Here is a 57,671-nt window from a genome sequence, read left to right on the forward strand (position 1 = left end):
AACCACAGGCTGGCGGCGGTCGCGTCGCTGGGAGACGAGAGCCGCAGGAGGCTGTTTGACTTCGTCGCCTCAGCGGCAGATGCCGTTGGCCGGGACGATGCCGCGCAGGCCGTGGGCCTGGCGCGGAGCACTGCCTCGTTCCATCTGGACCGGCTCGTGAAAGACGGGCTGCTGGCCGTGGAGTTCCGCAAGCTCGGAGGGCGGGAGGGCCCGGGGTCCGGCCGGCCCGCCAAGCTGTACCGGGCCGCCGTGGATGAGGTCGCGGCCTCGGTGCCCGATCGCCACTATGATCTCGCCGCCGAGCTGCTGGTGTCCGCGATCGAGGACGCAACCAGCGGCGGCGGTTCGCCGCGGGAGGCCCTGCTTCGGGCTGCCCGCGCGAGGGGGCAGTCGGCGGGTGAGTCGGCAGCCCGCGCAGCCGGCCGCGAGCCGGCGGGGGCCACCGGGGCGGAGCCTGCGGACTCCGCCGGCAGCCCCGATGGCGCCGGCCCGTTCGAGGACTTCCTGGCGGGGCAGGGCTATTGCCCGGCGGACGACGGCGGCGGGGGACTGGTGCTGCTGAACTGCCCGTTCCATCGCCTCGCCGCCGGGCACGCAGACGTGGTGTGTGCCATGAACGGAGCCTTTCTCGGCGGGGCCTCAATGGCCCTGGGGATCGAACCGGGCCGGATCGAAGCCCTCGCCATCGAAGATCTCAGGGAGCAGGGCGGCGCGCGGCCCGGGCAGTGCTGTGCCCGTATTCTTCCATCGTGACCGGACTGCCTGCGTGAGCCTGCCCGCCTGCAGCGGCGGCGGGCGGCCCGGCTTGGGCCCTGCCGGCGGGGTGGCCGGCGTTGCGGGCCTGGCCCTTGATTCCGGTCAGCAGCACGCCGGCGATCACCAGGAGGCCGCCTGCGATCTGCACGAGGGTGAGCGGGGTCCCGAACAGCACGGTGATGATCGCGGTGAAGACCACCATCAGGTTGAGGTAGTTTCCGGCGGTCCCGGACGGGGTGGTTTTCAGCGCCAGGTTCCAGAGGAGATAGGAACCAAGGGACGGGAACAGGGCGATATACGCCATCGACCAGCCTTCGGCCGCGGTATCGGGAAACCGCACGTTCATGGCGAGAGCAAACGGCGCCAGAGTCACGGTTGCGATCACCACCTGCACCGCTGTGGCCGCGACGGGCGGCACATCCAGCCGGCGGGCAACGATGGTGTAGAAGCCCCAGACGATGATCGCGCCAATCATCATGAGCTCACCGGTGTTGATGGCGAGGCTGACCACGCGGGCCAGCTCGCCCTGGGTCAGGACCAGCAGCACACCCAGCAGGCCAAGGCAGATGCCGAGCCAGCCCAGCCGTGTGGTCTTCTCACCGAGCAGGACGATCGCCATGACCACAATGAGGGCCGGGTTTGCGGCCGTCACCAGCGAGGCGTTCATCGCGGACGTGAATCCGAGCGCGCCGTAGAGCAGCAGTGTGTAGCCGCTCATGCCCAGGACACTCAGCAGCAGAAGCACGGGCCAGCGGCGCAGCACCGCGCCCCAGTCGGGCCGTTCAATGAGGTGGGCCAGGATCAGCAGCGGCACGGCGGCCAGGCTCCAGCGCCAGAAGGTCAGGTCCAGCGGTGTCATTGAGGCTCTGGCGGTCTGTCCGACGACGAAATTGCCGGACCAGAACAAGGTGGCCAGCACAAGGCAGAGTGGCGCTTTCACCGCTTGAATGTACACCAGCCCCGGGTGCTTCACTGTGCCCTTCACTGTGCCTCCGGCCGGTGCCTTCGCCCTGACACTGTGCCTCTGCCCTGAGACTGTGCCTTCGCCCTGGCACCGCGGCAGCCCGGGCGCGCGCAGGTAGAATTGGGCTGTGCCTGTCTACCTCGATCACGCCGCCACCACCACCCTCGCCCCGGAAGCGCTGGCCGCGCTGACGCGCGAACTGGCCCGGACCGGCAACCCGTCCTCGCTGCATGGATCGGGCCGCCGTGCCCGGCGCTCCGTGGAGGACGCGCGGGAAGTACTCGCGGCGGCCGCCGGCGCCCATCCCTCGGAGGTCATCTTCACCTCCGGCGGGACCGAGGCGGACAACCTGGCGGTCAAGGGCCTGTACTGGGCCCGCCGTGCCGAGGACCCGGCGCGGACCCGCATCCTCTGTTCCGCCGTCGAACACCACGCGGTGCTGGACACCGTCGAATGGCTCGAACGGCATGAAGGCGCTGACGTGTGCTGGCTCCCCGTGGATGAGGCGGGCGTCGTGGACCTGGCCGTGCTCGAAGCCGAGCTGTCCCGGGATCCGGGCTCGATCGCACTGGTGAGCGTCATGTGGGCCAACAACGAGGTCGGCACCATCCAGCCCGTCGCCCGGGTTGTGGAACTGGCACACGCCGCCGGCGTACCCGTCCACTCCGACGCCGTCCAGGCCTTCGGCTCCCTGCCCGTTGACTTCCGCGGGACGGGCCTGGACGCCATGTCCGTCTCCGGGCACAAGATCGGCGGACCGGTCGGTGTGGGCGCGCTGATCCTGGGCCGGGCGGTGAAGCTGACCCCGGTGCAGCACGGCGGCGGGCAGGAACGCGACGTCCGCTCCGGGACGCTGGACACCGCCTCGATCGCCGCGTTTGCCGCGGCCGCCGAGGCCGTTGCCGCGAAACTCCCCGAGGAAGCCGCCAGGATCGCGGCCCTTCGGGACCGGCTGATTGAGGGGGTCCGTGCGGCCGTCCCCGAAGCCGTCCTGCGGGGCGCCCCGGGCCCCGGGCGGTTGCCGGGCAATGCGCATTTCACGTTCCCCGGCTGCGAAGGGGACTCGCTGCTGTTCCTGCTGGACCTCGCCGGCGTCGAATCCTCCACTGGCTCCGCCTGCACCGCCGGTGTTCCGAGGCCCTCCCATGTGCTGCTGGCGATGGGCCTGGACGAGGACACGGCGAGGGGGGCGCAGCGATTTACGCTCGGGCATTCCTCAACCGACGCCGACGTCGATGCCCTGCTCGCGGCGTTGCCGGGCGCCTACGCGCGGGGCCGCCAGGCCGGCATGGCCGGGCATGAGTCCAGCATCCAGACCGCCGGAACGGTCGCGCGCGAGGCCGCCCGTCAGGCTTCCGGCAGGAGCTGATCCAGGAGCTAATCCAGGAGCTGATCCAGGGGTACCGAGGAGTCGGCAAGCAGGTCCGGGCTCACGGCGGTGCGGGCGTTGATGAGCGCCTTGATCGCCTTCTGCGGCTTGGCGGCGCGGGGCCAGTTGACATTCATTCCGGCGATCACCTGGCCCTCGCGCTGCCAGAAGGCAATGAACTCCTTGTCCGCAAGCGAGCCGCGGATGACCGGCGGGCCGGCAACGAGCGTCGGGAAGCCCGAGTACTCCATGCTGACGTCGTACTGGTCCGTGTAGAAGTACGGGATGGTCTCCAGCGTGGCGTCGAGGCCGAGCATCGCCTTGGCTGCCACCTTGCCGCCATTCAGGGCATTGGACCAGTGCTCGCTGCGGTGGTGTTCCCCGGTGAACGGGTGCAGGGCGTTGGCGACGTCGCCTGCGGCGAAGATCCCGGGCGCCGAGGTCCGCAGCGACGCGTCGGTGAGGATGCCGTTGCGGATCCCGAGCCCGGCCGCCTCGGCCAACCCGACCTCCGGCACAACGCCGACGGCGATGACCACGAGGTCGGCGGGCAGGACTTCGCCCGAGTCGGTGACCACTGCCGTCGCCCGACCAAACCACCCCTGAATCTCGGCAGCGGACGCCGGAAGCCTGAACCGTACCCCGTGGGCTTCGTGCAGCCGGCGGAAGAAACCGCCCAGGTCCGGGCCAATCGCCGCGCCCAGCGGCACGTCCTCCAGCCCCATCAGGGTGACGGTGTTTCCAAAGGTGCTGGCGGCAGCGGCCAGTTCCATCCCGATCCAGCCGGACCCGACCATGACCACGTGCAAGCCGCCGCCGGCAAGGCGGGCGTGCAGGCGCCGGCTGTCCTCGACCGTCCGGAACGTGCTGACGCCCTCGAGCCCGCTGCCGGGCAGCGGGATGGTCCTGGGCCGCGCTCCCGTGGCAAGCAGGAGCGAGCCGTACTCCAGCCGCCGCCCGTCATCCAGAACCACAGCCCGGGCAGCCGGGTCCAGCGCCGTGACCTGGACGCCGAGCCGGAGGTCGACGTCGTTCGCGTCGTACCAGTCCTCGGGCACCACAGGGAGGGCGTCGTCGCCGGCCTTGCCCAGCAGGTACTCCTTGGACAGCGGCGGGCGCAGGTACGGCTGGTGGGACTCGGCGGCCACCAGCACCACCGGACCGCTGAAGCCCTCCGCCCGCAATGTTTTGGCGGCGGTGGCGCCGGCCAGCCCGCCGCCCACGATCACGATGTTCCCGACAGCCATGTCCGCTCGATTCCCGCGTCGGCGCTCTTCCGTTTTCTAAAACCGCTTGTCCTGACGCTAGAACGGGGAGGCGGTCCCGTCAAGGCCTTTTGGGGAGGATTCGGCGTGGCGATAGAATGGCGGGGCAGGCATTGTGCTATTTCCGGGGGCCAGCAGTAGCACTGCGGTTCAACCCAGCAGTGAAAGCCCGGCAGTAGCCCAGCAGTAAAAGCCCAGCAGCACCGCAGCTGCGAACAGCAGCCCCGGAGCCTGTGACCCCCCCGAACCCTAGAGAAAGCCAGTATGCGAGTTCTTGCAGCCATGAGTGGCGGCGTCGATTCCGCCGTTGCCGCCGCCCGCGCCGTCGAGGCGGGGCACGACGTCGTCGGCGTCCACCTCGCGCTGTCCCGGATGCCGGGCACCCTGCGAACCGGCAGCCGCGGCTGCTGCACCATCGAGGACTCCCGCGACGCCTGGCGTGCGTGCGACATCCTCGGGATCCCGTACTACGTCTGGGACTTTTCCGAACGGTTCAAGGAAGATGTCGTCCAGGACTTCATCGATGAGTACGCCGCAGGCCGCACCCCCAATCCCTGCATGCGCTGCAACGAGCGGATCAAATTCGCCGCCCTGCTGGAGAAGGCCATCGCCCTGGGCTTCGATGCCGTATGCACCGGCCACTACGCGAAGGTCATCACGGACGCCGACGGCAACCCCGAACTGCACCGCGCTGCGGACTGGGCCAAGGACCAGAGCTATGTGCTGGGGGTGCTGACCCACGAACAGCTCAAACACTCGATGTTCCCGCTGGCCGAGACGCCGTCCAAGGCCGAGGTCCGCGCGGAGGCGGAGCGCCGCGGCCTCTCCGTGGCGAACAAGCCGGACAGCCACGACATCTGTTTCATTCCCGACGGCGACACCGCCGGCTGGCTCGCCGAGAAGATTGAAATGACCACGGGGGACATCGTGGACGAATCCGGCGCCAAGGTCGGCGAGCACCCGGGCGCCAACGCTTTCACCGTGGGCCAGCGCCGCGGGCTGAAGCTCGGCACCCCGGCCGCGGACGGCAAGCCGAGGTTCGTGCTGGAGATCCGGCCCAAGGAGAACAAGGTGGTGGTGGGCCCGGAGGCCCTGCTCGCCATCGACGAAATCCGAGGCATCAAGGTCTCCTGGGCGGGGCTGCCCATCGCCGAGGTGGCGAGCCGCGAAGAGTTTGACTGCTACGCCCAGGTCCGCGCCCACGGCGACCCCGTCCCTGCCCGCGCGCATATGGCGGACGACGAGCTTTTGGTCACGCTCACCGAGCCGCTGCGCGGCGTGGCCCCCGGCCAGACGGTGGTGCTCTACCAGGGCAGCCGCGTGCTCGGCCAGGCCACGATCGATGCCGCGCGCTCGCTGCAGCGGGCCGCGCTCTAGCTGCCCGCCCCACCGACTCCAGCGAAGGGTCCCGCCAGTTGGCGGGGCCCTTCGTCGTCTGTACCCTCCGTCGTCGTCAGACTACCCGGCCGTCCACGGCGCCCGGATGCGCAGGACCCTGCCGAAGATCCGGGCGGAATCCTGCAGAAAATGAGAGAAACCTTCGAATCGTGTAAATTTTGTGTCTCAACTCACAAAATGCAACGTTTCACCGAATGATCGTCTGGTTGAATCTAGGAATCAGCAAAGCGTGCCGCCCGACGAGTCAGTCGTTTCACTTCGGGCTGCGCTAGAACGCATCGAACAGAAAGTTCACAGATGGCAATGAACAAAAAGGCCTGGCACAGCGTCATCGCGCTGGCCGGGGTTTCCGCCTTTGCACTGACGGCCTGCACAGGGCCGACCGGGGGCGCTGGCGGGTCATCAGCCGCAGCTAGCGGTCCGATCGCCTACGGCACCACGGACAAGGTCACTGCCTTGGATCCGGCGGGCGCGTATGACAACGGTTCGTTCATGGTGATGAACCAGATCTACTCCTTCCTCCTCAACTCGAAGCCCGGCAGCGCAGATCCCGTGCCCGACCTGGCAGAGTCCGCGTCCTTCACCTCGCCGAACGAGTACACGGTCAAGCTCAAGCCGGGCCTCAAGTGGGCCAACGGCCACACGCTCGACTCCAAGGACGTCAAGTTCTCCTTCGACCGGCAGACCAAGATCAACGATCCCGCCGGTCCCGCAAGCCTGCTGACCAACATCGAAAGCATCACCGCCCCCGATGCCAACACCGTGGTCTTCAAGCTGAAGCAGGCGAACGACCAGACCTTCGCTCAGATCCTCAGCAGCCCCGCCGCGCCGATCGTAGACGATGAAGTCTTCCCGGCCGACAAACTGCTTGACGACGACTCGATCGTCAAGGCCAAGGCGTTCTACGGCCAGTACGTGATCGACACGTACAAGAAGAACGAGCTGGTCAGCTTCAAGGCATTCCCTGACTACCAGGGGGTCCTCGGCAAGCCGGCCAACGACGCCGCCACGATCAAGTACTACGCCGACCCCACCAACATGAAGCTGGACATCCAGCAGGGCAACATCGACGTCGCGAACCGCAGCCTGAGCGCCACCGACGTCGATGACCTCAAGAAGGACTCCAAGGTCAAGGTCAACGTTGGCCCCGGCGGCGAAATCCGCTACATCACGTTCAACTTCGACACGATGCCGTTCGGTGCCAAGGCTGCCGACGCCGATCCGGCCAAGGCGCTCGCCGTCCGCCAGGCCATCGCGAACCTCGTTGACCGCCAGTCCATCGCGGACCAGGTCTACAAGGGCACCTACCTGCCGCTGTACTCCAACGTTCCCAACGGCTTCCTGGGCGCCAACGAATCGTTCAAGGACGCCTACGGCGACGCCGGCAAGCCGAGCCTGGACAAGGCCAAGAAGGTCCTCGCCGACGCCGGTGTGACGACCCCCGTCTCGATGAACCTTCAGTACAACCCGGACCACTACGGCAAGTCCTCCGGCGATGAGTACGCCATGATCAAGGACCAGCTGGAGAAGTCCGGTTTGTTCAAGGTCAACCTGCAGTCCACGGAATGGGTCACCTACAGCAAGGCCAGCCGCGCCGACGAATACCCGCTGTTCCAGTTTGGCTGGTTCCCCGACTTCAGTGACGCCGACAACTACCTGACCCCGTTCTTCCCGGAGGGCGGCTTCCTGAAGAACCACTACAACAACCCCACCGTCAACGACCTGATCAGCAAGCAGCTCACCACTGTCGATAAGACTGAACGCGAGTCCACGATCAAGGATGCGCAGAATGCCCTCGCCAAGGACATCTCCACGCTTCCGTTGCTCCAGGGCGCGCAGGTTGCCATTTCCGGCAGCGGTGTCAAGGGTGTCGATTCCACCCTCGATGCCTCCTTCAAGTTCCGTTTGGGAACTCTTTCCAAGTAAGGCTGCAGCCCTGCTGTCCTGACCAGCCTGCGAGGCGGGGCGCCCCTCGAGGCGCCCCGCCTTTGCTGGTCATTGCCGCATCCTGCAGTTCACGCCGGCCCGCCCAAGGCCGCGACAGCACAATCTTAGGTACCAATGACAACATTGACTGAGGCGCCGCTAAACGACGCCGACGGACTTCTTCCGTCCAAGAAAAAATCCTCGGGTGGGGGCTTGGGGACCTACATCCTGATCCGGTTCTTCCTGATCATTCCGACCATTTTCATTCTGGTGACTTTGGTCTTCTTCCTGATGCGGGTCATCGGCGACCCCATCACCGCAGCCCAGGGCGGCAGGCTTCCGCCGGAGGCGCTCGCGCAGCGCATCCACGACGCCGGCTACGACCGCCCGATCCTCGTGCAGTACCTCGAATACGTTGGCCAGGTGGCGACCGGCAACTTCGGCACCACCATCACCGACCGCCGCCCTGTGGTCGAAATGATCATCACGTTTGGCACGGCAACCCTGGAACTGGCCATCAATGCCCTCATCGTGGCGCTGTTGGTCGGCATCCCGCTCGGCCTGATTGCCGCCTACCGGCGCGACAAGGCCCCGGACGCATTCCTGCGGTTCTTCGCCATCCTCTGCTACGCGACCCCGGTGTTCTTCGCCGGCCTGCTGATGAAGCTGGCCTTCTCCGTCTGGCTGGGCTGGCTGCCCGTCGCAGGACGGGCCTCCACCAGGACCGAGCTGGCCATGGGAAGCCTGGCCGCACCGACCGGGATCTACTGGCTGGATGCCTTGCGCAGCGGCAACATGGCCGCGTTCGGCGATGTCGCGGCCCATTCAGTCCTCCCCGCACTCACCCTGGGGCTCTTGACGGCAGGGGTCTTCCTGCGGCTGGTCCGCACCAACGTCATCGGCACGCTCGGCAAGGATTACGTCGAGGCCGGCAGGTCCCGTGGCGTCAGTAATTACCGGCTCGTGACCAAGCATGCCTACAAGCCTGCCCTCATCCCGATCATCACTGTCATGGGGCTCCAGATTGCCCTCCTGCTCGGCGGCGCCGTCCTCACGGAGTCCACCTTCGAGTGGAAGGGCCTCGGCTACCAGCTGGTGCAATACCTGAACGCCCGCGACTTCGTCGCCGTCCAGGGAATCGTCGTGATGCTGGCGGTCATCGTTGCCGTCACGAACTTCATCGTGGACGTCGTCGCAGCCCTGATCGACCCGCGAGTGAGGTACTAGCCATGAATGCAACCAAAGTAAGCGGGCGCAAGCAGCCCCTCATCTACCGGCTGCCGGTGATCTCGCATTTCCGCTCGAGCGTCGGGCTGCAACGCGGCATGCTCGTCACGGGCATGGTGCTGGCCGCCGTCTTCCTGCTCGTCGCCGTGTTTGCGCCGTGGATCGCGCCCTACGGGTTTGCCCAGCTCAGCGACGCCGCCGGTCCCTTCCCGACACAGCAGCCCCCCAGCCCGGCCCACATCTGGGGCACCACGGTTGGTGGCTATGACGTCTATTCCCGGGTGCTCTGGGGTGCCCAGACGGCCGCCGTGGTGATCATCGTGGCCGTCGCGATGTCGATCTTCCTCGGCGTAGCCCTCGGCCTCGTCAGCGGCTACTTCGGCGGCTGGCTGGACCGGGTGTTCGTGGTGATCGCCGATGCGATCTACGCTTTCCCGTCACTGCTCCTGGCCATCGTGATGTCAATCGTCATCAGCCACGGGCAGTCCAGTTTCTGGGGAGGCATTGTTGCCTGCTCCATCTCCATCTCGGTGGTGTTCGTCCCGCAGTACTTCCGCGTCATCCGGGCCGAGACCATCCGGCTAAAGGCGGAGCCGTACGTCGAGTCAGCCAAGGTGGTGGGTGCCTCCAGCATTCGCATCATGGGCCGGCACATCTTCAAGAACGCAACCCGCACGCTGCCCTTGATTTTCACGCTGAACGCGTCCGAGGCCATCCTGACCCTGGCGGGCCTCGGCTTCCTGGGCTTCGGCATCGAACCGACCTCCGCCGCCGAGTGGGGGTACGACCTGAACAAGGCCATAGCAGATGCCTCCTCGGGCATCTGGTGGACCGGTGTCTACCCCGGTACAGCGATCGTCCTGACCGTGCTTGGGCTGACCCTCGTCGGTGAGAGCATCAACGACCTCAACGATCCCCGCCTGCGGGGCCGCAAGAAGGCTGTGGCAGGCAAGGGTGGACCGGACTCAACCGCCGGTGCCCAGGCTGCACTCGAAGCAGAATCGAGAGTTCTATGACCATCAACATCGACAAACCCGGCGCAGGCGCAGGCCCGGTCCTTGACATCGACCGCCTTAAAGTCACCTTCGCCACCGACGCCGGGGATGTGTATGCCGTCAAGGACGTCAGCCTCACTGTCAACCCCGGCGAGGTCGTGGCCATCGTTGGCGAATCGGGATCCGGCAAGACTGTGACGGCCAAGACCATCCTGGGACTGCTGCCGGAGACGGCCATCAGCCAGGGCGCGGTCCTGATCAACGGCAACAACGTCATCAGCGTCAGCGAGGCGAAACTGCGGGAGATCCGGGGCCGCGATGTGGCCATGGTGTTCCAGGAGCCATCCACCGCCCTTAACCCGGTCTTCACCGTGGGCTGGCAGATCGCCGAAGGAATCCGCGCACACGCCGGCTCTGGCGGCCGCAGCAAGGTCTCGGCCAAGGAAGCCAAAGCGCGGGCAATTGAAGCCCTCCGCAAAGTGGGCATCCCGGACCCGGAAACGCGGGTCAACTACTACCCGCACCAGTTCTCGGGCGGCCAGAAACAGCGCGTCGTGATTGCCGCAGCGCTGGCCCTGAACCCTGGCCTCATTGTGGCCGACGAGCCGACCACTGCCCTGGACGTCACCGTGCAGGCCGAGATCCTTGAACTGCTGCGGGACCTGCGCGACAACTACGGAACGTCCATCGTGCTGATTACGCACAATATGGGCGTTGTCGCCGACCTCGCCGACCGCGTCGTGGTCATGTACCAGGGCGACGTTGTGGAGGAGGCATCCTCACGGGTGCTCTTCGCCCAGCCCAGGGAGGACTACACCAAGAAGCTCCTCGCCGCCGTCCCGCACCTGGGCCGCAACTCCGCGTCGGAAGGCATGGTGGAACGCGCCCACCAGGGCGGCAAGGTGCTGGTCGAGGCAAAGAACCTGACCATCGAGTATCCGGGGCGGCTCGGCAGCCCGGCGTTCAAGGCCGTCGACGGCGTCAGCTTCACCGTGTCCGAAGGCGAAGTCTTCGGCCTCGTGGGGGAGTCCGGCTCCGGCAAAACCACCATCGGCCGGGCGATCGCCGGCCTGAACCGCACCACGGGCGGCAGCCTGAATGTGCTGGGCTACGAGATGCTGAACTTCAAGGAGCGCACCTTTAAGCCGCTCCGCAAGGAGATCGGCTTCGTTTTCCAGGACCCGGCGGCCTCGTTCAACCCGCAGCTGACCATCGGCGATTGCGTGGCGGAACCGCTGATCATCCACTCCAACCCGACCGCGGCCGAGGCACGCAAGAAGGTCGGGGAGCTGCTCGAGTCCGTGCAGCTGCCGGCGTCGTACGCTGACCGGTTCCCGCACGAACTCTCCGGCGGGCAGCGCCAGCGCGCCTCCCTGGCGCGGGCGCTCATCCTGAACCCGAAGCTGCTCATCGCCGACGAGCCGACCTCGGCCCTGGACGTGTCCGTGCAGGCCGTCGTGCTGGAGCTGTTCAAGGAGATCCAGCAGGAGTTCGGCTTCGCGTGCCTGTTCATCAGCCACGACCTCGCCGTGGTGGACATGCTCGCCCACTGGGTCGGCGTGCTCTACAAGGGCAAGATGGTGGAGCAGGGCCTCGGCAACCAGGTGATGGGCAACCCGCAGCACGACTACACGAAGAAACTCATCGCCTCCCTGCCTGTTCCGGACCCCGACGAGCAGGCCAGGCGCCGCGAGGCGTTCAAGGCCGTGCTCCACAGCTAACTGCCGGAACCGGGCACCTGCCCGATCCGGCGCGGCCCGATCCTGCGCCGGCCAGGGCTCCGGCAGGGCCACAGCCAAGGGGCATGCCCACCGTTCGCCACGAACGGTGAGCATGCCCCTTGGTGTCTCCGCAGGCGCCTGCAACGGTACTTAACAGCGGGAGGCATTGGCCGCCGAACCCCTAGACTGGGTCAATGACCGAGCAGAACCCCACTCTTCCCGAAACCGACTCCTACGACCCGGCGGCAAGCTCCCTGGCCGGTTCCGTGGATCCCGCGGTCATGGCGGAGCTGCTGTCGATCCGCTCCAGCATCGACAACATCGATGCCACCCTGGTCTTCCTCCTCGCCGAACGCTTCAAAGCCACCCAGAAGGTCGGCTTCCTCAAGGCCGCGCACCAACTTCCCGCCGGGGACCCGGGCCGTGAAACGGCGCAGATCGCCCGGCTGCGGCACCTCGCCGCCGAAGCCCACCTGGACCCGGCCTTCGCGGAGAAATTCCTGAACTTCATCATCGGCGAGGTCATCCGCCACCACGAGGCCATCGCCGAGGACCACCAGGCCGCCCAGGCCTCCGGCTCCGCGGACGCCGCCCGCGCCGCAGACGCCTAGCCATGGCAGTACCAGACGCGCCCGCACCGGGCCAAGTGACCGCGACCGCCCTTGGCCCCTGGCCGGGCGAGGACCCGGCCGAGGCCGCCCGCATCATCCGCGGTGAACTGGGCAGCCCGCACCTGCCGTTCCTCGCCGAGCTTCCCGACCGCGGCGTCGGCTCCGATGCCCTGGGCCGGACCGCCTCTTTGCTCGTGGAACTCGCCGTCGACGTCCAGCCGCATGGATGGCGGTTCGTGGACCGGCCCGGCAAGGACCTGCAGCGGGCCAAGTCGGCCCTGTCCACCGACATCAACATCATGGCGGACGTGATCGGCGTCGAGGAAGTGCCGTCGGACGATATCAAGATCCAGCTGCGCGGGCCGCTCAGCCTTGCCGCCGGGCTGCACCTGCACAACGGCGAGCGGGCCCTGATCGACTACGGTGCCCGCCGGGACATCGCGGACTCGCTCGCAGCGGGCGTGGAAGGCTACCTCAAGCGGGTGGCGGCGGCTGCCCCCGGTGCCCGGATCGTCGTCCAGATCGACGAACCTGAAATTGCGTCGGTGCTGGCCGGCACCATTCCCACCGCCAGCGGTTACCGGACCCTGCGTTCGGTGCCGGGCCGGGAAGTGACCGAGTCCTGGCAATTGGTGATCGACGCGCTACGGGCCGCGGGCGCCGTCGAAACCGTTGTGGCCGTCTCCGAGGTAGAGGCGCCGTTCGAGCGGATCCTGGCGGCAGGCGCGGATGGAATCGCTGTGCCGCTTCGGGCCCTGACCTCGCGCCAGTGGGAACAACTCGCGGGCGCGGTGGAGGCCGGCAAGCGGCTCTGGGCCGGCGCGCTGGACGTGGCTGATCCTGCCGCGTCACTGCCACGGGTCCGCGACGTCGTGGAAAACGTATGGCGCCCATGGCGGCAGCTGGGTCTGCCCGCGTCCACGCTGGGTGCGCTCCGGGTCACGCCGTCGGAGGGCCTGGCGCGGCACTCACCCGCCACTGCGGCGGCGGTCCTGACCCGGCTGACCCAGGTGGCGGACGGGCTCAACCAGCTCGCCCTCGGCTAGCGCGGCACCTTCGGCCGCCGGCGGCCCGGGGCGCAACCGTGCCCGCGGTGCCTCCGCTGTGCCCTGCTGGCCCTGGTCAGACCCTGCTTTCCCAGGCGTCCGGTCGGGCGTGCCCTGGCAGGTACCCCGGCGCCGCAATACCGCCGGGGTAGGGCTCGAGCCGGTAGTCGAAATGGCCGGCGTAGACCAGCACCAGCCCGAGCTGGGGCTGGATCACCTTGACCTGGATCCGGTGCCTGCCGCCGTCCTGCGGCTCCCACCACTGCTCGGCGTAGGCCTTGGCGTCGAGGGCCGCCGGCAGCGGAATCCGGAGCGGTCCCACGAACAGCCGCGACGCCTCGGACACGCCGCGCAGCCGGCCCTCCGGCGTGACGCTGAGATTGAGGTCGGTGACGAGCCGCCGGTACCGGCCCACGTAGTCCACGAGCCCGGGCCCGAGCCCGCCGTTATCGCGCCCGCCGTCATCAAAGCTGGTCGTGTCCTGGAACAGCCGGGTGGTGCCCGGGAAGAAGATTTCCCGGCGGGCCGTCAGGCTGGACCTGCCGAACGGGTCCAGGTGGGCGTGGTTCTCGATCCGGAAGCGGACGCCCTCGCCGTACTCGGGGAAGAAGGCCTGCTCGCCGGTGGTGAGCCGCAGCAGGGGACGCAGCCAGGCCTGCCGGCAGCCGACGACGTCGAACACCCCCTCGCCGACGCCGTAGTGGCCGGATCCCGGTGCCAAAGCAAAGTATTCTTGAAGCTCCGGCTGTAGTCGGGCAAAGTCGCTGCCCAGGGCTCGCTGGTAGATCGGGGTGTTCACGGGTTCCTCCTGCGGTCCGGGCCGGTTCACTGGGCCTTTCCACAGCATGCAGGACAACGCGGCAATTGTCACAGCGTCCCGTGCATCGGCGCGGTTCCGGGCCGGTTCCGGCGGGGTTCCGGCGGCCGTGGCAGGCCCGGTTGCACCATGCCGGCGGGCCGCCCGATACGACAAAGCCAATTCAATGGGGGAATATATAACTATGAAGGCACGCATTCTGGTAGTGGATGATGACGAGGCTCTGGCCGAGATGATCGGTATTGTGCTGCGCAATGACGGCTTCGAACCCGTCTTCTGCGCGGACGGCGCGCAGGCGCTGGACGTGTTCCGCTCCTCCAAGCCGGACCTCGTCCTGCTCGACCTCATGCTGCCGGGGATGGACGGCATTGAAGTCTGCCGCCAGGTCCGTGCCGAGTCCGACGTCCCGATCGTGATGCTCACGGCCAAGGCGGATACCTCGGATGTGGTCCGCGGCCTCGAGTCCGGTGCCGATGACTATGTGCCCAAGCCGTTCAAACCCGCCGAGCTCGTCGCCCGGGTCCGGGCCAGGCTCCGCCCGGGTGACCAGAAGGCACCGGAAACCCTGCGGATCGCCGATGTCACGATCGACGTGGCCGGCCACCTGGTCAGCCGCGGCAACGACCGGATCTCCTTGACGCCGCTGGAATTCGACCTCCTCGTCGCCCTGGCCCGCAAGCCGTGGCAGGTGTTCACGCGCGAACTGCTCCTGGAGCAGGTCTGGGGCTACCGGCACGCCGCCGACACCCGGCTGGTCAATGTCCATGTCCAGCGGTTGAGGTCCAAGATCGAACGCGACCCGGAAGCCCCCGAAGTTGTATTGACGGTCCGTGGTGTCGGCTATAAAGCAGGTTCCTGAGCCTGCGGACCGCAGTGTCCGGCAGTCCATAGCAACGGATACGGCGCCGCCGGCCGACTCATCTGCGGCGCCGGCCGAGTCGTCCGCGCCGCGGGCCGAGTCGTCGGCGCCGCCGGCCGAGTCGTCCGCGGCGTCATCGCCGGAGACGTCCATGCCCCGCGCGCCCGAAACGCCCCGCGGCGGGCCGGGCCCGTGGCGGCGTCTGGCCTTCCGGACCCGCTTGTGGGCCAAACGCGCGAGGATCGTTGGCGTCCGGGTCGCGCGGCTCGTCCGCACCGGGATGCAGCGCCTGTGGCCCGGCATCCTGTACCTGCTCCGGGCGGTACAGCGGAAGTGGCGGCGTTCGCTGCAGTTCCGGACGGTCCTGACCACGCTGATGCTGGCCATGGGCTCGTTCGCGGTGGTGGGCGCCTACCTGTCCAACCAGATCGCCAACAACCTGTTCCAGGAACGGCTCGCCCAGGCCGAATCGGAGACGCGCTACAACGTCAAGCAGGTCCAGGACACGTTCGACGGCGCCCAGGTCACCGACCAGTCCAGCGTCATCACCCTGGTCTATGACACCCTGAACGCGGTCGAAGGCCGCGGATCCGTGATCCAGCGGCGCTACGTCTTCGAGGCCATGCCGGAGCAGACCAAGCCGCGCAACCGTTGGGTTGAATCCCGGGCCTCGGACCAACTCACCATCGGCGTCATCCCCCCGGACCTGCGCAAGGCTGTGCAGGACTCGGGCAAGGACCAGTACTGGGCGTCCACCCAGTTCCCTGTAGGGACCGAAGACCGGCCCGGCATCGCCGTCGGCAACAAGGTGACCTTCAACGGCACCGTCTACGAGCTCTACCTCATCTATGACCTCAACACGGCGCAGAAGACCCTCGACGAGATCCAGAATGTCCTGCTGGCCGGCGGCGCGCTGCTGGTGCTCATGATCGGCGGCGTCGCCTGGTATGTGACCCGCAACGTGGTCAGCCCGGTCAGCCATGCCGCCGTCGTCTCCGAGAAGCTCGCCGCCGGCCAGCTGCAGGAGCGCATGGTGGTCAAAGGCGAGGACGAGGTTGCCCGCCTCGGCGCGTCGTTCAACCACATGGCCGCAAGCCTCCAGGAACAAATCACCCAGCTGGCCACGCTGTCCCAGATGCAGCAGCGGTTCGTCTCCGATGTCTCCCACGAGCTCCGCACCCCGCTCACCACGGTGCGCATGGCCGCCGAAGTCCTTTATGACGCCCGCGAGGACTTCGACCCCATCAACAAGCGCTCCGCGGAGCTGCTGTACAACCAGGTGGAACGCTTCCAGTCGCTCCTGGCGGACCTGCTGGAAATCTCCCGCTTTGACGCCGGCGCCGCCACCCTGGACGCCGAGCCCACCGACATCGTCCAGCTTGTCGCGCATGTCATCGAGGGGGTGGCGCCCGTCGCCGCCGAATACGGGTCCGCCGTCACCCTCAACGCCCCGGCCGGCAGCGTCATTGTCGACATGGACGACCGCAGGATCGATCGGATCCTGCGCAACCTGATCCTGAACGCCCTCGAACACGGCGAGGGCCGGCCGGTCAACGTTTCCGTGGCCGCCAGCGGCACCGCCGTGGCCGTGGCCGTACGGGATCACGGAATCGGCATGACCCCGGCTGAGGCGGCGCGCGTCTTCGACCGCTTCTGGCGCGCCGATCCGGCCCGGGCCCGCACCACGGGCGGCAGCGGGCTGGGACTGTCCATTGCCGCCGAGGACACCAAGCTCCACGACGGCTGGCTGCAGGCCTGGGGGAGCAAGGGAGAAGGGTCGAACTTCCGCCTGACCCTTCCCCTGCGCCGCGACGAGCCGATCACCAGGTCCCCGCTCCAGCTCGAACCGGTCAACGTCGGGCTCCCCGAGGCAGGCCGCCAGCGCACCGTGGTGTTGCTGGACCCGCTCCGGACCGCGGGCCGCGGGACCGGTGTTGAGGGATCCTCGGACGGATTCGCAGACGGCTTCGATGACGACTTTTCTGACGACGGCGGCAGCGGTGCCGCCGGCGGGGCCATCCCGGACGGCGGCCCGGCCGGCCCCCGGGGGACCGGGACGGAGGGCAGGGCATGAGTGGGGTTTCGGGCAGGTTTACCCGCGTGGGGGCTGCGCTGCTGGCGCTCATCCTGCTTCTGTTGACCTCGTGCGCCCAGATTCCGCGCTCGGGGCCGGTGGGCAAGAGCACGGACGAGAGTGCGGGAAACCCTAACGCCCCGGTCTTCTTTCCGGCCGCGCCGCGTTCCGGCGCCGGCCCCGAAGCGGTGATCGAAGACTTCTACCTCGCCGGCAGCGGCTACGAGGACGACTACGCCGTGGCCCGGCAGTACCTCACCCAGGGTTCGTCGGTGACGTGGAAGCCGGACCAGCGGGCGCTCGTGTTCCGCAAGGCCACGGTGGTGGCCACCGGCGTCGAAAATGTCTTCAACTACCAGCTCGACCTCGCCTATTCGGTGGACGCCGACGGCGTGGCCACGCAGCTTCCCGAGGGCACCACCGAAAACATACCCGTCACCGTGACTCAGGTGGACGGCGAATGGCGAATCTCCGATCTTCCTGACGGCACGGCCATTCCGGAAGAAACCTTCAAGGTCATTTACGGCGCGTTCCCGATCTACTTCTACGACCCCACGTTCACCTACGCAGTGCCCGACGTCCGGTGGTTCATCCGCAAGAAGACCGTCAAAGCCATGACGAGCGCGCTACTGGGCGGACCCGCCCCCTACCTCAAGGGCGCCGTCGTCAGCGCGTTCCCTTCAGGCATCAAGCTGGCCCGCGAATCAGTGCCCGTCGTATCCGGCGCCGCGCAGGTGGATCTCACCGCCAAGGACCTGGTCGAGGCCTCCAACGAGGACCGGCTGCGGATGCAGACGCAGCTTGCCCTGACGTTCCGCAGCCAGCCGGATGTGATCAACGTTGAGCTCCGGGCCAACCAGGACCTGGTGCGCGTCGAGGACAACGGCACGGTCCTGCCTCCGGTCCAGGACGAAAGCGTCCCCGCTTACCAGATCGCCGTCAGCAACAATGACCTGGTCCGGTACGAAAACAACAGGATTTCACCGCTCCCGGACGTCCGGTCCGTCGCAGCCCTCTCACCCCGGGCGCCTGCGGAGTCCACCGAGTCGCAGGCGGCCGCGTTCCTCAACGCCGACCGCACCACGCTGTACTCGATCGTTCCGGGCCAGCCCGCCAGGGCCCTGACCACGCGGGCCGCACTGTCCCGGCCTTCGTTCGGCCGCTATGACTGGGTCTGGACTGCCGGGCCGGGTGCCGGCGGCGCCACCGAGGTGGTGGCCTACCGGCCGGTCGGTGTGGCGGAGAACGCCAGCGTACCCACCGTGACCCTGTCGCCGGGATGGCTCGCGGGCCGGACGGTGAAGGAGTTCCGGATTTCCCGGGACGGCACGCGGGCCCTCGTCATTTCGCAGCAGAACGGCAAGAGCAAGGTCCAGATCACCGGGATCATCCGGAACGCGGATGGCACCCCGAGGGACCTGACCGTGCCCCTGACCCTCCTGACCCCCCGGGACCCGGACCAAGGGGTCTGGGTGGATGACACCACCGTCGCGGTCATGAAGGCCTCCGCCAGCGATGCCGTCACCCCCGAGCTGTTGTCGCTGACCTCGGCACAGCCGCAGCAGCTGGCGCCGTGGCCCGGGCTGACCGCCCTCAGCGCGGGCAACGGACCGGCCGAGATCTACGGCCAGTCCGCGGAAGGGATCTTCCAGCGGCTGGGCAACGGCTGGTCACCGCAGCTCAAGGGCCCCATCGACCCCTCGTTCCCCGGCTGACCGGCGTCCCCTCTTTCCCCGGCTGACCGGCGCCCTCGGGCGGCGGCGACGACGACGGCGGTGCCGCCGTCACCCGGATCCGGTGAAGGTTCCGCGAAGGTTCCGGCCGGGGTGTTGTCCACATAGCGGCCCGCCGGGCTACTACGGGGGGCGCACCCGGTCCAGGATCGGAGGATGGGCAGCCACACCACCCGGGTCCCGGCAGCGGATGCTGACCTTGCCCCGGCCGCGGCCAGGGCGGCGCGACACCGCGGGAGCTACGCGTGGCCGCTGGCGAGGCTGGGCGACCGGACAGCCGAAGCGGCGGCTGAGGTGCTCGCCCTGGCCATTCCAGTGGACTGCGTCTGCTGCGGGGCGGAGGACTCGGCACTCTGCGGCGCGTGCTCCCGTAAGCTGCGCCTGCTGACGCTCCGGCCGTTCCGGGCAGAGGCCCAGGCTCCGGCCCTGATGGACATGGACGGCTCCGTGCTGCTGCCCGTGGTGGCGGCCGGGCCATACCGGGCCGAGCTGGCGCAGTGCCTGCTGTCCTTCAAAAGCCACGGGCAGGCCCGGCTGGGCGCCGAGCTGGCCCGGGGACTGGCGCGCGCCCTCCACGCCGCGTCCGGGCCCGGGCGGGGACTCGTCCTCGTCCCCGTGCCCACGAGCGCCGCCGCTTACCGCAGGCGGGGCTTCAGCCCCGTCCATATCCTGCTCCGTCGGCTCGTCCGCGGGGACGAAATCCCAGGGTTCACCGTCGCGGACGCGCTGCGGAAATCCGGGCCGCCCGCGCGGAACACCAAACCCCCGGCTTTGCCCCTGTGGGGCCGGTTGCGGGACGGCCCCACAGGGGCCGGCTCCCTGTCCGGCGGACAGAAAGGACTGGGCCGGGGTGAGCGCGCCCGTCGCGTGCGCGGATCCATGCGGGCCAGGTCCGGTCCGTGGCCTGCGCGAGTCGAAGGACGTGTCTGCATCATCGTCGATGACGTGCTGACCACCGGCGCCACCCTGGCGGAGGCGGCCCGTGCGCTCCGGGCCGCGGGGGCCATTGTCAGCGGCGCCGTCGTGCTGGCCGCGACACGCCCGCCGGCCGCCACCGATGTCGGCGCCGCCATCCCCGCGGCGGCGCGGATGATCGGTGGGAGCCAAAAAAATAAACCGTAAAAGGATGAATAACAGGTGTCTATGAACTAACGTCGAAGATGGGTACCAAGAACAGATGTACCTGTCGATAGCGGCTCGGAAAGGGGCTCGACTGTCAGTCAGATCGGCCCCCGGGAAGTACCGCCGTCGTGTCACCGAAGTCATTTGGAGGGCACCATGGAGTTCATGATCAGCGGACGCAACTTGACGGTCTCAGACCGGTTCCGCGAATATGCCGACGACAAGATCTCAAAGATCGCGTCGTTGGGAGACAAGGTCCAGAGGGTAGACGCGAAGGTCACCAAAGAGACCAAAGCCCGCCAGACCGCCGAATCGCTCACGGTTGAGCTGACAGTCCTGGGACGCGGCCCAGTAATCCGCGCAGAAGCGAGTGCCGCCGACAAGTTCGCTGCGTTCGATCTCGCTTACAACAAGCTTCTTGAACGCCTGCGCAGGGCCAGGGACCGCAGAAAGGTCCACCACGGCCGGCATACCCCGAAGTCCGTCACCGAGGCGACGGCAGCCCTGGAGCCGGCCAGCCCCAGCGAACCCCTCTATGTGGAGGCGGCGCAGCAGCAGGAGACCCAGGCGACGGCGGCAGAGAAGTCGCCGTATGAGGTCGAGAACGATATTCCGGCCGGCGACTCGCCTGTACTGATCCGCCGGAAGGTGTTCGCCGCGTCCCAGCTCACCCTCGATGACGCCGTCGACAACATGGAACTTGTGGGTCACGACTTCTATCTTTTCGTGGACAAGGAGACCAAGGCGCCGTCGGTCGTCTACCGCCGTGACGGCTGGACCTACGGGGTTATCTCCCTGGACCAGACGTGCGAGCCCGGACATTCGAGTCTGGAAGACAAAATCCTGGCCTACCGTTCAGAGGATGAGCCCGCCAGCGCATAAGCTGGTGCAGACTTTTCCGACGAAGGGACTAACGTGCAAGCATCGCTGAGCCTGGCACAGGCACGGCGGATCGCGTTGGCAGCCCAGGGACTGGAGAAGGAACGGCCCACCGGACCCGTGAGTGCACGGGCGGTGGGCCGTACCTTTGCCCGGCTGCACCTGGTTCAGATCGACTCCGTCAATGTGGTGTCCCGCAGCCACTTCCTGCCCTTCTTCTCGCGGCTCGGCAACTACGACCGCACCATCCTGGCGCGCATGGCGGGGACCCACCCGCGCCGGATGATGGAGTACTGGGCCCACGAAGCCTGCTTCATCCGCCCGGACCATTTCCACGATCTCGTGCAGTGGCAGAGCCGCAAATGGGTGGGCGCGCACGCGATGGACCCCGAACTGCGCAACGGGGTGGCGGCCAAGGTCCTGGAAACCCTGGCCGTCGGGAAGCCGCTGACCGCCGCCGAACTGACAGCCCGGCTCGGCCACGTGGAAGACCAGCAGCGGGACAACTGGGGCTGGAACTGGAACGCCGTTAAAAGGGTGCTGGAACATCTCTTCGAAGAGGGCCTTGTCTCCGCATCCTCGCGGACCGACTCCTTCGAACGGCGCTACACCCTCACCGCCCGGGTGCTCCCCGGACCGGGCAAGGAAGCGGTGGCACCCGAACCGGATGCGGCCGCGGCCATGGACCGGCTGATCGACGCCGCGGCCCAGGCCCACGGTATCGGGACTGTGCGATGCTTCGCCGACTACTTCCGGACACCGCAGAAGGACGCCGCCGTCGCCGTCCGGAACCTCGTGGACAGCGGCCGGCTGCAGCCGGTCACGGTATCCGGCTGGGACCGGCCCCTGTACCGCCACGTGGAGGCGAAACTGCCGCGCTCGGCCACCGGCCGGGCGCTCCTGAGCCCCTTCGACTCCCTCGTGTTCGAACGCCGGCGGCTCGAGGAGCTCTTCGGATTCCACTACCGGATCGAGATCTACACGCCCGAGCCGAAGCGGAAGTACGGCTACTACGTCCTGCCGTTCCTGCTCCGCGACGCGATCGTCGCACGGGTCGACCTCAAAGCGGACCGGGCCGGCGGGCGGCTCCTGGCCAGGGCCGCCCACGCCGAACCCGGCGCGCCGGAGGACACCGCCGTCGAACTCGCCGCGGAACTGCAGCTCATGGCAGAGTGGCTGGGACTGGACGACGTAGTTGTCTCGCCAATGGGGAACCTTGCGCCGGCGCTCGCCGAAGCCGTGGCTGCCCGGTAAACCGCACTATCCGCTGTGAGGGAACAGGCGCCACCGGCCTTGCGTCTCTCCCGTAGACTAAACACGCCAGAATTCGGCAGCTTGAGACTGGGAGCAACTTCACGTGGCATCACTTATCGAAAAACTTCTCCGCACGGGTGACAAAAAAACCCTGCGGCAACTGCGGAACTATGCCGATTCCATCAATGCCCTGGAGAGCTCCTTCCAGACCTTCACGGACGCCGAGCTCCGTGAAGAAACTGACCGGCTGCGCGAACGCCACCAGGCCGGCGAGAAGCTCGACGATCTGCTGCCCGAAGCGTTCGCGGCCGTACGCGAGGCCTCGTCCCGTACCCTCGGCATGCGCCACTTCGATGTCCAGCTCATGGGCGGCGCCGCCCTGCATTTGGGCAACATCGCGGAAATGAAGACCGGTGAAGGCAAGACCCTGGTGGCCACCGCTCCGGCCTACCTCAACGCCCTCACCGGCAAGGGCGTCCACGTCGTCACCGTGAACGACTACCTCGCCGAATACCAGTCAGACCTCATGGGCCGCGTCTACCGCTTCCTCGGCCTCACCAGCGGCTGCATCCTCTCCAACCAGGACCCTGCGCTGCGCCGCGAACAGTACGCCGCGGACATCACGTACGGAACGAACAACGAATTCGGCTTCGACTACCTGCGCGACAACATGGCGTGGGACAGCTCGGAACTGGTCCAGCGCGGCCACCATTTCGCCATCGTCGACGAAGTGGACTCGATCCTCATCGACGAGGCACGCACCCCGCTCATCATCTCCGGTCCGGCCCAGGGGGACACCAACCGCTGGTACAGCGAATTCGCCAAGGTGGTCACACGCCTGCAGGCCGAGACCGACTACGAGGTCGATGAGAAGAAGCGCACCGTCGGTGTCCTCGAGGCCGGCATTGAAAAGGTCGAGGACTACCTCGGCATCCACAACCTCTACGAGTCCGCCAACACGCCCCTGATCGGCTTCCTGAACAACGCCATCAAGGCCAAGGAGCTGTTCAAGCGCGACAAGGACTACGTCATCCTCGACGGCGAGGTGCTGATCGTCGATGAGCACACCGGCCGCATTCTCGCCGGCCGCCGCTACAACGAAGGCATGCACCAGGCCATCGAAGCCAAGGAAGGCGTCGAGATCAAGGCCGAGAACCAGACGCTCGCCACCGTGACGCTGCAGAACTACTTCCGCATGTACGACAAGCTCGCGGGCATGACCGGCACGGCCGAGACCGAGGCCGCCGAGTTCATGAGCACCTACAAGCTCGGCGTCGTTGCCATCCCGACCAACCGCGACATGACACGGATCGACCAGGCCGACCTTGTCTACAAGAACGAGACCGTCAAATTCGACGCAGTCGTCAAGGACATCGCCGAACGCCACGAAAACGGCCAGCCTGTCCTCGTCGGCACCACCAGCGTCGAGAAGAGCGAATACCTCTCCCGGCTGCTGGCCAAGGAAGGCGTCCGGCACGAGGTCCTGAACGCCAAGAACCATGCCCGTGAAGCGTCCATCGTGGCCCAGGCCGGCCGCAAGGCCGCCGTCACAGTCGCGACCAACATGGCCGGCCGCGGTACCGACATCATGCTCGGCGGCAACGCGGAATTCACCGCCGTCGCCGAAATGGCCAAGCGCGGCCTGGACCCGGAGGAGAACTCCGAGGAATACGAGGCCGCGTGGCCCGAGGTGTTCGAATCCGCCAAGCAGTCCGTCAAGGACGAACACGAGGAAGTCCTGAACCTGGGCGGACTCTACGTGCTCGGCACCGAACGGCACGAGTCCCGCCGCATCGACAACCAGCTCCGCGGCCGTTCCGGACGCCAGGGCGACCCCGGCGAGTCCCGGTTCTACCTCTCGCTGACCGATGATCTGATGCGCCTGTTCAACTCCGGCGCAGCCGAACGGCTCATGAACAGCTCGGTGCCCGACGACGTCGCACTCGAATCCAAGCTCGTCTCGCGCGCCATCGCCTCGGCCCAGGGCCAGGTGGAAGGCCGCAACGCCGAACAGCGCAAGAACGTGCTGAAGTACGACGACGTCCTGAACCGCCAGCGCGAGGCAATCTACGGCGACCGGCGCCGCATCCTCGAAGGCGATGACCTCCACGAGAAGGTCCAGTACTTCCTGGAAGACACCATCAACGCTTTCATCGACGAAGCCACAGCCGAGGGCACCGGCGACGACTGGGACTTCAACCTCCTGTGGTCCAACCTCAAGACCCTGTACCCCGTGAGCTTCACCCCGCGCGACGTCATTGACGAGGCCGGCGGCAAGTCCCGGATCACGACCGAGTTCCTCCGGGAAGAGATCCTTTCCGATGCCCGTCTGGTCTACCAGGCCAGGGAGCAGGCGATTGGCTCCGAGAGCATGCGCGAACTGGAGCGCCGGGTGGTCCTTTCCGTTATCGGGCGCAAGTGGCAGGAACACCTCTACGAGATGGACTATCTCAAGGAGGGCATCGGGCTGCGCGCCATGGCCCAGCGTGACCCCCTGGTGGAGTACCAGCGCGAGGGCTTCATCATGTTCCAGGCCATGATGGAGGCCATCCGCGAAGAGAGCGTCGGCTTCCTGTTCAACCTCGACGTCGAAGTGACGCCGGCCGAAGACGTTGTGGTGGCGGACGCCGAGGGCCAGCACACCGAACACCACGAGCCGCAGATCCATGCCGCCGGGCTCGAAGCCCCGGAGAAACCCGCGCAGCTGCAGTACACCGCACCTGGCGAGGACGGTGCCGCCCAGACCCGGATCGAGGCGAAGGTCTCCGGACGTTCGGGAAACCCGGCCAAGGCCGCGGCGCAGGACATCGGCCGCCGCGCTGCGAAGAAGAAGCGGCGCTAGGCACGACGCAAACACGGGAGGGCCGGAGCATTTGCTCCGGTCCTTCCGTGTTTGCGCCTCCTTTCCCTCACATGCCGGGCATTCCCTTGCAGACCGGGCCCGGTTCCGCAGGTTCGTGCCCGTCGCTGCCCTCGGCGGCGACTGGCTTCTGCCGGTTCTCTGCCTGTCTGTTGCCGGCTTTCTGCCTGTTTTCTGCGGACTCTCTGCCTGTTTTGTGCCTCCGGCCCTGCCGTTCAGCCGATCTCCAGCACTGTGACGCGCCAGGCCGCCGTGCCGCGCTCCAGCCGCAGCGCGACCGCGCGAACCCGTGATTCCTCGACCACCACGGCGCTGGCCTCGTAGACGTCATCCGACACGCGGCAGGCCCGGACGGACCTGACGGACGGGTTGCGGTGCAGCCTGCCCGCCGTCGGCGAGCTGCCGGAGGCAACCCGGCGGGTCAATGCGGCTCGGTGCTGCAGGGCCGCCAGACAGCGCGGGTCCAGGCGCCGGGAGAGCTGCTGTGCGGGCCGCGTCCCGGCCAGCACCTCGATCGCCGCCTGCACGGTGCTCCGGGAAATCGCACAAATCTCGCGGGCCTCGTCAACAACGCGCAGCGGCGGCGGGGCCGCAGTGGCGTGGTTGGCCGGTGGTGTAGCCGTGCCGGACACAACCCGGAGGGCGGGGGCATGCGGGACGGGGGTCGCCGCGGCTGAGCGGATCCCGGTGACTGCGTTCATGACGGTTCCTTTGCTGATGGCTGGTGCGGGTGGCTTGCGGCTGGTGCGGGTGGCTGGAACCGGGCGAATCTTCCGACCGGCTTGTCCCTGTGGTCTTCGGTGGGCCGGGACCATAGGCCGGGGCCGGCGCTGCGGCCCGGCCTATGGTGCGGCGGCCCCTAGCGCGGCGGCGGGAGGACCAGGACCTGTCCGGGCCGCAGGAAGTGCGGGTCGGCTCCGATAGCGTCGCGGTTGCCCGCATAGAGCCGGGGCCACTCTCTGGCGATGTCGGCGTCGGAAGCCAACGGCCCCAGAGCGGCCGCGGCGATGCTCCACAGCGAATCGCCGGACCGGACCGTGACCTCCCTGCGGGCGCCGGGGAAGTCCTGTGTGCGCACATGGCGTGCAGCCAGCGGTCCGGCATCCACGATCGGGCTCAGCGGCTTCCACCGCGGATCCAGCGCGGAACCGGCTCCCGGCCCTTGTGGCTCCGGTGCCAAGGCCTCCCCGGGTGACGGAGTCCAGGATGCCGATACCGCTGCCGGACCGGGTCTTTCCGGTCCGGGCCCGCCAGGCGCAGTGGCCGCGCTGGCCAGCGGCGCCGTCAGCAGCTGCAGTCCGACGGCGGCGAGCACCAGCCGCCGCATGAACGCCGGGCTGAACCGGCCCGTGGCGGCCGCCGCGTGGGTCCGGCCGAGGCGGTCCAGCAGTGCCGCCGCGACGGCGAAAGCGAGCGACATCACCCACCAGGTGATGACAATCAGCCCGGCCGTATTTGCCACGATCCCGAGCTGGTCCTCGAAGGACAGCGACTGCCGGCGTGCCGAGCCGGACTGCCAGCGCTGAATCAGGAAACTTCCCGTAGCTGCGAGGAAGATCCCGAGCAACAGGATGGCGGCGGCCATGGCGGCGTCGGCCCGGACTGTTTGTCTGGGCATGGGGACGGGCAGGGGCCGGTCCGCGGGTTGCGGCGTCACTGTCCGGTCCATGGGCTGTTCCTCCAGTCGAAATGTGTACCGTTTGATGGTGTTTAATGCCATTTGATAACTTTTAAGCCTGTTTAATTGAGTCTGATCCTGTTGTGCTCCGTTTGTCTAGACGCAGTCCGAGTCTGTGGATAGTGGAGGCCTCGGATTGACCAGTGCGGGAGGGCCGCCTACGCTGGCGCCATGCGGTGGGACGCCTTGTTTGAGGACATGGAGGCACAGCTGGCCGCGCGCCAGCGGCTGGAATTAGAGGCTGAAATAGCCGAGCGTGCACTCGTGGACTCTGCGGGAGTGCAGCTCGCGGACCGGCTCCGCGGGTCCCTCGGGCTCAGTATCCGCGTGCATTTGTCCTTGGGGCGGGTGTTCGAGGGAGTGCTGAGCCACGCGGGCAGCGAGGCCCTGGTCCTTGATGAGCCCCAACACCAAGTGCTCATTCCCTACGCCGCGGCCGCGCACTATGGGGGACTGTCGCGGGTGGCGGTCTCCGAACCGTCAATCGTCCGCCGGCGGCTCGGTTTGGGCAGCGCCCTCCGGGGACTCGCCAGGAACCGTGCACGGGTGACGATCTTTGCCGGTCACGGGAGGGCAGATGCGGGGCTCCACGGCATCATCGACACGGTCGGCAGGGACTTCCTGGACCTGGCCGTGACACGGGACGGCGGGGAACGGCCTCCGGCGAACGCCCGGCAGGTGATTGCCATCCCCTTCGGCGCCCTCGCGGGCATCAGGTCCGTAGGTGCCGCGGGCGGCTAGTCAGCCCGCCAGGTTCAGCTTCCGGCGGACTTCGCCTTGGCCTCTTCGATCATGCGGCTGGCCTCGGCATAGCGCTCCTGGATGTACTGCTCGAGCATCTTCTCCTCGACGCGCCACTGGCCGCGTCCGCCCACCTGGATTGCCTTCAGCTCGCCGCTGCGAACGAGCGCGTAGGCGGCCGGAGAGTTGATCTGGAGCTGCTCGGCAACGTCAGCGAGAGTCAGGAATCGGGGCATGAATCCATTTTGCCACCGTTGAGGCCTACTGGTGCCGTTATCCACAGTTTGCGCCTATTTGGTCCCGGATCTTCCACCCGGGCGGCCCGGGCGCAACAATAGGGGTGCCCGGCATCCGGGAATGGACGGCGACGACAGGGGGAGCGGACGCATGAGTGGAAGCGCGGCAGCCGAAGGGGCCCGTTTGAAAAGGCCGTCCTGGAAAGACCCCCGGCTCCTCGTCGGAATCCTGCTGGTCCTGGCATCCGTCGTTGGGGTGGTCTCGCTGGTCGGCGCCGCGGACCAGACCACGGAAGCGTACGCGGCGCGGGAGCCGATCGCCGTCGGCGAGACGCTGACAACCGACAAGCTGCACCGGGTCAAGGTGCGGCTCGGCGAAGTGGAACAGCACTACCTGACCCCGGAGGCCGGCCTGGATGCCGGACTTGTGGCCGTGCAGCGGATCGGCAAGGACCAGCTGCTGCCGCGTGAGAGTGTCGGGCAGCTCGACGGGCTGGACCGCAAGCCCGTGGCCGTCACCGTCGAGGAGACCCTTCCCGCCCAAGCCGTGGCGGGCTCGCGCGTGGATGTCTGGGTGGCGTTGCCGGATACCCGCAACGGCTTCAGCGAGCCCTCCCTGCTCCTCTCCGGCGCTGAAATTGCCCAGATCACCCCGGGCAGCACAGCCCTGGGCTCCTCACGTTCCACGGTGGTCATGGTGCTCGTTCCCGACGCCCAGATGCCCAAGTTGCTGGGGGCCCAGGCCAACAAAGCAAAGATCGCGGTCGTGTGGAACCCGGGCGGTACCTCGCGATGAGCATTCCCGTGGTGACTGTCGGGGACTCCCGCGATGACCTGGTCGGCGGACTGGAGCGGCTGCACGGGCCTGTGTCCGTTGTCCGGCGGTGCAGTGAGCTGGCGGAACTGCTGGCCGCCTGCCAGAGCGGGTTGGCCCGCGCCGCCGTCGTAGCGGCCGGCAGCGAAGAGCTGACGGCCTCGCTGGTGGACCGGCTGTCCGCCGTCGGCGTCGTCGTCATCGCCTTGACCGACAATCCGGAGGAAACTGTCCGCCTGCGGACCATTGGCGTGGCAGCGGAAGCCCGGGCCGTTGACGCCGCGGCCCTGGCGGCCCGGATTTCCGCAGCGGTGGCGCAGCTCAGTGGCACTGGAGAGGGCCCGGGACCGGCCGCGGGTGACGGCGCCGCGCCCGTCGCCGCCGCAGGGCAGGTGCCGCGGTCTTCCGGGGCGCACACCGTCACCGCAAGCACAGGCGCGAAGGGCCGGATCATTGCGGTCTGGGGTCCGGCCGGCGCGCCGGGCCGGACCCTGGTGGCCGCCAACATCGCGGGGGAGCTGGCCGCGGAAGGCCATTCCGTGCTGCTGGTCGACGCCGACAGCTACGGTGCCAGCGTGGCCGCCCTCCTGGGTCTGCTTGACGAGGCCGCCGGGCTGGCCCAGGCCTGCCGGCTGGCAGACCAGGGCCTGCTTGACGCCGATGCCCTGCTCAGGATCGCCACGACCGTGCCGACCAAGGCCGGCGCGCTGCGGGTGCTCACCGGGATTACGCGGGCGGACCGCTGGACGGAACTGCGCGCCGCGGCCCTCACACTGGTGCTGGAGCGGGCCCGGGAGATTGCGGATGTCACTGTGGTGGACACCGGCTTCTGCCTCGAAGCCGATGACGAGCTTGGCTTTGACAGTGGCGCGCCGCGCCGCAACGCCGCGACCCTGCGAAGCCTGGAGCTGGCCGACACGGTCTTTGCCGTCGGGGCGGCGGACTCCATCGGGGTGCCGAGGCTCGTCCGCGGCCTCGCCGAGCTTCGGGCGGCCGTCCCGCAGGCGGCGCCGCGAGTGGTCCTGAACAAAGTCAGGACCTCCGCCGTTGGGCGCTCGCCCGAACGCCAGCTGCGGGCCGCCTGGGAGCGGTACGGCCCCTCGGCGCCGTTGTCGGCGTTCCTGCCGTCCGACCCCGCGGCGAGCGACGCCGCCCTCCTGTCCGGGGCACTTTTGCTCGAATCCGCCCCTGAATCCGAGTTGAGGCACGCGATCGCCATTTTGGTTTGTGCACCTGCCCAGCGAAATAAGAAATCCTTTGTCTTTTCTTCCACAGCACGACGCCGGGCAAAGGGTTAGGGTCAACGTAAGGGCCGCAAAGAGGCGGCTGTGAACTTCTTTTATGGAGGCGTTTCGATGTCGTCTGGGTCCAGCGTGGAGGATCAGCCCGTTTCGATCGGTAGCAGCGAAAGCTACCTCGGGGATTACTACGAGCACCTCGCGGAGGAGGATTTCCGGGCCTATCCCCAGGAAGTCCTGACGGCAAGGACCGAAACCCACCGCCAGATCGCGGCGACGCGGAAGCCGGGCATCGCGAACATCGACCTTCGTGACGAGGCAGACTGCAGCGTCCTGTACATCGTCACCGACGATATGCCCTTCCTCGTGGACTCCGTCAACGCCGAGCTGGTCCGCCAGAACGCGCCCATCCACCTCGTGCTGCACCCGCTTTTCGTGGTGACCCGCAACCGGGAGACGGGCAACCTCGTCAAGGTGGCCCGCGTCCCCTCCCACCTGGGCATCTCCAGCGGTGACACGGCGGCCATGCCGAACCTCTCCCACCTGATCGCCGAGGGCGACAACGCCTCGCACATGGAATCCTGGATCGCCGTCGAGATCGACCTCGTCGGCGAGGAGAAGCGCGCGGAGCTGGTCAAGGGAATCTCCCGCGTGCTTGGCGACGTCCGCGCCGCCGTCGAAGACTGGCCGAAGATGCGCACGAAAGCCCTTGAAATTTCCGCGGATCTGGACCGGGTGGCCAACCGGGCGCAGATTGCCGAGCTGCGCCAGGCCCAGGACCTGCTCCGCTGGCTCGATGACGGGAACTTCACCTTCCTCGGCTACCGCGAATACGACCTCGTGAACGAATCCGGCGAGGATGTCCTTGAACTTCGCGAGGAAAGCGGCCTCGGCCTGCTCCGCGCCGGTGCGGACACCCGCCAGGTCCAGCACCTCACCGAGGCCGGCCGGAAGAAGGCCCGCGAGAAGCGCGCACTCGTGATCACGAAGGCGAACTCCCGCTCCACCGTGCACCGCCCGGCGTACCTGGACTACATCGGCGTTAAAAGCTTCGATGCCGCCGGCAACGTCAACGGCGAACGCCGCTTCATCGGCCTGTTCGCCACAACCGCCTACGCCGGTTCCGTCCGCGATATCCCCGTAGTCCGGGAGAAAGTCGCCGCTGTTCTCAGCGACGCCGGCTTCCCGCCGGACTCGCACTCGGGCAAGGACCTCCTCGGCATCCTTGAAACCTATCCGCGCGATGAGCTCTTCCAGATCGAAATCCCGGACCTCGCCGCCATCGCCACCGGCATCCAGCGGCTGCAGGAACGCCGCCGGACGCGGCTCTTCCTCCGCCCCGACATCTACGGCCGCTTCATGTCCGCCGTCGTCTACCTGCCCCGCGACCGCTACACCACCAACGTCCGCCTGCGCATTGAGCAGGAACTGCGGGAGACCTTCAACGCCGTCTCCATCGACTACGAGGCGCGCATGACAGAGTCCGCTCTGGCCCGCCTCTTCTTCCGGATCCGGCTGCCCAAGGACGCCGACGTCAGCAACGTCAACAGCGACGAACTGGAGAAGCGGCTGGTCCGGGCCGCCCGTTCCTGGGGTGAAGGCATTTCCGAAGTTCTGCGCGCCCGCGGCGACGGCGGCACCAAGGAGGACGGCGCCAAGGAACTGGCAGCGGTCTGGGCCGAGGCGTTCCCGGCCGGATACCGGGTGGACTACGAGATCGAAGACGCGCTGCAGGACATCGACCGCTTCGAAAAGTACGGTGCCGCGGCCGAACGGGCCGGCGAAGCCGTCAAGGAGCACCCCGGCGTCCACGTGTACCTCCCCGACGGCGCCGGAGCCACACTGGAAGAGGACGCCCGGGTCAAGCTGTACATGCTGGAGCCGAAGAGCCTGAGCCAGATCCTGCCGTACTTCCACAACCTCGGCCTCGAGGTCCTGGACGAACGCCCGTTCGAGATCGAGACCGCGGATCACCGGGACTTCTTCCTCTACGACCTCGGCCTCAAGTACCCCGCCGGCGTGGATCCCCAAGCCACCGGCCAGCTACTGGGCGAGTTCTTCGGCGCCGCCGTGACCGGCGCCGTGGAATCCGACAGCTTCGACCGGCTGGTACTGCGGGAGGGCATGCACTGGCGCCAGGTTGTCGTACTGCGCGCTTACGCCAAGTACATGCGGCAAATGGGCAACACCAACTCCTTCGGATTCCTGGCTGACACCCTGCTGGCGAACCCGGACGTCACCCGGGGACTCAGCGCCCTGTTCACAGCGCGGTTCGACCCGGCGCTCAGCGACTCCGACCGCGTGCTCAGGGAGGTAGAGGTCCTCGCCGGACTGGATGCAGCGATCGAGCAGGTCGCGACCCTCGATGCCGACCGCCTGCTGCGCACGTTCAAGAACCTGATCCAGGCCACGCTCCGCACGAACTACTTCCAGAACAAGCCCCACCTGAGCTTCAAACTGGATCCGTCCCTGATCGAGGGCCTGCCCTTCCCGCGGCCGATGTTCGAGATCTGGGTCTACTCGCCCCGGGTCGAGGGCGTGCACCTGCGCTTCGGCAAGGTGGCCCGCGGCGGCCTGCGCTGGTCGGACCGGCGCGAGGACTTCCGCACTGAAATCCTGGGCCTGGTGAAGGCGCAGACCGTCAAGAACGCCGTCATTGTTCCGACGGGCGCCAAGGGCGGCTTCTACGCCAAGCAGCTCCCGGACCCCGCCGCAGACCGCAGCGCCTGGATGGCCGAAGGTGTTGAGAGCTACAAAACGTTCATCCGCGGACTCCTGGACATCACGGACAACCTGATCGTGACGCCCGAGGGCGAAACCGTCCGGCCCCCGGCCGACGTCGTGCGCCATGACGACGACGATTCCTACCTTGTGGTCGCGGCCGACAAGGGTACGGCGTCATTCTCCGACATCGCCAACGGACTGGCCGGCGAATACGGGTTCTGGCTCGGCGACGCCTTCGCCTCCGGCGGCTCCGTCGGCTACGACCACAAGGCCATGGGCATCACCGCCCGCGGCGCGTGGGAGTCGGTCAAGCGCCACTTCAGCGAACTGGACCTCGACACCCAGGCCGAGCCCTTCACCGTGGTGGGCGTCGGCGACATGTCCGGCGACGTGTTCGGCAACGGCATGCTGCTCTCCAAGCACATCCGCCTGCTGGCTGCCTTCGACCACCGGCACATTTTCCTCGACCCCACCCCTAACGAGGCAACGTCCTACGCGGAACGCCAGCGGCTCTTCGAACTGCCCCGGTCCTCCTGGGATGACTACGACAAATCGCTCATCAGCGAAGGCGGCGGCGTCTTTGCCCGGCAGGCCAAGTCGATCCCCGTGTCCGCGCAGATCCGGACCGCCCTCGGCCTCCCGGAGGGCACCACAGAACTCAGCCCGCCGGAGCTCCTGCGCGCCATCCTCCTCGCCCCGGCCGACCTGCTCTACAACGGCGGCATCGGCACCTACGTCAAGGCCAGCACCGAAACGAATGCCGAGGTCGGCGACAAGGCCAATGACGCCATCCGCGTTGACGGCCGCGAACTGCGGGTCAAGGTGGTTGGGGAAGGCGGAAACCTCGGGATGACCCAGCGCGGACGCATCGAGGCCGCGCTGCAGGGCGTCATCCTCAACACGGACGCGATCGACAACTCGGCCGGCGTCGACTGCTCGGACCACGAGGTCAACATCAAGATCTTCGTGGACCGGATGGTGGCGGCAGGCAAGCTTGAGCCCGCCGAGCGTGCGGACTTCCTGGCTTCCATGACCGACGAGGTCGGCCGGCTGGTGCTCGAGGACAACATCGACCAGAACATCCTTCTCCTCAACGACCGGATGCGGGTCTCCGAATGGAGCCCGAGCTACGAACGGCTGATGGACTGGCTGGAAAAGTCGGCGGACCTCAAGCGGGACCTCGAGGCCCTGCCCACCACGGACACGCTGCGCGAGCGCCTGGAACAGGGCCAGGGGCTGACCTCCCCGGAGCTGTCGGTCCTGGCCGCCTACGCCAAGATCGAACTTGCCACCGCTTTGCGCGACAGCGACCTCGCCGATGACCCGTGGTTCCGCATGACGCTGCGGGCCTACTTCCCGGAGCAGCTGCGGGAGAGGTTCGACGCCGAACTGGACACCCACCCGCTGCGCCGGGAGATCATCGCGACCGTGGTTGCCAACGACATGATCAACCTCGGCGGCATCACCTTCGCGTTCCGTGCCATCGAGGAAACCTCGGCCACGGAGGCCGCCGTCGCCAAGGCGTTCGTGGCCCTCCGCGAGGTCTACGAGCTCGACATCATGGTCAAGGAACTCAACGAACTGACGGCGTCGTTCCCGACCGAACACTGGAGCACCGTCCACCTGGACATCCGGCGGCTGCTGGACCGCGCCGTCCGGTGGCTCCTCGGCCAGGGGTCGGCGTCCCGTCCGATCGCCGAGATCGTGGCCGAATTCAAACCGCTGATGGATCCCATGCGGGCCCGGCTGCTCGACTACCTCCGGGGTGACGACCGCGCCCGCGTGGCCGAATGGCTGGAGAAGGCGCGCAGCTGGGACCTTCCGGAAGACCTGGCACACCGCTGGGCGGAACTGTTCGAGAGCTTCGTGCTCCTGGACATCGCCAAGATCGTCCACGGCAGCAAGGAATCCGTGGCCGATATTGCCCACGTGTACTACACGGTCTTCAACCGCTTCCATGCAGATTCCCTGCTCGAACGCATCACCAAGCTGCCGAGGGAGGACCGCTGGCAGGCCCTGGCCCGCGCAGCCCTGCGCGATGACCTCTACTCCACCGTCTCGGACATGACGACGGCGGTGCTCGAGTGCACGCCGGCCGGGACTCCCGCCGAGGAGCGTCTTGCGGTCTGGGAGGGCCAGAACGCGGAGCAGCTGGGCCGGGCGAAGTCAATGTTTGATGAGGTCAATGCGCTCGAGGCCGATGACATGGCCTCACTGTCGGTAGCATTGAGGCTCTTGAGGTCAATCGTCCGACGCTAAGGGGCTGCCGTCCCTGGCGTCGCAAATGGAGGTGCTGTGGCAATCTTTACGGACCCAATCAGGGAACATGCTGATTTTGGCCCGGGGGATGCCGAATGGCTGCATCTCCTGGTCGGCGACTGGCAGATGGTCGCCGACCTCGCGTTCGCCGACCTGGCCCTGTGGTTTCCGCACCCGGAGTTCGGTTATGTGGCACTGGCCCACGTCCGCCCCTCCACCACGCACACGGTGTTCCACGCCGACTTCGTGGGGGAGGGGATCCGGTCGGACCTGCAGCCGCTGGTCGACAAGGCGTGGGAAAGCCGCGCGATCGAACGCTCCAACGAGACCAACTGGAGCAGCGACATGGCCCTGCGGGTCGAGGCGGTCCCGATGGTCCGCAACGGCCGCACCCTGGCGATCGTGACCTCCCATATGGACCTGTCGAGTTCGCGGATGCCCTCGCGGCTCGAGCTAACGTACCGGCAATGCGCCTACGATTTGCTGCGCATGGGAACCCTGGGCCTGTGGCCGGACTTCGCGTCGCCCACAGGCTCGCGCCGCGGCGCGCCGCGTGTGGGGGACGGTCTGATCAGGCTCGACGCCGAGGGGATCGTGCAGTATGCCAGCCCCAACGGGGTCTCCGCGTTCCGCCGCCTCGGCGACGGCGAGTCCCTCGAGGGCCGGTCCCTCGCCGAGGTCACTGCCGGGCTTCTGCGGGACCGGCGCATGGTCGATGAAACCCTGCCGCTCGTCGTCACGGGCCGGATGCCGTGGCGCAGCGAAATCGAGTCGCGCGGCGTGAGTCTTTCGCTGCGCGCGATCCCGCTGCGCGACGAGCAGCAGCGGTTCGGCGCCCTGGTCCTGTGCCGGGACGTCTCGGAGCTGCGCCGCCGGGAGATGGAGCTGGTCACCAAGGACGCCACGATCCGCGAGATCCATCACCGGGTGAAAAACAACCTGCAGACTGTCGCCGCCCTCTTGCGGATGCAGTCGCGGCGCATGGTCAGCGACGAGGCCAAACAGGGGCTCGAGCAGGCCATGCGGCGGGTGGCGACCATTGCCCTCGTGCATGAGACGCTCTCGCAGGGCCTGACCCAGAGCGTTGATTTTGACGAGCTCATCGGCCGCCAGTTCCGGCTCTCTGCCGAGGTCGCCTCGCCCTCGCAGCAGGTCAAGACACAGCGTTCCGGCCTCTTCGGCGACCTGCCGAGCGACTTCGCCACCCCGTTGGCCCTGGTCATCAACGAGCTGGTCACGAACGCGGTCGAGCACGGGCTGGAGGGGCGCACCGGTACTGTCTGGCTTATCGCCGACCGGTCGGAGAGCGAGGACGGGGATGAACTTCTCACCGTGACGGTGGAGGACGACGGCGTCGGACTGCCGGACACGCCGTACGTCGAGGGCCTGGGCCTGCAGATTGTCCGCACGCTGGTCATGAGTGAACTCGGTGGCACTATCCACTGGCAGGGAAGGGACGGCGGGGGAACCGCAGTCCAGATTGTCCTGAGCCTGACGCCGCGCTGACAGCCTGACGCCGCGCTGATGCCGGGCGCACCGCAGGCTCCGGGTGCACCGGCTTAAACGGACAATGGCCGCGGACCTGTGGGTCCGCGGCCATTGCTGCAGGGTCGTGCGATCGTTGCCGGCACCGTAGCTATCGGTGCTTGGGCAGCAGAATCAGGAAGCGCGCCGTGCCCGTGCTGCGCGGCGCTTGAGGGCGCGGCGCTCGTCCTCGCTCATCCCGCCCCACACTCCGGCATCCTGGCCGGACTCCAATGCCCACTGCAGGCAGGTGTCCACGACCGGGCAGCGCCGGCAAACACTTTTCGCTTCCTCGATCTGCAGGAGGGCAGGGCCGGTGTTTCCTACGGGGAAGAACAGCTCCGGGTCCTTGTCAAGGCAGGCTGCGCGGTTACGCCAATCCATGCTGATCAGTCACTCCATTCCTGGGAACTCGTTAAATGCCTTTGTGAAATTATTCACTAGAGGCTTCATAAGAAAAGGGCCCATTGGGGCCCCCTCGGTCATCTGGATTAAGCGTGTCATGTTAACGCTGTGTAAACAAGGGGTAATAGAGGCCAAGATGCCTCGAGACCGTGAGCGATGCATCACATTCAGTGGCGGCGTCCTCACATCTAGACGACTATGTCCGGTAGTGTGCCAGTGTGTCAAGGCCCCCTGTGAACCCTGAAGATCCCCGTGAAAATGCCGGCGAAAACCCCGGTGAGAATCCCCGCGAAAACCCCGGTGAGAGTCTCCCTGAAAATGCCGGCGGGCCTCCCGAAGCAAATTCGCTGCCGAATCCGGGCGAAGCCCCTGGCAGTGGCCTTGTGCGGCCTCGGGGAATTGTTGTCATCGCCGTGATCGTGGCACTGGAAGCCACGGCGCTGCTCGTGGCTGCCGTCTGGTACGGGACCCAGCTTCTGACCGGGGCGCCGGTACTCTCTTTTTGGGGTGCCGTCTTTACGCTCTGCCTGCTGCTGGCCTTCTCCGTGTGGCTCTTTGCCGTCGCACGCTTCCTGCTGCGGGGGTTCCGCTGGCCGCGGGCCGGTGCCCTGGTGGCCCAAATCTTTGTGCTGACCGTTGGCTTCCCCACCCTGACCGGCGGCTATCCGTTGGCCGGACTGGCCATGCTGATCCCCGCTGTGACGGCGATCGTGCTTCTGTTCGACAAGCGGGTCATAGCGTTCGCCTCACGGGCTGCCGGAGCCCCTCCCGCCCTGTAGAGGTCCGTCCCGTGCGGCGTGCCGCCCGGGGGAGATGTGGTCCGGGCCGCCGTTGGCGCGGAGGAGTGCCGCCCGGCCGGCCGGGCGGAGCGCAGCCAGCTGGACCGGCGTCGCGCGGCCGTCGGAAATGACGACGGCGCGTCCCGGCGGAGGACTGTGCTCCGGTTCGAACCGGACCCCGAACGGCTCACTGTCCATGAGCCCGCGCGGACGTATGAGGACCGCCCGCCCCTGGCCGCGCGCGATGGCAGCGAGATCCACCCGGTGCCCAAAGCCCGGGCCAAATCCTGCCGTGAGGATCACCCTCCAGCCCAGGCTGTTCAGGGACGCCAAGGCCCTGTTGGCCTCGGGTGAGAGCAGATCGGCGTCGTCAGCGAGCGCAATCGCTGTCCGGTCCAAGGTGCCCGCGAGCGCGCTGGCGTGGAGCCCGGACCAGTACTGGCCGGGAGCGGTTCCCGGCCGCGGCGCGAGCCAGGCGCAAGCAGGGTTCATCCCCGGCAGCGCAGCCAGCAGCGTGCTTTTCCCCGAGCAGGGGCCGCCGAGGACCGCGAGAACGCCGCCGGAGGGCAACTGGATCCCCTGCGGCCGCAGTTCGTCCCCGCCGACCCCGAGGACCAAAGCAACCGCCGGGACTGGGACATCCGCCGGGCCGGGCATGGCGCCGGGCGCGGCAGCAGGCGCCGGAATCCTCTGCCCTGGACCGGAGCCGCACCGGGCCAGCACCTCGTCCACGGTCACCGACCCGGGCAGCGCGTCCACCCGGAAGGGCCTCGTTGAAACGGCCCCACTCGTGGGACGCAGCCCGTCCGCGGCCGCTGGTTCGAACAGCTGGGCCGCATGCCCGGTCGCCACAGGCGCGGGAACAAAAGCGCCGAACACGGCCACGCGGCCGGGGAGAGGCTCCAGCGCGGGAAGCCGCGGCCATGCAAGGCGGCCTTCGTCGGTAGAGCCTAAAGGGAAGAAAATCCGGTTGGGCAGGCCAGCGAAGAACCTCGCGGTCACGAGCTCACGCCCGCCGGAGACGAGGACAGTGATCCCTGCCCGGGAACCGTCCCGCACGATGTCATGAACGAGGTCTTCTGCCCAGGCCAGCGGCCCGGACCGGAATGCCGAAACCCAGGCGCCCCAGCCGCTGACCACCAGGACCAGCCCGGGCCGCGGCCGGCCCGCAGGCGCACCGAGCCGTGACGTGGCTTCTTCGGCAATCCGCCGCAGCACCCTGGCAGCCCGGCGCACTTCGTGCAGGCCGGCTACGGCGCCGACCCGGGATTCCGCTGCGGCGCCGCTGAAAGCGCCGGCGGCGTCAAGTATGTACAGGTGCGACTCCACCCTGCCGGCCAGAAGCTGATCAACTGCGAGGGCCAATACTCGGTCCCCGGCACCTGCTTCAGCGCCGACAAGGCCCAGATGCCCATGCCCGGCGGGACTCCAGCCCAGCTCCGTGACGCGTTGGAGTTCCGGCAGGTCCACCCGCCCCAGCCGGACCATGTCCCGCCCGGCGTGCCCGGAACCTGGGTGCGGCAGCAGGGCCGGCAGCGGATCTGCCACCGGCCGGCGGGGCCTTCGTGTGCCGAGACCCTGCCACACGGCCGCAGCGGCGTCGATCAACGCCGCCGCCCCCTGCGCCGGAGTCAAGGCCGGAGCCAGCGCCGGAGCCGGAACCGGTGCCGGGGCCGCAGCCAGCGCCGGAGCCGGAACCGGTGCCAGGGCCGCGCCGTCGTCTGCTTCGCGTCCGGCGGAGCCGCCGGCCCGGAAACCGGCGGCTGCCGGTGGCCGGGTCAGCTCGTCCGTGGCCGTGAGAACCGTGACCGTCCCGTCTGACCGCGGGTCGGCCCGGGGCGTCAGGGTGGCTGTCTGGAATTCCTCCGGAGCTTGTGCACCGCGGACCAGGAACGCCCGCCCGGGGCGTGCGATGGGAATCGCGGCCGCGAGCCCAGAGCCCATAACGTCGAAGGATTCGGGGCCGGACTGGACCCGGAGCGCGATGCAGGTGGTGACATTGGCCCTGATGTCGGCGTTCAGGGCTCCCTGCGGGCGCTGGGTGGCCATGATGAGGTGGATCCCCAGTGACCGGCCGATGGCGGCAATCCTCATAAGTTCGGTGAGGGCGCCGGGCGCTTCGTCCACCAGGATCCTGAACTCGTCAACGATGATGACCAGAGAGGGGACGGGTGGTCCGGCGGCCGGTGACGCCTCGTAGGCCGCGAGATCCGGGGCATTGGCCCGGGCGAACAGTTCCTCCCTCCGGCGGACCTCGGCCCGCAGGGAAACCAATGTGCGCTCCACCTGCGCAGCGCCCAGATCGGTCAGCATGCCGACGCAGTGCGGGAGGCCGGTGAGCGGGCCCAAGCCGGAGCCGCCCTTGAAATCTATGAAGAGCAAGTTGAGCCGGTCAGGCGGATGGCTGGCCGCGAGGCCGGCAGCAAGAGTCCGCAACAACTCCGACTTTCCGGAACCAGTGGTCCCCGCGACCAGGACGTGCGGACCGTCAGCCTTCAGGTCGATCCGCACGGCACCCCGGGCCGCCACGCCGACGGGCGTACCCAGCCCGGCCTCCGCGCCGCTCCGGGACCAGCGCCGGGAGATGTCCTCTGCCGCGAGGGGAAGGACATCGGCCAGGCTGCAATGCCGGGGGATAGCCGGCGGGGGAGCCGGCGGCGTACGCCGTGCGGCGCTGAACCCACGGCAAAAGCGATCAAAGACCTCGGCCGGGACCAGATCCGGCACGAAGTCCACGGGCGGGGACCCAACCCTGATCAGGGCGCCGCGCCGGCCGAGGACAATGCCGGGGTGTACGCCGGGACCGGGCTCCGGCGAGCACTCGATCACCCTCCACCCATGCGCCGCCGCCATTGCCCTGAATGCCGGGCCGGCGCCAGCAGCGCCTGGACCGGGCGCGGCGCCTGACTGCGCCGGAGTGTCCCAAAGAATGAGGACGCCGCGGTCAAATCCCCCGCCATGACCCGGAGGACCGCCGGGACCGCCGGGATCGCCTGGGCCGCCGGGAGCGCCTGGACCGTCGGGAGCGGCGGAACCGGCGGCCAGCACGGCCGCAGTGGTGGCGTCATTCGCGGACAGTGTGACGCCGGGCAGGAAGCGCGCCGGCAACGGCACCGTGTCCGCAGGGCCATGCAGCAGCAGTCGGGTGCTGTCCGCCAGGGGATAGGCGGCCAATTGCAGGATGAACGAGCGCATCAGTCCGGCCGTCGCGGGCGCGGGGCCGTGGACGGTCACCACCGCCGGGACCGGGTCCAAGGTCAGGGGCCCCTGGCCGAGCGACGGTGGCCGAAAGCCGGCGTCGGGTGGTTCGGGCCGGATATTCGCGCTCTGTTCCGCCAGCCCGAGCCGCAGGCAGATGTCCGGCGGCTCCCCGCCAGGCGCACGGGCTGCCGGGGGCACCGCAGCCGCGCAACCAATGGTCAGGTCAGCCGCGGAAGGTGCGGCGTGCCGGCGTCGTTCCCTGTCCTGCAGGGCGGCCTCCGCCACAGCGGCCTGGAACTCGCGACGCTGGCGGCGGCCCGAGAGGAACGGGACCAGGACGGACACGCCAGAGACTGCGGTGAAGGCCAGGAACATCCACATGCCGGTGAGAAATGCCATGCCGACGCCGACCAGGAGCGGCAGCACCGCGGCCAGCGCCATGGCGGCCCGGTGGCCTTGGGCGGCGGTGCCGCGGACAACCAGCGGCGCGGCAACGCTGGAGCCTGCCAGCACCGTCACGGCGTCCGGGGCAGCACGGGGCACGCCCGATGGCCCGAGCCGGAGCGAGATAGTGGAATCGCCGCAGCGGATCGAGGACGCCGTGGTCACCGGGGCCGTTCGCACGCTCCGGCCATCGACGCTGGTGCCGTTCGCACTGCCGAAGTCCATGATCGTGACGTCCGAGTCCCCGACGTCCAGGCGCGCGTGCTCCCGGGAGAGCGCGGCATCAGGGATCACGACCTCGGTGCCCCCGCGTCCGATCCGGAAGCTTCCCCGCCGCAGGGCGACCAGCGTGCCCGCGCCGGGACCGCTGTCCACGGCGAGCAGCAACGTGGCAGTGTGCCGTCGGCCCGGCCCGGAGCTGAATCCCGCACCCGATCCCTTCACGAGCCCAGCACCCTCAACCAGCACAGCACCCTGGACCAGGGGAGGCACGCCAACGGTCATGGCGGCGACCGGCGCTCCCCGGACCGACAGCTCACCGGTCCCGTAACGCCGGGCGACGGCGGCCTCCAGGTCCGCGCCAGTGCACAAGTCGGGGACCTCGACGGACAGCTCAATGAGCTGCCCGTCCGGCGTCGAACCGGACGGGAGGGTGCAACGTGCGAGAGTGCAGTGGAAGATCATCGGGGGCATCCTTTCCTGCGTGGCGGCCCAGGTTCGACGTTAGGGACGCCTCTGCCCGGCCGCGCCCGGGAAATTGCTCCATGTGGATAAACGGAGGCGGCCCGGACAAGGGCCAGACGGCTCCGCTCTCGCTCCCGGCGCGGGCCGGACGAAGCCCGCGCAGCGGGGGCCGGGCGCCGACTGCAATGGAGCCTCGGGTAGGCTAGAGCAGCAGACAATGCGCAACATTGGGCTGCCCGCATTCGAATCAGGAGAGTTTGTGACCGCTGACCTCGTCATCGTAGGGTCGGGCTTCTTCGGCCTGACAATCGCAGAACAGGCCGCCACGGAGCTGGGCTTGAAGGTAGTCGTCATCGACCGCCGCCACCACATCGGCGGCAATGCCTACAGCGAAAAGGAAGAGCAGACCGGCATCGAGGTGCACCGCTACGGTGCACACCTTTTCCACACTTCCAACGACCGTGTGTGGGAGTACGTGAACCGCTTCACCACGTTTACGAACTACGTCCACAAGGTGTACGGCGTGCACAAGGGCGAGGTCTACTCCCTGCCCATCAACCTGGCCACGATCAACCAGTTCTTCCGGGCCAACCTCACCCCCGGGCAGGCCCAGGAACTGATCAAGGATCAGGCCGGCGAACTGGCCGGCACCGATCCGCAGAACCTGAACGACAAGGGCATCCAGCTGATCGGCCGCCCGCTCTACGAGGCGTTCATCAAGCACTACACCGGCAAGCAGTGGCAGACGGATCCCAAAGACCTGCCCGCGGGCATCATTTCCCGCCTTCCCGTCCGGTACAACTACGACAACCGCTACTTCAACGACAAGTACGAGGGCCTGCCGACCAACGGCTACACGGCCTGGATCGAAAAGATGGCCGAGCACCCGAACATCGAGGTCCGGCTGAACACTGACTTCTTCGACGAGTCGCACGAGTACAGCAAAAACAAGGTCGTCGGCAACATCCCGGTCATCTACACCGGCCCTGTTGACCGCTACTTCGATTACGCCGAAGGCGATCTCTCCTGGCGCACGATCGACTTCGAAGAGGAAGTCCTCGACGTCGGCGATTTCCAGGGCACCTCAGTGATTAACTACAACGACGACGACGTGCCGTTCACACGCATCATCGAGCCGCGCCACTTCCACCCGGAACGCGACTACCAGACGGAGAAGACCGTCATCATGCGCGAATTCTCCCGCGCAGCGGAGAAGGGCGACGAGCCCTATTACCCGATCAATACCGCCGCGGACCGGGATCGGCTGCTCAAGTACCGGGACCTCGCGGCAGCCGAGAAGGATGTCCTCTTCGGCGGACGCCTCGGCACGTACAAGTACCTGGACATGCACATGGCCATCGGCTCTGCCCTGACCATGTTCGAGAACAAGATCCGGCCGCATTTCGAGGCCGGCGCCACGATTGAAAGCGGAGGAGTGGACGCATGAGCGCCGCTGAAACGACACAGGCCTGGAACCCGATTCAGCGGGTCATCCTGCCATCGACCGACCAGACCGACACCGTACCCCTCTATGTTGACGCCGGCACCGCCAGCGGCATCCGGCTGCGCGAGAACGACGAATTCGCACGCACCCCGAAGCTGCTCGAGGACAAGCTGCAGATGTTCAGCTCCGAGAGCCGGGTAGCTCACTTCGAGGACCTCCTCGGAAGGCACTCCATGCGGGTGCGCTCCGGCGAGCAGCTCTCGTTCGGCACCTACTTCAACGCCTTCCCGGCGAGCTACTGGCGCCGGTGGACCTCGGTTCGGGACGTCCGCCTGGTGGTGGAGACCAGCGGTCCGGGAACGGTCACGGTCTACAAGTCGAACGCCCGCGGATCGGTCCAGCGCGTGGACGGCAAACACGTCGACGGCGACGCTACCTCCACGTTCGAACTCTCGCTCAAGCCCTTCGGCGACGGCGGCTGGTACTGGTTTGACCTGGCCGCCAGCACAGGGGACCTGGTCCTGAAGAACGGCGCGTGGGAGGCTACAGGCGGTCCCACGACCAAGGGCCAGGTGACCCTCGAAATCACCACCATGAACAAGCCCGACTTCTGCCTGAACAACGCCCGGATCCTGGCGGATAACCCGGACGTCCTTGAAAACGTCAAGGAAATCCTGATCGTGGACCAGGGCACCCAGAAGGTCGAGGACCAGGAGGGCTTCGCCGCCGTCCGGGACGCCCTCGGCGGCAAGCTCCGGGTCATCAACCAGGCAAACCTCGGCGGCTCCGGAGGCTTCGCGCGCGGCATGTTCGAGGCTGTCGAAAACGGCAGTGACTACGCCCTGCTGCTCGACGACGACATCGTCGTCGAACCTGAAAGCATCGTGCGGCTCCTGGCATTCGCCGACCACTGCCGCAAGCCGACGATTGTCGGCGGGCACATGTTCGACCTCTACAACCGCAGCGTCCTGCACACCTTCGGCGAGGTCGTTGACCCCTACCGGATCGTCCCGGCCCTGCCCCACGCCGACATGGAAACGCGGCACGATTTCAGCGTCTCGAACCTGCGCCAGACGCCGTGGCTGCACCGCCGCGTGGACGTTGACTACAACGGCTGGTGGATGTGCCTGATCCCCACGAAGGTGATCCAGGAAATCGGGCTGTCCCTGCCGCTGTTCATCAAATGGGACGACGCCGAATACGGGCTGCGCGCCCGGGAAGCCGGCTTTGCCACTGTCTCAATGCCGGGTGCCGCCGTTTGGCACGTGTCCTGGATCGACAAGGACGACCTCGTCGGCTGGCAGGCCTACTTCCACGCACGCAACCGGCTGATCACGACGCTGATCCACAGCCCGTACCCCAAGGGCGGCCGTGTGCTGCGCGAATCTTTCCAGTCCGACGTCAAGCACCTCGTCTCGATGCAGTACTTCACCGAACACGGCCGGATCGACGCGCTGCGCGACCTCCTGAACGGACCCGACGACCTCCACAAGGTGCTCGGCACCAAGCTGCCGGAAATCAATGCCCTGAAGGCGCAGTACCCGGACGCCCAGCTGAAGGAAGACGTCGATGATTTCCCGGCGCCAAAGATCGGCCGCGGACCGATGGGCGGGACCGTAGTGGGGCTGCCCAGCAAGAAGCAGCTCATCCCGTGGGGCATCAAGACCGTGGCGCGCCAGCTCATCAAGGCGCCGGGACCGGAAAGCGCCGAAAGGCCCCAGGGCTACCTGGCCCACCGGGACAACCGGTGGTACCGGGTGGCGCACTATGACAGCGTTGTGGTCTCCAACGCGGAGGGCACCGGCGCCTCGTGGTACCAGCGCGACCCAAAGAAGCTGAAAGCGATGCTGACAGAGGCGACCATGCTGCACGCGAAGCTGTTCCGGGAATGGGACAGCCTTGCCGAGCAGTACCGCCGCGCGGTGACCGAGATCAGCTCGATCGACGCGTGGAAGAAGACGTTCGAGGCGAATTCCGAGGACGGAAGGTAGATGGCTGGTCAAACCGACCAGCTGATCAAGCCCGGAACCGGGCACGGGCTGCTGGACGTCTACGGCGACCGCTTCCTGCTGAAGCTGCTGGTGCGCAAGGAAATCAAGGTGCGCTACCGCGGCTCGGTGCTGGGCCTGCTGTGGTCCTACGTAAAGCCGCTCGTACAGTTCCTGATCTACTTCGTGGCGCTGGGCATCTTCCTGAACCTGCAGCGGGGAACGCCGAACTATGCGATCTATCTGTTCTCCGGTATTGTCCTGGTCAATTTCTTCACGGAATCGCTGTCCAACGCCACCCGCTCGATTGTGGACAACCGTGACCTGATCCGGAAGATCTACCTGCCCCGGGAACTGTTCCCGGTGGCCACCGTGTGGGTGTCGGCAGCGCACTTCCTGCCCCAGCTGCTGGTGCTGGTCGGCGCATGCCTCGTGGTGGGGTGGGCGCCAACGCTGCTGCAGCTCGCCGCGGTGGTCCTGATCTTCGTCATGGTGGCCGTCCTGGGCACGGGCCTCGGCCTGCTGTTCGGCGCCATCAACGTCTATTTCCGCGACTCCGAAAACATCGTGGACATGATCGTCATGGTGGTCACGTGGGCCTCACCTGTCCTCTACCTCTGGTCCATGGTCCAAAAGGTGATGGGTGACTGGTTCTGGATCTACCAGCTGAACCCGATGACGGTCGCCGTCGAGGTCTTCCACTGGGCCTTCTGGGAACCGACGCTCAAGGCGGACCAGATGGTCAACGACGCCTCACCGCCGGGCATGCTGACACTCTGGCTGCCCGTCGCCCTGCTGATCACGCTGGCCGTGCTGTTCCTCGGGCAGTGGACGTTCCGCCGGCTTGCCGTCCACTTCGCACAGGAGCTTTGACATGACCGCGCACGGCCACGTGGCCATCATCTGCACCGACATCCGGAAGCAGTTCGTGCTCCGCCACACCCGTTCCCTGAAGGAAGCCCTCGTCTGGCTCGTGAAGGGACGCAAGGGCGACCTCTCGAAGAAGTTCCTGGCCCTTAAGGATGTCTCGCTTGAGGTCAAGCAGGGCGAAACTGTGGCACTCATGGGGCTCAACGGTTCCGGAAAGTCAACGCTCCTGAAGCTCATTTCCGGGGTCCTGCAGCCCGACGGCGGCACGGTCCGCACGCGCGGCCGCGTCGCTGGGCTGATCGAAGTCGGCGCCGGCTTCCACCATGACCTCAGCGGCCGGGACAACGTCTACCTCAACGGCGCCATCCTCGGCATGACCGAGAAGCAGATCGACGAGAAGTTCGACTCGATCGTGGAATTCTCCGAAATCGGCGAGTTCATCGACACCGAGGTGAAGTTCTATTCCTCGGGCATGTACCTGCGCCTGGCGTTTTCCATCGCGGTGCACACGGACCCCGAGGTCTTCCTGATCGACGAGATCCTCGCGGTGGGCGACGAGCCCTTCCAGCGCAAGTGCATCGCGAAGATCAAGGAGCTCTCCGAGATCGGGAAGACCCTGTTTGTCGTCAGCCATGACCTGGACCTCGTGGCGACCGTGTGTGAGCGCGGCGTCCTGCTCGAACACGGCAAAATTGTCATGGACGGCGAAGTGCACGACGTCGTCAACGAGCTCCGGCGCAGGTCCCTGGCCCTGTAGCGGCGTGCCCGGCCAGCTCCCGGCCCGGCCGTCCGTTAGGACGAGCCCGAAACGGAGGCTCAGCCCCCGTACCGGGGGATGCCGAGAACAAAAATGACAGCGGTGGGGTCCAGGGAGCGCCGCGACCGGCGGCAGAGCCCCTCGTGGCCCGGCTGGCTGCGGACGATGACAGGGGCAGTGGCAATCGCGGCCGTAACCGGAATCGTGGCGGCAAGCCTCGCCCAGGGAGCCTCCGCGGATAGCTCCCCGGCACCCCAACCGGCCCAGCAGGCGTCCCGGCAGGCGACGAACCAACCGATCCTGTCGCCCGCCGCGGCCACGCCCGGCACCGCCGGCTCGCCCACCGCTTCGCCGAAACCGACACCTGCTCCGACGCCGACGCCGACGCCGAAAACGACGGCGTCGCCGGCGCCCGGGGCCACTCCATCAGTCGGACCCACAGCAAAGGCGTGGTATTCCGCCAACCGCCTGACTGGGACCACGGAATACGTCGTGGAGATGGTGGACGGTTTGACCGTGGTGAGGGTGACGCTTGCCCTCCCGGCGGACGCGGCCGAGCCCGAGGAACTCAAAGTCAAGCTGGCCGAACTGGCCAGGCTCAGCTAGCCGCAACCCCGGTGCGGGTGTTCATTGTCCGCGGCAGGCCGTCACTTCGTACAGTCGGGCGCCGCCTTCTGCCAGGACCAGCCGGACGGCCAGCGAGTTATTGAGGTTCTCCAGTCCGGGGAATGGATGTTCGCCGAAGTGGACTTCATTGGGACCAAAGTCCAGGACGTAACGGACACCCGTCGCTTTCAGCGCGGCGCAGACCGCCGGATCGCTGTCCGCGTTGCGGAGGTCCCGGTTAAGTGTTTCGACGGCGGCCGTGTTGGCCGTCAGGATGTGTTTGGCCGTGGTCTCGCGATGGGCGATGGCGTAAGCCAGTGCGCCGCCCGTCCACGGGTTCACCGCGATGGCGGCGTCCGCGGGAACGATCTCGTCCAGCCGGTCGATGATCTTCTGTTCGTCCGTTGAGATGAGTAGCGAATGGTCCGTCTGGAGGTAGTTCTTCCGGGCCGAGCCGATTGCGGTCCTCATTGAGGGGATCTGGGACGCGGCGACCGCCAGGGCGAGCACACCGCAGATGGCCAAATAGGCAGCGTTGGTGCCGCGGCTGGCGCTGGGTCTGTCCTTGAGGGGGTGCGCCGATGTGGCCGATCGCGACCCTGCCAGCCGGTCAAGGGCGCGGCGGAGCCAGACGGCAACGGTATCGACGCCGACGGCGGCAAACGGCAAGGCCGTCAGCGGCAGGAGCGCCGCGATCCTGTTGCTGTCGTTGTACCAGATCCCGGTAAGTGCGCTGCGCACATCGCCCTTCGAGGTTCCGGAGACAATGACGTACAGCACGCCGATGATGACAAAACCGGCGATCATCCACGTCCTGCCGCCGCGCCGCCAACACAGGAAGAGTCCGATCAGCATCAACACGCTGACGCCGATCGCAGCAGGACGGTCAATGGCGCCGTTCGCCAGAACATCCCACGCAGCACCGCGGGGCGTCTGTACGGGTCCCCAGAATGCAGCATCTTCCGGCGGCCGGATGTTGGTCCACAGCACATACATGGCCACGGCCCCAACGCCGAGTCCCAGGCTGGCAAGGATCCAGGCCGTGCGGTGCCGGGCCCGGTGTTCGCGGTTGCCGGCAAGGCGTGCGTAGGCCTGCAGGATGATCGGAACCGAGAGCGCCAGGAGGGACATGAAGCCGTTCGGGTGGGCCAGGGCAAGTCCCGGAAGGATCAGCAGCGGCAGCGTGAACCGGGGCGCGGGCGGCCACTCCATGTGGCGCGCTACCCGGCACAAGAGGGCAATGCTGGCCATGGCGGCCGGCAGCATGCTGATGGCCAGGAAATTCGGATACAGCACGCCGAAATCCAGCAGCAGGATCGGGAACGGCGCGAACAGTGCGGCCAGGATCGCTGCGGCGCCTACGGCCACGGGACGGTTGCCTGCCACTGTCCGTGTCAGCATCATGCAGCCCAGCGGCCACACGACTGCCGCCACGGCCATGTTCAGGACGTTTACGGCCACCGCAATCGGCAGGCCGGTCAACTGGACGAGGGCTGCGGCGAGGCCATGCCAAGCCGCCGGATAGAAATAGGGAGAGGCATCGCCGCTGGTCATCTTGGACATCCACAGCGAGGAGGCGTTGCCCGTATCCAGAACGTACCGCACACCGTTCAGATGGAACACGTTGTCGAAGGTCTGGGAAAAACTCTCCGGAGAACCGAACGCCAGGGCAAGTTCAACGAGGATCAGCGCCGCGCCCGCGAAGAACGCCGCAGCGACCCAGGCCCCGCTCCTGGTTCGGCGCGCGGGGCGCAGGGATGCCCCGGCGCGGTGCCAGGGGATAAAGGCGTCGCGCAGGCTGCCGCCAGCGCGCCGGATCCCGGGGAGCCGGATCCCGACGATCAGGGCAGAGAGCAGAATGCCGCCGGCCAGGACGGCAGCGGCTGTCCACGGGATGTACGCGAACGGCAGGAGTACGGCCAGGACCGCCGCAATGGAGACCGTGACCGGCCCGGCCAGGGCAGCCGCGGACAGTCCCCTCAGGCCAAGGCTGACCGTTACCAGACCGCCGGGCACCAGGAGGAAAAGCATCGCCTCCAGCACGAAGGGCAGCGTCTGGAGCCAGTTCAACTCTTTAGCCCGGAGGTGATGCAGGCACAGGCAAGTAGCGGCCCGCCACAGGCGGGCACATCAGGACAGGAGGGCACGTCAGATGGTCTGGTCCAGCAGTCCCAGCAGATAGGCTCCGTAGCCGCTCTTGACCAGGGGTTCCGCACGCTGGCGAAGTTCGTCGTCGGTCAGGAAGCCCAGCCGCCAGGAAATTTCTTCCGGAGCGCCGATTTTCAAGCCCTGACGGTTTTCGACCGTGCGGATGAAGTTTGAGGCGTCGCTGAGGTCATCGAACGTTCCGGTGTCCAGCCAGGCCGTACCGCGCGGAAGAATCTCCACCTGCAGCTTGCCGCGCTCCAGGTAGGTCCGGTTGACATCGGTGATCTCCAGTTCACCGCGCGCCGAGGGCTTGAGGTTCTTGGCGATGTCGATGACGTCATTGTCATAGAAGTACAGGCCCGGCACGGCGTAGTGGCTGCGCGGCTTCGCGGGCTTCTCTTCCAGCGAGAGAGCCTTGCCGTCGTCGTCGAATTCCACGACGCCGTAGGCCTTGGGATCCCGGACCCAGTACCCGAACACGGCACCGCCGTCGATGTCGGCGTGCCTGCGCAGCTGCGTGCCCATGCCCTGGCCGTAGAAGATGTTGTCACCGAGGACCAGCGCCACGGTCTCGTTCCCGATGTGCCCGGCACCCAGCACGAACGCCTGGGCCAGGCCGTCCGGCGAGGGCTGCTGGACGTAGGTGAGGTTGACGCCGAACTTGGACCCGTCGCCCAGGAGCCGCTGGAACTGCTCCGCGTCATGGGGCGTGGTGATGATGAGGATGTCCCGGATGCCCGCAAGGATCAGCGTGGACAAGGGGTAATAGATCATCGGCTTGTCGTACACCGGGACCAGCTGCTTACTGATGCCGAGGGTGATCGGGTGAAGCCGGGAGCCGGTACCGCCGGCCAGGATTATTCCACGCATGGGCCCAATCCTTCCGTAACTGAGTCGCCACAGCAAACCAGGCGCCGCTTCGGTCGCTCCGGGGAACGACCGCCCGGGACCGGCGACTGATGGCCGCAAGGTAGAATCGACGGTCTGGACAACATCACGAAGGAAGCCCGGGATTGAGCACAGCCGTACTGAAACCAAAACCAATTCCGGCCCCCGCGATGGGGAGCCGGCTTGATCCGCGGGGAAACAGCCTCAATCTCATCCGACTGTTCCTCGCCTTCCTCGTGCTCCTGGCGCACAGCTGGCACATTGTCGGTGCGGGCAATGGCTGGGGCTTCCGCGGAGAAAACTTGGGTGGCTGGGCCGTGGCCGGGTTCTTTGGCATCAGCGGGTACCTGATTACGGCCAGCAGGTTCAGCAACCGGATCGGTCCGTACCTCGTGCACCGTGTGGCCCGTATTTTTCCCGCTTTTATTGTGTGTTTGGTGGTCATGGCGTTCGGCTTTGCGCCGACAGCCTACGGCATCCAGCACGGATCGCTTTCCGGCTTCCTGCACACGCCCACCACACCCCTTAATTCCGTGTTTGCGAATATGGGGCTCCACATCGTGAGCTATGACATCGCTGGGACCCCGGCCGGCGTGCCGTATGCCAAGGCCTGGAACGGTTCCCTCTGGACGCTGTATTTCGAGTTCGTATGCTACCTCCTCGTGGCATTGGTTGGTTTCCTGCCGTTTTTCAAGAAGACGCCTTGGCCCATGATTGCCGCATTCCTGGCGAGCGTGGCCGTGTGGGCCAACATCGACGCCCTCAAGCCCTACTTCCAGTCCAACCTGGACTTTGAGCTCGCCGCACGTCTGGTGCCTTTCTTCCTCGGCGGCGCGGTCGTGCAGGTTCTCAGCTCCAGGATCGGCATTCACAGGGTGGCGGGACCTGTTTCCCTCGCACTGGCGGCGCTGTCGATTTTCTTCGTTGACGGGTTTGGCGGGCAGCTTGCCGCGCCGTTCATTGCTTACGGGTTGCTGTGGATTTCGACGTGGCTTCCGCAGCCGGCCGTCGTCGCACGGCACGATATCTCCTATGGCGCATACATCTACGCGTTCCCTGTCCAGCAGCTGCTGGCGGTCTTCGGGGCATACCACTGGGGGGTGTTCTGGTTCACCGTCGCCGCTGCGCTCTGCACCATACCGCTGGCGGCCGCAAGCTGGTTCTTTGTCGAGCGGCCCGTCATGCGCCGCGCCAAGAAGAGCGTCTAGCGGCCGGGCACTGAGACAGAACGGGCAAAACGAATGAGGCCGGACCCTGGGGTCCGGCCTCATTCGTTTTGGGGGTTGGCTGCATCCGGCCTACGCCAGGCGGATCAGCCTGTCAGCGCCGCCGTGGACCAACAGATATTCATGGACCGGATCGAACAGCTCAGGGTCAACAATCACGGACAGGGCAGGATGCTCCTTCAGGATGCGGCTGACGACTTCCGGGGAACGGGAATAGTCCTTTGAGATGTCCAGTACGTCAAAACTAAGCTTCGTGGTCGCTGATGACGACATGCCTCGCATTCCCCAATGCCAGCGGGCGGCCAACACCGGGTCAACAGTGCCGGGGCCGGAAATGTAAAGCGTCGACGCCGGCTGCGGCTGCCGGGCGCTCTGCAGCAACCGGTAAACGTAAGCAGGTGTGGCCTTGAGATGGGCCGCCTGACTGGACAATTCCGTCAGCGGGCGCGCAGTGGGCGGAAGCCCTGCCTTCTCCAGCCCGGGGACCGCGAAGCCAAAGACCTGCGTTCCGGTTACTGCCAGGGCGCAAAGAGCTACAGCCAAGCCGGGCCTGCGGACCGGTTCTTCGCCAGGCACTCTAAGCGGTATCAGGGCGGCAGCGGCCACAACGGCGAGTGGCCATGCCAGCAGTAGGACAGCAATGAGGTACTTGTAGAAATAGTAGGAAATAGCACCGTTGTTGATGCTTTGCGAGACAGCGAGCCCTACGCAAAGGGCTATCGGGATCAACAGTCCCAGCGACGCGCGGGAGACATCGATGCGTTCCATCCGTAACCGTCGGGAGGCCGTCCGCGCCAATGCGGTGCTGTTGCCGTAGCCCAGAACGAGTGCCAGAGCCAGGGTGAGCAGGGCCAATCCGAAATCGGGGACGGCGATGCCACCCGGGGCATCAAGGATCTTCTGGCTCTCGCCAATCAGCGGTATGACCTGAAGGATGGGCAGCGCAGCACCAAGAAGTGTGAAGGCAGTGGCAGCGACAGCCAGGACCCACCAATTCCGGCTGTATTCGTGGCGGTGGCGCACCACTGACCACAGCTTCGTAGTCAGGAGCGCTGCAATCAGTGAGACAAGCAACAGCCAGTTGTTGCAGATGCCAACGACACCCGCGCCTACCGCGGCGACGCCCACCACCGGGACGCGGCGCTGGAATGTCAGCAGCGCCAGGACGGTGGCAGTTGCCATGCCGCAGGCCAGATAGAAGTTGCCGAAGCCCTCGTAGACTGGGATTGAGCCGGGACCGTAGACCCACGCAGCCGTTGCGATGGCGATGCCGGGAGCCATTACGGAAGCCCGGCGACGGACAGCGGGGAGGGCGCACATGCCCGCGACAACGATCAGGACAGTGGCCACGCTGCACAATGCCTGCTGGTTGATGTAAGAAACCAGCTCACTGTCGATGCTGATCACTGACGGGCGGAGAATGTCGGACACGGTGGCCAGCAGAGTGTGGAAGCCTTGCGGGTACTCGCCGAAGCCCCAAGACTCTCCCGCGGTGCCCCTCGGAATGGTCGGGATGACCTCACCGTGGCTTCGGATCATGTAGTAGATGCTGAAGTGGGACTGGTAGTCCCACCGGCTCATCATGATGGACAGAGCATCCGCAGCTGTCCTAATGGTCAGCATCGTGAAGAGCGACAATGCCGACAAGGTGGCGGCCAGGAACGGCACGGAGTCAATCCAGGCGACCTTGGGGAGCAGCCGCCGCAGCCGTTGCCGGACCGAGCGGGCCGAGAGCACCCACCAGGTGAGAGTTCCCGCGAGGACCGCGAGTAACAGCGTGCCGTGATCCGTGCCCAGGAGCCGCTCCGGCAACCACCACAACACCGGGACCATGCCGGCAAGGATCAGCCCGTTGAAGAGGATGCGTTGCGAAAGTATCCTGGCAGTCGGGAGTATCAACACCAGTACTCCGGCCAGGCCGAGCGCCGGCACACCCTGCAGCAGCCCGGAGGACCTCAGGAAGACCACGAGACTAACTGCAACGACGAACGCAGCCATTGCCCGAGCCTGGCGGACTGCCGGACCAGGCCAACCGTGGCTCCGCGGGGACGCCGCAGAGGCCTTGGGGCGAAGTTGTTCTTTGTCTCTTACCGCGATATTCACTGAACTCATTCCCCAATTTTCAGACTGTGACGATCCTGCGGTGGTGCGGATGACGCGGTTCGGATAGTGCAATTGACATGGTGCGGCCCGGACAACGCGGTGCAGAAATCACTGTGCGGTGCGGGTAGATCCGTGCAGATGCGCCGGTGGTTGCTGCTCCGGGTGTGTGCCCGCACACTGTGCGCAGGGCGCATGCCCGGCGCTACAGTGGCGGCGCCGGGAACACGGTGTCCTGCTACTTGCGGCAGCGGGGACCGGATACGCCGCGCACGCCGTCTACAATACCAGTCAGCGCGTTGGCGAGCCGTGCAAGCCGGCCGGGCGCCAGCAGCGTGACGATGGCCAGGTGGCGGTAGTCGGCCAGCAGGCCCTTGAGCGTCCACAGCGGAAAGCGCCGGCCGTACTGGCGGGCGAGCAGGATCCGGTTCCTGAAGAGGTAGTAGTAGCGCCAGTCGGCGGCCGTCCTGACATTCAGCGGCCGGCCTGCGACGGACACGTCCCGGCCAAAGACGTTGGCTGTGGCCGGGCTGCCCAGGGCGTGATTGAGCGCGGCGTTCGGGGCCAGCACGGTGCGCAGCCCCTCGGCCTCGCACCTGAGGAAGAACTCGCTGTCCACGCCGTCGATGAACAGCGTGCCCTGGAAGAGGCCGAGCCGCTCAAGCACCGGCACAGGCACCAGGAGTCCTGACTGCATAGGTTCCCCGCCGAGCTGGATGCCGTTGAGGACCGGGCCGCGGCGCACCGGCAGGCCCCGGACCGACGCCGGGGCAACCATGCCGACGGGGACGCCGGCCTCCCCGGCAGCCGCCGCGGCGGCCAGGAGCGCGTCGACGTAGCCGGCGTCCAGCAGCGAATCCTGGTCCATGGTCAGGACGTAGTCGGGCTTCGTGTCCGACGCCAGGGCCGCGGTGATTCCGGCGTTGAGCGCGGCCGCGATTCCGGAGTTCTCCGGGAGCCGTACTGCCTTGCAGCCCATGGACTCCAGCTCGGCCAGGATTCGTGCGGGGTCCTCGGGGCTGCCGTCATCGACCACCACCACGGAATCGACCTGGCCGAGCAGGGCAGCGGCGTTCGCCAGCACGCCGTCGTCGGGGTTAAAAAGCGAAACGACGGCGGTAGTCTGAGGCACTGGGGCGTCCGTCCGGGTCAAGCAGGCTGGACGTCGGGCTGGGCGTCGATCCAGTTGGCGAGGCGGTCGATGCCCTGGGCGAGGTTGTACTGCGGGGTCCACCCGAGCACGTCCTTCGCCGCCGAGATGTCCGCCCACGCGTGCCGGACATCGCCCTGCCGGTACTGTCCGGTGACATGCGGTTCGGGGGCGTTGTAGTGCGCCGCGATGAGCTGCGCCGCGGTGCCGATGGTCTGGAATTCACCGGATCCGATGTCCATGGGCTCGCCCTGGACCGTGGGGGAGACGGCGCCGGCGACAATCGCCGAGGCGACGTCGTCGATCAGGATAAAGTCGCGGCGCACTTCGCCGTCCTCGTAGAGCGGAATGGACTTCCCGCCCATCGCCATGCGGCAGAACAGGCTCATGATGCCGGTGTAGGGGTTGATCAGCGACTGGCCGGGACCGTACACGTTCTGCAGCCGCAGGATGACGGTCTCGACGCCGTAGGACTTGGCCCAGGCCTGCAGGACGTGTTCCTGGGCCAGCTTCGTGGCGCCGTAGACGCTCACGGGGGCCGGGAACGTTGCGGAGGCCTTCATCGGCAGCGGGGTGGCGCCGGGGAAGTCCCACTGGGCCTGGTCCAGCGTGGCGCTGGTGCGCTGGCCCGGGTAGAAGGGCTTGCCGTCGCTGTCGCTCCAGGCGCCCTCGCCGTAGACTGCGCGGCTGGAGGAAAGGACGATCCTGCGCGGAAGCTTGCCGTGGCGGTTGAGCCCGTCCAGGAGCTGGGATGTGCCCACCACGTTGACGTGGGTGTGCCGGGTGGACTCTTCGAGCGACTGGCCCGTTCCGGTCTCCGCGGCCAGGTGGATGACGACATCGGGGGAGTGCTGCGCCAGGACCGTGTCCCAGGTCTGGGCCTCGGCGACGTCGGCGACGACGAGTTCCGCCCGAGCGTCCAGTTCCGCCGGACGCTCACCCGTGGCGTGGATCTGCGGGTGGAGGCTGTCCACCACGACGATCCGGTCGAAGGCGTCGGCGAGGGACGCTGAAATGGCGCAGCCGATGAAACCGGCGCCGCCGGTGACAAGGACAGTTCCGCCGGGGCGTGCGGAGGTTTCAAAAGAAGTCACAGCGGACCTTTCGTTGCGGGCGTTTACTTGCCGAAGGAATGGCGCACGAGTGCGCTGACGGCTGTGGAGTTGCGGTCCAGGACCGCCTGCGGAAGCAGGGAGAGCGCATGCGCCCGGGACGTAAGCCTCAGCATGGCGGCGCGCTTTGCCCGGCGCCAGCCGAGCGCGTCGGCCTGTGCCGCGGAGACGGCGAAGTATTCGCGTTCGCCGGCGAACCGAGAGCCGTCAACGAGCTTGGTTGAGGAGGCGCTGTTGGAGTGTCGGCGGTACTGGAAGCACACCGTCGGCTCGATCAGCAGCTGGTCGCCCTTGTAGATCATGTCCATGATGAGGGCGAGATCCTGGATGATCGGGAACCCGTCCCGGAAGTCCACTTCGCGGATCTTGTCCGTCCGGAAGGCCAGGGAGGGCCAGTACAGCCAGTCCCCGTGCATGAGGTTGCTGGCGATGGCCTCGCCGGCGATGAGCTGCTTGCCGCGGCCGCGGGGCCGGACGATCTTCTGCTTGACGGAGTCCGCGAGCGTGGCCACCACCTGGCTTTGTTCGTCGATGACCTGCACCCCCGGCTGGATGATCGCCGCGTCGGGGAAACGCCGGTGGGCGGCGAGGATCACGTCAACGTAGTTCGGCAGCAGGAAGTCGTCGCAGCCCAGGATGACCATGACCTCCTGGCTGGCCATCCCCACGCAGGTGCGGTAGTTCTCCGTGATGCCCGCGTTGACGTCCTTGCGGATGTAGCGGACACGGGCGTCCTGGATCCCGGCCATGTACTCGGGAATTTCCGTTCCGGGGTAGGCGTCGTCGACCACCGTCAGGAGCCAATCGCCGTTCTCCTGGGCAAGGACGCTGCGGACCGTTTCCTTCATGTAGGCGGGGTCGCCCCAGTATGGAATGAAGATATCGAGGGGCATTAGGCTTCCGAGCTTTCGGCGGGACGGTCGGTGGTGTGCATGCTTCCAGGGGCTGCAGCCCCTGGAAGGGGAGTGGCGAGGGAATCGGGCCGGAGATCGGGCAGGGGATTCGCGGCCGGAGCGGGGCGGGCCTTGTCCAACGCAGGCAGGCGGCGGTGCTGCTCCAGGGACTCGAGCTGGGTGCGCAGGATGGCCACCTCCTCTGCCAGTGTCCTCGTTTCGTCCTCCACGACGGAGATCTCCCACGACAGGTGCAGGCAGACGCCCAGCAGCATGAGGATGCTCATAGCGAAGAGCAGGTTGGACGGGATCTGGACACCGACATATTCGGCGACGATATTCAACAGCCGGGGGAAGGCAGCGAGTACCAGGGTGGCGACGCCGACTATCAGCCAGAGGACGGCGTACTTCTCCCGGAGCTTCTTGCGCCGGAGCATCTCGACGACCAGGGCAACGATGGCAAGCGCCAGCAGGAAGGCGGCGATGTTTCCCATTCCCTAGGCTCCTGCGGGTTCAGCGGCCACGGCGGCCAGTCGTGTGGGTTTCCGGGTGAGGGCGAAGAGCAGGGCGAACACGGACCTTCCGAGGTAGATGGCGGCCTTGACGGGGTTGTGGCTTGGCGTGCCGCCCTGGCGTGCCCGCATCTCCACGGGCACTTGCGTGACCGTGCAGCCTGAGCGGATGGCCACGACGAGGGAGTCGATCGTGTCGCCCAGATATTCGGCAGGGTAGTGGTCGAGGTACTGGGCGACGGCGCGCTCGTTGGCGGCCCGAAAGCCACTGGTGACGTCCGTCAGGCGCGTCTTGGCCAGACCCGAAATGACTTTGGCCAGCAGCTGCATGGCCCACTTCCGGGGGCCGGTGACCTTGTATTCGCCGCGGTCGG

Annotated in this window: 44 protein-coding genes (2 of these 44 cut by a window edge); 27 read left to right on the forward strand and 17 right to left on the reverse strand. The window is 67.1% G+C overall.

The window, feature by feature from the left end; translation table 11 throughout:
• Nucleotides 1–753: the 3' portion of a helix-turn-helix transcriptional regulator gene (locus tag AC1D1A_RS00240; protein ID WP_476946868.1), read on the forward strand. It extends 18 nt beyond the left edge of the window; 753 of the gene's 771 nt are visible here — the last part of the coding sequence; its start codon lies beyond the left edge, outside the window; it ends in the stop codon at nt 751–753.
• On the opposite strand, the gene AC1D1A_RS00245 is transcribed toward AC1D1A_RS00240, so the two are convergent.
• Nucleotides 695–1,696: a DMT family transporter gene (locus AC1D1A_RS00245; RefSeq protein ID WP_476848775.1), complete on the reverse strand. Its 1,002-nt coding sequence runs from the start codon at nt 1,694–1,696 to the stop codon at nt 695–697. The genes AC1D1A_RS00240 and AC1D1A_RS00245 overlap by 59 nt on opposite strands.
• Before the next feature lie 151 nt (nt 1,697–1,847).
• Here AC1D1A_RS00245 and AC1D1A_RS00250 point away from each other — a divergent pair, with 151 nt between their 5' ends.
• A complete protein-coding gene (locus AC1D1A_RS00250) occupies nt 1,848–3,089 on the forward strand; it encodes a cysteine desulfurase family protein (protein ID WP_230009524.1) in 1,242 nt (413 codons plus the stop codon).
• Nucleotides 3,090–3,097: 8 nt separating this feature from the next.
• Here the strand turns inward: AC1D1A_RS00250 and AC1D1A_RS00255 are convergent, their stop codons facing one another.
• Complete coding sequence (locus AC1D1A_RS00255) at nt 3,098–4,336, reverse strand: NAD(P)/FAD-dependent oxidoreductase (protein ID WP_476946869.1); 1,239 nt, start codon at nt 4,334–4,336, stop codon at nt 3,098–3,100.
• Between the two features lie 282 nt (nt 4,337–4,618).
• On the opposite strand from AC1D1A_RS00255, the gene mnmA reads away from it, so the two are divergent.
• The 7 genes from mnmA (at nt 4,619) to AC1D1A_RS00290 (ending at nt 13,278) form a co-directional block, all read left to right on the forward strand.
• The gene (mnmA, locus tag AC1D1A_RS00260) at nt 4,619–5,731 is read left to right on the forward strand and encodes a tRNA 2-thiouridine(34) synthase MnmA (RefSeq protein WP_476871330.1); all 1,113 of its coding nucleotides are present in this window, start codon (nt 4,619–4,621) and stop codon (nt 5,729–5,731) included.
• A gap of 318 nt (nt 5,732–6,049) precedes the next feature.
• Nucleotides 6,050–7,678, forward strand: a complete 1,629-nt coding sequence (locus AC1D1A_RS00265) for an ABC transporter substrate-binding protein (RefSeq protein ID WP_476856679.1) — start codon at nt 6,050–6,052, stop codon at nt 7,676–7,678.
• Between the two features lie 135 nt (nt 7,679–7,813).
• Complete coding sequence (locus AC1D1A_RS00270) at nt 7,814–8,905, forward strand: ABC transporter permease (RefSeq protein WP_028275995.1); 1,092 nt, start codon at nt 7,814–7,816, stop codon at nt 8,903–8,905.
• Nucleotides 8,906–8,907: 2 nt separating this feature from the next.
• Entirely contained in the window at nt 8,908–9,921 is a 1,014-nt protein-coding gene (locus AC1D1A_RS00275; RefSeq protein ID WP_476946870.1) for an ABC transporter permease, read from the forward strand.
• The gene (locus tag AC1D1A_RS00280; RefSeq protein ID WP_476946871.1) at nt 9,918–11,621 is read left to right on the forward strand and encodes an ABC transporter ATP-binding protein; all 1,704 of its coding nucleotides are present in this window, start codon (nt 9,918–9,920) and stop codon (nt 11,619–11,621) included. The genes AC1D1A_RS00275 and AC1D1A_RS00280 overlap by 4 nt, the downstream gene beginning before the upstream one ends.
• Before the next feature lie 194 nt (nt 11,622–11,815).
• On the forward strand, nt 11,816–12,232 hold the full coding sequence (locus tag AC1D1A_RS00285) for a chorismate mutase (RefSeq protein ID WP_230011813.1): 417 nt from the start codon (nt 11,816–11,818) through the stop codon (nt 12,230–12,232).
• A gap of 2 nt (nt 12,233–12,234) precedes the next feature.
• A complete protein-coding gene (locus tag AC1D1A_RS00290; protein WP_476946872.1) occupies nt 12,235–13,278 on the forward strand; it encodes a uroporphyrinogen decarboxylase/cobalamine-independent methonine synthase family protein in 1,044 nt (347 codons plus the stop codon).
• Between the two features lie 76 nt (nt 13,279–13,354).
• Here the strand turns inward: AC1D1A_RS00290 and AC1D1A_RS00295 are convergent, their stop codons facing one another.
• Nucleotides 13,355–14,077 (reverse strand): DUF4166 domain-containing protein, encoded by a 723-nt coding sequence (locus AC1D1A_RS00295; protein ID WP_476858883.1) that lies wholly within the window; start codon nt 14,075–14,077, stop codon nt 13,355–13,357.
• A 202-nt stretch (nt 14,078–14,279) separates the two neighbouring features.
• Between AC1D1A_RS00295 and mtrA the strand changes: the two genes are divergently transcribed.
• The 7 genes from mtrA (at nt 14,280) to secA (ending at nt 24,858) form a co-directional block, all read left to right on the forward strand.
• Nucleotides 14,280–14,954, forward strand: a complete 675-nt coding sequence (gene mtrA, locus AC1D1A_RS00300; protein ID WP_026538469.1) for an MtrAB system response regulator MtrA — start codon at nt 14,280–14,282, stop codon at nt 14,952–14,954.
• Nucleotides 14,955–15,105: 151 nt separating this feature from the next.
• Nucleotides 15,106–17,028, forward strand: coding sequence for an MtrAB system histidine kinase MtrB (mtrB, locus tag AC1D1A_RS00305; RefSeq protein WP_476873213.1), 1,923 nt, complete (start codon nt 15,106–15,108; stop codon nt 17,026–17,028).
• Nucleotides 17,025–18,743, forward strand: coding sequence for an LpqB family beta-propeller domain-containing protein (locus AC1D1A_RS00310; RefSeq protein WP_476946873.1), 1,719 nt, complete (start codon nt 17,025–17,027; stop codon nt 18,741–18,743). The genes mtrB and AC1D1A_RS00310 overlap by 4 nt, the downstream gene beginning before the upstream one ends.
• Before the next feature lie 174 nt (nt 18,744–18,917).
• Nucleotides 18,918–19,883, forward strand: coding sequence for a ComF family protein (locus tag AC1D1A_RS00315; RefSeq protein ID WP_476946874.1), 966 nt, complete (start codon nt 18,918–18,920; stop codon nt 19,881–19,883).
• A gap of 156 nt (nt 19,884–20,039) precedes the next feature.
• Nucleotides 20,040–20,765, forward strand: a complete 726-nt coding sequence (gene hpf, locus AC1D1A_RS00320) for a ribosome hibernation-promoting factor, HPF/YfiA family (RefSeq protein WP_028276003.1) — start codon at nt 20,040–20,042, stop codon at nt 20,763–20,765.
• Between the two features lie 33 nt (nt 20,766–20,798).
• Entirely contained in the window at nt 20,799–22,016 is a 1,218-nt protein-coding gene (locus tag AC1D1A_RS00325; protein ID WP_476946875.1) for a winged helix-turn-helix domain-containing protein, read from the forward strand.
• 103 nt (nt 22,017–22,119) lie between these two features.
• Entirely contained in the window at nt 22,120–24,858 is a 2,739-nt protein-coding gene (secA, locus tag AC1D1A_RS00330; RefSeq protein WP_028276005.1) for a preprotein translocase subunit SecA, read from the forward strand.
• A 233-nt stretch (nt 24,859–25,091) separates the two neighbouring features.
• Here the strand turns inward: secA and AC1D1A_RS00335 are convergent, their stop codons facing one another.
• Nucleotides 25,092–25,577: an Rv3235 family protein gene (locus AC1D1A_RS00335; RefSeq protein ID WP_230008799.1), complete on the reverse strand. Its 486-nt coding sequence runs from the start codon at nt 25,575–25,577 to the stop codon at nt 25,092–25,094.
• A gap of 158 nt (nt 25,578–25,735) precedes the next feature.
• Entirely contained in the window at nt 25,736–26,596 is an 861-nt protein-coding gene (locus tag AC1D1A_RS00340) for a LysM peptidoglycan-binding domain-containing protein (RefSeq protein ID WP_476887386.1), read from the reverse strand.
• Between the two features lie 129 nt (nt 26,597–26,725).
• Between AC1D1A_RS00340 and AC1D1A_RS00345 the strand changes: the two genes are divergently transcribed.
• The gene (locus tag AC1D1A_RS00345) at nt 26,726–27,295 is read left to right on the forward strand and encodes a hypothetical protein (RefSeq protein ID WP_476946876.1); all 570 of its coding nucleotides are present in this window, start codon (nt 26,726–26,728) and stop codon (nt 27,293–27,295) included.
• A 14-nt stretch (nt 27,296–27,309) separates the two neighbouring features.
• Here AC1D1A_RS00345 and AC1D1A_RS00350 read toward each other — a convergent pair whose 3' ends face one another.
• On the reverse strand, nt 27,310–27,531 hold the full coding sequence (locus AC1D1A_RS00350; RefSeq protein WP_018775212.1) for a helix-turn-helix domain-containing protein: 222 nt from the start codon (nt 27,529–27,531) through the stop codon (nt 27,310–27,312).
• 151 nt (nt 27,532–27,682) lie between these two features.
• On the opposite strand from AC1D1A_RS00350, the gene AC1D1A_RS00355 reads away from it, so the two are divergent.
• Genes AC1D1A_RS00355 through AC1D1A_RS00370 form a run of 4 tightly spaced genes read left to right on the forward strand, consistent with a single transcriptional unit; the run spans nt 27,683 to nt 36,072 of the window.
• On the forward strand, nt 27,683–28,327 hold the full coding sequence (locus AC1D1A_RS00355; RefSeq protein ID WP_230008166.1) for a CpaB family protein: 645 nt from the start codon (nt 27,683–27,685) through the stop codon (nt 28,325–28,327).
• Nucleotides 28,324–29,643: a CpaE/TadZ family protein gene (locus tag AC1D1A_RS00360; protein WP_476947061.1), complete on the forward strand. Its 1,320-nt coding sequence runs from the start codon at nt 28,324–28,326 to the stop codon at nt 29,641–29,643. The genes AC1D1A_RS00355 and AC1D1A_RS00360 overlap by 4 nt, the downstream gene beginning before the upstream one ends.
• Before the next feature lie 57 nt (nt 29,644–29,700).
• Entirely contained in the window at nt 29,701–34,566 is a 4,866-nt protein-coding gene (locus AC1D1A_RS00365) for an NAD-glutamate dehydrogenase (RefSeq protein ID WP_476946877.1), read from the forward strand.
• Nucleotides 34,567–34,602: 36 nt separating this feature from the next.
• Nucleotides 34,603–36,072: a sensor histidine kinase gene (locus AC1D1A_RS00370; RefSeq protein ID WP_223916150.1), complete on the forward strand. Its 1,470-nt coding sequence runs from the start codon at nt 34,603–34,605 to the stop codon at nt 36,070–36,072.
• A 153-nt stretch (nt 36,073–36,225) separates the two neighbouring features.
• Here AC1D1A_RS00370 and AC1D1A_RS00375 read toward each other — a convergent pair whose 3' ends face one another.
• Nucleotides 36,226–36,474, reverse strand: a complete 249-nt coding sequence (locus tag AC1D1A_RS00375; RefSeq protein WP_003804966.1) for a WhiB family transcriptional regulator — start codon at nt 36,472–36,474, stop codon at nt 36,226–36,228.
• 404 nt (nt 36,475–36,878) lie between these two features.
• Between AC1D1A_RS00375 and AC1D1A_RS00380 the strand changes: the two genes are divergently transcribed.
• Complete coding sequence (locus AC1D1A_RS00380; protein WP_476858874.1) at nt 36,879–37,274, forward strand: hypothetical protein; 396 nt, start codon at nt 36,879–36,881, stop codon at nt 37,272–37,274.
• Here the strand turns inward: AC1D1A_RS00380 and AC1D1A_RS00385 are convergent.
• The gene (locus tag AC1D1A_RS00385; protein WP_476946878.1) at nt 37,242–41,603 is read right to left on the reverse strand and encodes an FtsK/SpoIIIE domain-containing protein; all 4,362 of its coding nucleotides are present in this window, start codon (nt 41,601–41,603) and stop codon (nt 37,242–37,244) included. The two genes, AC1D1A_RS00380 and AC1D1A_RS00385, sit on opposite strands and share 33 nt — an antisense overlap.
• A 259-nt stretch (nt 41,604–41,862) precedes the next feature.
• Between AC1D1A_RS00385 and glf the strand changes: the two genes are divergently transcribed.
• The 4 genes from glf to AC1D1A_RS00405 are packed head-to-tail and all read left to right on the forward strand — an operon-like array spanning nt 41,863 to nt 46,662.
• A complete protein-coding gene (gene glf, locus AC1D1A_RS00390; protein ID WP_476946879.1) occupies nt 41,863–43,050 on the forward strand; it encodes a UDP-galactopyranose mutase in 1,188 nt (395 codons plus the stop codon).
• Nucleotides 43,047–45,038 carry a glycosyltransferase gene (locus AC1D1A_RS00395; RefSeq protein WP_476946880.1) on the forward strand — a complete coding sequence of 664 codons (1,992 nt, stop codon included), beginning with the start codon at nt 43,047–43,049 and terminating at the stop codon, nt 45,036–45,038. The genes glf and AC1D1A_RS00395 overlap by 4 nt, the downstream gene beginning before the upstream one ends.
• Nucleotides 45,039–45,908, forward strand: coding sequence for an ABC transporter permease (locus tag AC1D1A_RS00400; RefSeq protein WP_476946881.1), 870 nt, complete (start codon nt 45,039–45,041; stop codon nt 45,906–45,908). It abuts the gene before it with no gap.
• Between the two features lies 1 nt (nt 45,909).
• The gene (locus tag AC1D1A_RS00405) at nt 45,910–46,662 is read left to right on the forward strand and encodes an ABC transporter ATP-binding protein (RefSeq protein ID WP_476946882.1); all 753 of its coding nucleotides are present in this window, start codon (nt 45,910–45,912) and stop codon (nt 46,660–46,662) included.
• A gap of 59 nt (nt 46,663–46,721) precedes the next feature.
• Here AC1D1A_RS00405 and AC1D1A_RS00410 read toward each other — a convergent pair whose 3' ends face one another.
• The 3 genes from AC1D1A_RS00410 to rfbA form a co-directional block, all read right to left on the reverse strand.
• Nucleotides 46,722–47,102: a hypothetical protein gene (locus AC1D1A_RS00410; protein WP_476946883.1), complete on the reverse strand. Its 381-nt coding sequence runs from the start codon at nt 47,100–47,102 to the stop codon at nt 46,722–46,724.
• Nucleotides 47,103–47,289: 187 nt separating this feature from the next.
• Nucleotides 47,290–49,338, reverse strand: a complete 2,049-nt coding sequence (locus AC1D1A_RS00415) for a DUF6541 family protein (protein ID WP_476946884.1) — start codon at nt 49,336–49,338, stop codon at nt 47,290–47,292.
• Nucleotides 49,339–49,416: 78 nt separating this feature from the next.
• Nucleotides 49,417–50,286: a glucose-1-phosphate thymidylyltransferase RfbA gene (gene rfbA / locus AC1D1A_RS00420; protein WP_476946885.1), complete on the reverse strand. Its 870-nt coding sequence runs from the start codon at nt 50,284–50,286 to the stop codon at nt 49,417–49,419.
• Between the two features lie 143 nt (nt 50,287–50,429).
• On the opposite strand from rfbA, the gene AC1D1A_RS00425 reads away from it, so the two are divergent.
• Nucleotides 50,430–51,512, forward strand: coding sequence for an acyltransferase family protein (locus AC1D1A_RS00425; RefSeq protein ID WP_476946886.1), 1,083 nt, complete (start codon nt 50,430–50,432; stop codon nt 51,510–51,512).
• Nucleotides 51,513–51,602: 90 nt separating this feature from the next.
• Here the strand turns inward: AC1D1A_RS00425 and AC1D1A_RS00430 are convergent, their stop codons facing one another.
• The 6 genes from AC1D1A_RS00430 to AC1D1A_RS00455 form a co-directional block, all read right to left on the reverse strand.
• On the reverse strand, nt 51,603–53,528 hold the full coding sequence (locus AC1D1A_RS00430; RefSeq protein WP_476946887.1) for a hypothetical protein: 1,926 nt from the start codon (nt 53,526–53,528) through the stop codon (nt 51,603–51,605).
• 340 nt (nt 53,529–53,868) lie between these two features.
• Complete coding sequence (locus tag AC1D1A_RS00435) at nt 53,869–54,762, reverse strand: glycosyltransferase (RefSeq protein WP_476946888.1); 894 nt, start codon at nt 54,760–54,762, stop codon at nt 53,869–53,871.
• A gap of 17 nt (nt 54,763–54,779) precedes the next feature.
• Nucleotides 54,780–55,874, reverse strand: a complete 1,095-nt coding sequence (locus AC1D1A_RS00440; RefSeq protein WP_476946889.1) for an NAD-dependent epimerase/dehydratase family protein — start codon at nt 55,872–55,874, stop codon at nt 54,780–54,782.
• A gap of 23 nt (nt 55,875–55,897) precedes the next feature.
• Nucleotides 55,898–56,785: a glycosyltransferase family 2 protein gene (locus AC1D1A_RS00445; protein ID WP_476946890.1), complete on the reverse strand. Its 888-nt coding sequence runs from the start codon at nt 56,783–56,785 to the stop codon at nt 55,898–55,900.
• Nucleotides 56,785–57,279 (reverse strand): DUF2304 family protein, encoded by a 495-nt coding sequence (locus AC1D1A_RS00450; protein WP_476946891.1) that lies wholly within the window; start codon nt 57,277–57,279, stop codon nt 56,785–56,787. The genes AC1D1A_RS00445 and AC1D1A_RS00450 overlap by 1 nt, the downstream gene beginning before the upstream one ends.
• 3 nt (nt 57,280–57,282) lie before the next feature.
• A protein-coding gene (locus tag AC1D1A_RS00455) for a glycosyltransferase family 2 protein (protein WP_476946892.1) crosses the window boundary here: on the reverse strand, nt 57,283–57,671 show its 3' portion. It continues 361 nt past the right edge of the window; the window shows 389 of its 750 coding nt (coding positions 362–750); its start codon lies off the right edge, out of view; it ends in the stop codon at nt 57,283–57,285.

Source organism: Arthrobacter sp. P1_B9 (assembly GCF_056406495.1).

Coding starts and splice junctions, on each gene's coding strand:
- AC1D1A_RS00255 (WP_476946869.1), bottom strand. CDS start 4,336: ATGGCTGTCGGGAACATCGTGATCGTGGGCGGCGGGCTGGCCGGCGCC.
- mnmA (WP_476871330.1), top strand. CDS start 4,619: ATGCGAGTTCTTGCAGCCATGAGTGGCGGCGTCGATTCCGCCGTTGCC.
- AC1D1A_RS00265 (WP_476856679.1), top strand. CDS start 6,050: ATGGCAATGAACAAAAAGGCCTGGCACAGCGTCATCGCGCTGGCCGGG.
- AC1D1A_RS00270 (WP_028275995.1), top strand. CDS start 7,814: ATGACAACATTGACTGAGGCGCCGCTAAACGACGCCGACGGACTTCTT.
- AC1D1A_RS00275 (WP_476946870.1), top strand. CDS start 8,908: ATGAATGCAACCAAAGTAAGCGGGCGCAAGCAGCCCCTCATCTACCGG.
- AC1D1A_RS00280 (WP_476946871.1), top strand. CDS start 9,918: ATGACCATCAACATCGACAAACCCGGCGCAGGCGCAGGCCCGGTCCTT.
- AC1D1A_RS00285 (WP_230011813.1), top strand. CDS start 11,816: ATGACCGAGCAGAACCCCACTCTTCCCGAAACCGACTCCTACGACCCG.
- AC1D1A_RS00290 (WP_476946872.1), top strand. CDS start 12,235: ATGGCAGTACCAGACGCGCCCGCACCGGGCCAAGTGACCGCGACCGCC.
- mtrA (WP_026538469.1), top strand. CDS start 14,280: ATGAAGGCACGCATTCTGGTAGTGGATGATGACGAGGCTCTGGCCGAG.
- mtrB (WP_476873213.1), top strand. CDS start 15,106: ATGCCCCGCGCGCCCGAAACGCCCCGCGGCGGGCCGGGCCCGTGGCGG.
- AC1D1A_RS00310 (WP_476946873.1), top strand. CDS start 17,025: ATGAGTGGGGTTTCGGGCAGGTTTACCCGCGTGGGGGCTGCGCTGCTG.
- AC1D1A_RS00315 (WP_476946874.1), top strand. CDS start 18,918: ATGGGCAGCCACACCACCCGGGTCCCGGCAGCGGATGCTGACCTTGCC.
- hpf (WP_028276003.1), top strand. CDS start 20,040: ATGGAGTTCATGATCAGCGGACGCAACTTGACGGTCTCAGACCGGTTC.
- AC1D1A_RS00335 (WP_230008799.1), bottom strand. CDS start 25,577: ATGAACGCAGTCACCGGGATCCGCTCAGCCGCGGCGACCCCCGTCCCG.
- AC1D1A_RS00340 (WP_476887386.1), bottom strand. CDS start 26,596: ATGGCATTAAACACCATCAAACGGTACACATTTCGACTGGAGGAACAG.
- AC1D1A_RS00345 (WP_476946876.1), top strand. CDS start 26,726: ATGCGGTGGGACGCCTTGTTTGAGGACATGGAGGCACAGCTGGCCGCG.
- AC1D1A_RS00350 (WP_018775212.1), bottom strand. CDS start 27,531: ATGCCCCGATTCCTGACTCTCGCTGACGTTGCCGAGCAGCTCCAGATC.
- AC1D1A_RS00355 (WP_230008166.1), top strand. CDS start 27,683: ATGAGTGGAAGCGCGGCAGCCGAAGGGGCCCGTTTGAAAAGGCCGTCC.
- AC1D1A_RS00360 (WP_476947061.1), top strand. CDS start 28,324: ATGAGCATTCCCGTGGTGACTGTCGGGGACTCCCGCGATGACCTGGTC.
- AC1D1A_RS00365 (WP_476946877.1), top strand. CDS start 29,701: ATGTCGTCTGGGTCCAGCGTGGAGGATCAGCCCGTTTCGATCGGTAGC.
- AC1D1A_RS00375 (WP_003804966.1), bottom strand. CDS start 36,474: ATGGATTGGCGTAACCGCGCAGCCTGCCTTGACAAGGACCCGGAGCTG.
- AC1D1A_RS00385 (WP_476946878.1), bottom strand. CDS start 41,603: ATGATCTTCCACTGCACTCTCGCACGTTGCACCCTCCCGTCCGGTTCG.
- AC1D1A_RS00395 (WP_476946880.1), top strand. CDS start 43,047: ATGAGCGCCGCTGAAACGACACAGGCCTGGAACCCGATTCAGCGGGTC.
- AC1D1A_RS00400 (WP_476946881.1), top strand. CDS start 45,039: ATGGCTGGTCAAACCGACCAGCTGATCAAGCCCGGAACCGGGCACGGG.
- AC1D1A_RS00405 (WP_476946882.1), top strand. CDS start 45,910: ATGACCGCGCACGGCCACGTGGCCATCATCTGCACCGACATCCGGAAG.
- rfbA (WP_476946885.1), bottom strand. CDS start 50,286: ATGCGTGGAATAATCCTGGCCGGCGGTACCGGCTCCCGGCTTCACCCG.
- AC1D1A_RS00430 (WP_476946887.1), bottom strand. CDS start 53,528: ATGGCTGCGTTCGTCGTTGCAGTTAGTCTCGTGGTCTTCCTGAGGTCC.
- AC1D1A_RS00445 (WP_476946890.1), bottom strand. CDS start 56,785: ATGCCCCTCGATATCTTCATTCCATACTGGGGCGACCCCGCCTACATG.
- AC1D1A_RS00450 (WP_476946891.1), bottom strand. CDS start 57,279: ATGGGAAACATCGCCGCCTTCCTGCTGGCGCTTGCCATCGTTGCCCTG.